General features: G+C 66.1%; 52 protein-coding genes (1 of these 52 only partly in view). 23 read left to right on the top strand and 29 right to left on the bottom strand.

Translation table 11 applies throughout. The features are described 5' to 3' along the window. The 10 genes from Q0S71_RS12495 to flhD all read right to left on the bottom strand — a co-directional run. Positions 1–38 carry part of the coding region annotated (locus Q0S71_RS12495) for a CheR family methyltransferase (protein WP_295995785.1) on the bottom strand (this coding region is incomplete at its 3' end). Its footprint begins 810 nt before the window's first position, so 38 of the 848 annotated nt are shown. A gap of 188 nt (positions 39–226) precedes the next feature. Further along, on the bottom strand, positions 227–715 hold the full coding sequence (locus Q0S71_RS12490; RefSeq protein WP_295995781.1) for a chemotaxis protein CheW: 489 nt from the start codon (positions 713–715) through the stop codon (positions 227–229). 40 nt (positions 716–755) lie between these two features. After that, positions 756–2,978: a chemotaxis protein CheA gene (gene cheA, locus Q0S71_RS12485; protein WP_295995778.1), complete on the bottom strand. Its 2,223-nt coding sequence runs from the start codon at positions 2,976–2,978 to the stop codon at positions 756–758. 44 nt (positions 2,979–3,022) lie between these two features. Beyond that, positions 3,023–3,388 (bottom strand): response regulator, encoded by a 366-nt coding sequence (locus Q0S71_RS12480; protein WP_295995775.1) that lies wholly within the window; start codon positions 3,386–3,388, stop codon positions 3,023–3,025. 63 nt (positions 3,389–3,451) lie between these two features. Next, positions 3,452–4,000: a chemotaxis protein gene (locus Q0S71_RS12475; RefSeq protein ID WP_295995772.1), complete on the bottom strand. Its 549-nt coding sequence runs from the start codon at positions 3,998–4,000 to the stop codon at positions 3,452–3,454. Between the two features lie 91 nt (positions 4,001–4,091). Further along, entirely contained in the window at positions 4,092–5,036 is a 945-nt protein-coding gene (motB, locus tag Q0S71_RS12470) for a flagellar motor protein MotB (protein ID WP_295995769.1), read from the bottom strand. 67 nt (positions 5,037–5,103) lie between these two features. Beyond that, on the bottom strand, positions 5,104–5,964 hold the full coding sequence (motA, locus tag Q0S71_RS12465; protein WP_295995768.1) for a flagellar motor stator protein MotA: 861 nt from the start codon (positions 5,962–5,964) through the stop codon (positions 5,104–5,106). 195 nt (positions 5,965–6,159) lie between these two features. Next, on the bottom strand, positions 6,160–6,882 hold the full coding sequence (locus tag Q0S71_RS12460) for a trans-aconitate 2-methyltransferase (protein WP_295995795.1): 723 nt from the start codon (positions 6,880–6,882) through the stop codon (positions 6,160–6,162). Between the two features lie 91 nt (positions 6,883–6,973). After that, positions 6,974–7,519 (bottom strand): flagellar transcriptional regulator FlhC, encoded by a 546-nt coding sequence (gene flhC, locus Q0S71_RS12455; RefSeq protein ID WP_295995764.1) that lies wholly within the window; start codon positions 7,517–7,519, stop codon positions 6,974–6,976. A gap of 66 nt (positions 7,520–7,585) precedes the next feature. After that, on the bottom strand, positions 7,586–7,903 hold the full coding sequence (gene flhD / locus Q0S71_RS12450) for a flagellar transcriptional regulator FlhD (RefSeq protein WP_295995761.1): 318 nt from the start codon (positions 7,901–7,903) through the stop codon (positions 7,586–7,588). A gap of 646 nt (positions 7,904–8,549) precedes the next feature. Between flhD and kynU the strand changes: the two genes are divergently transcribed. Further along, positions 8,550–9,800, top strand: a complete 1,251-nt coding sequence (gene kynU / locus Q0S71_RS12445) for a kynureninase (RefSeq protein ID WP_295995757.1) — start codon at positions 8,550–8,552, stop codon at positions 9,798–9,800. 48 nt (positions 9,801–9,848) lie between these two features. Further along, complete coding sequence (gene kynA / locus Q0S71_RS12440) at positions 9,849–10,748, top strand: tryptophan 2,3-dioxygenase (RefSeq protein WP_295995755.1); 900 nt, start codon at positions 9,849–9,851, stop codon at positions 10,746–10,748. A gap of 127 nt (positions 10,749–10,875) precedes the next feature. Here the strand turns inward: kynA and Q0S71_RS12435 are convergent, their stop codons facing one another. Next, positions 10,876–12,450: a methyl-accepting chemotaxis protein gene (locus Q0S71_RS12435; protein WP_295995752.1), complete on the bottom strand. Its 1,575-nt coding sequence runs from the start codon at positions 12,448–12,450 to the stop codon at positions 10,876–10,878. On the opposite strand from Q0S71_RS12435, the gene Q0S71_RS12430 reads away from it, so the two are divergent. The 4 genes from Q0S71_RS12430 (at position 12,443) to Q0S71_RS27395 (ending at position 15,745) form a co-directional block, all read left to right on the top strand. Next, entirely contained in the window at positions 12,443–12,595 is a 153-nt protein-coding gene (locus Q0S71_RS12430; RefSeq protein ID WP_295995750.1) for a hypothetical protein, read from the top strand. The two genes, Q0S71_RS12435 and Q0S71_RS12430, sit on opposite strands and share 8 nt — an antisense overlap. A gap of 153 nt (positions 12,596–12,748) precedes the next feature. Further along, positions 12,749–15,145: a GH92 family glycosyl hydrolase gene (locus Q0S71_RS12425; protein ID WP_295995747.1), complete on the top strand. Its 2,397-nt coding sequence runs from the start codon at positions 12,749–12,751 to the stop codon at positions 15,143–15,145. A gap of 151 nt (positions 15,146–15,296) precedes the next feature. Continuing rightward, the gene (locus Q0S71_RS12420; RefSeq protein WP_295995744.1) at positions 15,297–15,560 is read left to right on the top strand and encodes a DUF1902 domain-containing protein; all 264 of its coding nucleotides are present in this window, start codon (positions 15,297–15,299) and stop codon (positions 15,558–15,560) included. Beyond that, positions 15,557–15,745 carry a type II toxin-antitoxin system HicA family toxin gene (locus Q0S71_RS27395; protein ID WP_367185296.1) on the top strand — a complete coding sequence of 63 codons (189 nt, stop codon included), beginning with the start codon at positions 15,557–15,559 and terminating at the stop codon, positions 15,743–15,745. Before Q0S71_RS12420 ends, Q0S71_RS27395 begins: the two co-directional genes overlap by 4 nt. 64 nt (positions 15,746–15,809) lie before the next feature. Here Q0S71_RS27395 and htpG read toward each other — a convergent pair whose 3' ends face one another. The 5 genes from htpG to Q0S71_RS12395 form a co-directional block, all read right to left on the bottom strand. Next, complete coding sequence (htpG, locus tag Q0S71_RS12415; RefSeq protein ID WP_295995739.1) at positions 15,810–17,729, bottom strand: molecular chaperone HtpG; 1,920 nt, start codon at positions 17,727–17,729, stop codon at positions 15,810–15,812. A gap of 88 nt (positions 17,730–17,817) precedes the next feature. Next, positions 17,818–20,979 (bottom strand): efflux RND transporter permease subunit, encoded by a 3,162-nt coding sequence (locus Q0S71_RS12410; protein WP_295995737.1) that lies wholly within the window; start codon positions 20,977–20,979, stop codon positions 17,818–17,820. Beyond that, entirely contained in the window at positions 20,976–22,361 is a 1,386-nt protein-coding gene (locus Q0S71_RS12405; protein ID WP_295995734.1) for an efflux RND transporter periplasmic adaptor subunit, read from the bottom strand. The genes Q0S71_RS12410 and Q0S71_RS12405 overlap by 4 nt, the downstream gene beginning before the upstream one ends. Then, the gene (locus Q0S71_RS12400) at positions 22,358–23,713 is read right to left on the bottom strand and encodes a TolC family protein (protein ID WP_295995732.1); all 1,356 of its coding nucleotides are present in this window, start codon (positions 23,711–23,713) and stop codon (positions 22,358–22,360) included. Before Q0S71_RS12400 ends, Q0S71_RS12405 begins: the two co-directional genes overlap by 4 nt. Before the next feature lie 72 nt (positions 23,714–23,785). Further along, a complete protein-coding gene (locus tag Q0S71_RS12395; protein ID WP_295995730.1) occupies positions 23,786–24,172 on the bottom strand; it encodes a hypothetical protein in 387 nt (128 codons plus the stop codon). A gap of 211 nt (positions 24,173–24,383) precedes the next feature. On the opposite strand from Q0S71_RS12395, the gene Q0S71_RS12390 reads away from it, so the two are divergent. The 6 genes from Q0S71_RS12390 (at position 24,384) to Q0S71_RS12365 (ending at position 31,310) form a co-directional block, all read left to right on the top strand. Continuing rightward, positions 24,384–24,845, top strand: a complete 462-nt coding sequence (locus Q0S71_RS12390) for a RidA family protein (protein ID WP_295995728.1) — start codon at positions 24,384–24,386, stop codon at positions 24,843–24,845. A 134-nt stretch (positions 24,846–24,979) separates the two neighbouring features. Continuing rightward, positions 24,980–26,173 (top strand): PLP-dependent aminotransferase family protein, encoded by a 1,194-nt coding sequence (locus Q0S71_RS12385; protein WP_295995725.1) that lies wholly within the window; start codon positions 24,980–24,982, stop codon positions 26,171–26,173. A gap of 105 nt (positions 26,174–26,278) precedes the next feature. After that, positions 26,279–26,452, top strand: coding sequence for a hypothetical protein (locus tag Q0S71_RS12380; protein ID WP_295995722.1), 174 nt, complete (start codon positions 26,279–26,281; stop codon positions 26,450–26,452). Between the two features lie 158 nt (positions 26,453–26,610). Continuing rightward, entirely contained in the window at positions 26,611–27,969 is a 1,359-nt protein-coding gene (locus tag Q0S71_RS12375; RefSeq protein ID WP_295995792.1) for a diguanylate cyclase, read from the top strand. A 236-nt stretch (positions 27,970–28,205) separates the two neighbouring features. Then, entirely contained in the window at positions 28,206–30,710 is a 2,505-nt protein-coding gene (locus Q0S71_RS12370) for a hypothetical protein (RefSeq protein ID WP_295995719.1), read from the top strand. Positions 30,711–30,806: 96 nt separating this feature from the next. After that, positions 30,807–31,310, top strand: a complete 504-nt coding sequence (locus Q0S71_RS12365; RefSeq protein WP_295995716.1) for a hypothetical protein — start codon at positions 30,807–30,809, stop codon at positions 31,308–31,310. 73 nt (positions 31,311–31,383) lie between these two features. Here the strand turns inward: Q0S71_RS12365 and Q0S71_RS12360 are convergent, their stop codons facing one another. From Q0S71_RS12360 to Q0S71_RS12340, 5 genes are all read right to left on the bottom strand, one after another. Further along, a complete protein-coding gene (locus Q0S71_RS12360) occupies positions 31,384–33,777 on the bottom strand; it encodes an ATP-binding protein (RefSeq protein WP_295995714.1) in 2,394 nt (797 codons plus the stop codon). A gap of 12 nt (positions 33,778–33,789) precedes the next feature. Then, the gene (locus Q0S71_RS12355) at positions 33,790–34,722 is read right to left on the bottom strand and encodes a substrate-binding domain-containing protein (protein WP_295995710.1); all 933 of its coding nucleotides are present in this window, start codon (positions 34,720–34,722) and stop codon (positions 33,790–33,792) included. 178 nt (positions 34,723–34,900) lie between these two features. Beyond that, positions 34,901–36,481: an FGGY-family carbohydrate kinase gene (locus tag Q0S71_RS12350; RefSeq protein ID WP_295995789.1), complete on the bottom strand. Its 1,581-nt coding sequence runs from the start codon at positions 36,479–36,481 to the stop codon at positions 34,901–34,903. Between the two features lie 17 nt (positions 36,482–36,498). Then, positions 36,499–38,100, bottom strand: coding sequence for a glycerol-3-phosphate dehydrogenase/oxidase (locus Q0S71_RS12345; RefSeq protein ID WP_295995707.1), 1,602 nt, complete (start codon positions 38,098–38,100; stop codon positions 36,499–36,501). Further along, a complete protein-coding gene (locus Q0S71_RS12340; RefSeq protein ID WP_295995704.1) occupies positions 38,097–39,713 on the bottom strand; it encodes an FAD-binding oxidoreductase in 1,617 nt (538 codons plus the stop codon). The genes Q0S71_RS12345 and Q0S71_RS12340 overlap by 4 nt, the downstream gene beginning before the upstream one ends. Before the next feature lie 111 nt (positions 39,714–39,824). Between Q0S71_RS12340 and Q0S71_RS12335 the strand changes: the two genes are divergently transcribed. Then, on the top strand, positions 39,825–40,871 hold the full coding sequence (locus Q0S71_RS12335) for an AraC family transcriptional regulator (RefSeq protein ID WP_295995701.1): 1,047 nt from the start codon (positions 39,825–39,827) through the stop codon (positions 40,869–40,871). Between the two features lie 16 nt (positions 40,872–40,887). On the opposite strand, the gene Q0S71_RS12330 is transcribed toward Q0S71_RS12335, so the two are convergent. From Q0S71_RS12330 to Q0S71_RS12305, 6 genes are all read right to left on the bottom strand, one after another. Further along, entirely contained in the window at positions 40,888–41,325 is a 438-nt protein-coding gene (locus Q0S71_RS12330) for a hypothetical protein (protein WP_295995699.1), read from the bottom strand. A 39-nt stretch (positions 41,326–41,364) separates the two neighbouring features. Then, positions 41,365–41,904, bottom strand: a complete 540-nt coding sequence (locus tag Q0S71_RS12325; protein WP_295995696.1) for an SRPBCC family protein — start codon at positions 41,902–41,904, stop codon at positions 41,365–41,367. Between the two features lie 106 nt (positions 41,905–42,010). Beyond that, the gene (locus tag Q0S71_RS12320; RefSeq protein ID WP_295995693.1) at positions 42,011–42,949 is read right to left on the bottom strand and encodes a sulfurtransferase; all 939 of its coding nucleotides are present in this window, start codon (positions 42,947–42,949) and stop codon (positions 42,011–42,013) included. 95 nt (positions 42,950–43,044) lie between these two features. Beyond that, positions 43,045–43,245, bottom strand: a complete 201-nt coding sequence (locus Q0S71_RS12315) for a hypothetical protein (protein WP_295995691.1) — start codon at positions 43,243–43,245, stop codon at positions 43,045–43,047. A 67-nt stretch (positions 43,246–43,312) separates the two neighbouring features. After that, a complete protein-coding gene (locus tag Q0S71_RS12310; RefSeq protein WP_295995688.1) occupies positions 43,313–46,168 on the bottom strand; it encodes a pitrilysin family protein in 2,856 nt (951 codons plus the stop codon). A 224-nt stretch (positions 46,169–46,392) separates the two neighbouring features. After that, positions 46,393–47,799, bottom strand: coding sequence for an MFS transporter (locus tag Q0S71_RS12305; RefSeq protein WP_295995686.1), 1,407 nt, complete (start codon positions 47,797–47,799; stop codon positions 46,393–46,395). Positions 47,800–47,925: 126 nt separating this feature from the next. Between Q0S71_RS12305 and Q0S71_RS12300 the strand changes: the two genes are divergently transcribed. The 9 genes from Q0S71_RS12300 (at position 47,926) to Q0S71_RS12260 (ending at position 53,943) form a co-directional block, all read left to right on the top strand. Continuing rightward, complete coding sequence (locus Q0S71_RS12300; protein WP_295995682.1) at positions 47,926–48,792, top strand: LysR family transcriptional regulator; 867 nt, start codon at positions 47,926–47,928, stop codon at positions 48,790–48,792. Next, the gene (locus Q0S71_RS12295) at positions 48,793–49,557 is read left to right on the top strand and encodes a hypothetical protein (protein WP_295995677.1); all 765 of its coding nucleotides are present in this window, start codon (positions 48,793–48,795) and stop codon (positions 49,555–49,557) included. It begins immediately after the preceding gene. Further along, positions 49,554–49,781, top strand: coding sequence for a hypothetical protein (locus Q0S71_RS12290; protein WP_295995675.1), 228 nt, complete (start codon positions 49,554–49,556; stop codon positions 49,779–49,781). The genes Q0S71_RS12295 and Q0S71_RS12290 overlap by 4 nt, the downstream gene beginning before the upstream one ends. 370 nt (positions 49,782–50,151) lie before the next feature. After that, positions 50,152–50,958, top strand: a complete 807-nt coding sequence (locus tag Q0S71_RS12285; RefSeq protein WP_295995672.1) for an ABC transporter permease — start codon at positions 50,152–50,154, stop codon at positions 50,956–50,958. A gap of 13 nt (positions 50,959–50,971) precedes the next feature. Next, the gene (locus tag Q0S71_RS12280) at positions 50,972–51,961 is read left to right on the top strand and encodes an MlaD family protein (protein WP_295995668.1); all 990 of its coding nucleotides are present in this window, start codon (positions 50,972–50,974) and stop codon (positions 51,959–51,961) included. Next, a complete protein-coding gene (locus tag Q0S71_RS12275) occupies positions 51,958–52,629 on the top strand; it encodes a hypothetical protein (RefSeq protein WP_295995666.1) in 672 nt (223 codons plus the stop codon). The genes Q0S71_RS12280 and Q0S71_RS12275 overlap by 4 nt, the downstream gene beginning before the upstream one ends. A 33-nt stretch (positions 52,630–52,662) precedes the next feature. Then, entirely contained in the window at positions 52,663–52,896 is a 234-nt protein-coding gene (locus tag Q0S71_RS12270) for a DUF4287 domain-containing protein (protein WP_295995663.1), read from the top strand. A gap of 40 nt (positions 52,897–52,936) precedes the next feature. Continuing rightward, positions 52,937–53,215, top strand: coding sequence for a DUF5655 domain-containing protein (locus Q0S71_RS12265; RefSeq protein WP_295995661.1), 279 nt, complete (start codon positions 52,937–52,939; stop codon positions 53,213–53,215). 17 nt (positions 53,216–53,232) lie between these two features. Continuing rightward, positions 53,233–53,943 carry a DNA alkylation repair protein gene (locus Q0S71_RS12260; protein WP_295995656.1) on the top strand — a complete coding sequence of 237 codons (711 nt, stop codon included), beginning with the start codon at positions 53,233–53,235 and terminating at the stop codon, positions 53,941–53,943. A gap of 22 nt (positions 53,944–53,965) precedes the next feature. On the opposite strand, the gene Q0S71_RS12255 is transcribed toward Q0S71_RS12260, so the two are convergent. Then, entirely contained in the window at positions 53,966–55,219 is a 1,254-nt protein-coding gene (locus Q0S71_RS12255; protein ID WP_295995652.1) for a DEAD/DEAH box helicase, read from the bottom strand. Between the two features lie 141 nt (positions 55,220–55,360). Between Q0S71_RS12255 and Q0S71_RS12250 the strand changes: the two genes are divergently transcribed. Further along, positions 55,361–56,344, top strand: a complete 984-nt coding sequence (locus Q0S71_RS12250; RefSeq protein ID WP_295995649.1) for a membrane dipeptidase — start codon at positions 55,361–55,363, stop codon at positions 56,342–56,344. Positions 56,345–56,407: 63 nt separating this feature from the next. On the opposite strand, the gene Q0S71_RS12245 is transcribed toward Q0S71_RS12250, so the two are convergent. After that, positions 56,408–57,414 (bottom strand): DUF4153 domain-containing protein (locus Q0S71_RS12245; RefSeq protein WP_295995646.1); only part of this gene is annotated, 1,007 nt, incomplete at its 5' end.

Below are 57,414 nucleotides of genomic sequence, written 5' to 3'. Positions count from 1 at the left end.
AAGTCGAACTCCTTGGAGCTGTCTCTAGTTTGCGGCATTTGTTTAACCCTTAATCTGACTGCTGGAACAATGCCCTGCCGATTTTACTCCGCACTACACCATGCTCAGAATTTTTCCCGTTCGCCGGCACTGGAGACGAGAGCGGAGGCCGATTTTTTGGGTGCGGCCGTTTGCTGTTTTTGCTGGTATTGCCGGCACGGCGCGCGGGTCGGGGCGCGCCGCGGCCTCAGGCGGCCAGCGTTTCGATCAAGCCCATTTCGGCGCTCGACATCAGCTTGTCGATATCGACCAGGATCAGCATGCGCTCGTCGATGGTGCCCAGGCCTATCATGTAGTCGGTGCTGAAGGCGGTGCCCATTTCCGGTGCCTGCTTGACCTGCTCCGGCGTCAGCGTGGTGACGTCGGAGACCGAGTCGACCACCATGCCGACGATGCGGCCGTTGATGTTGAGGATGATGACCACGGTGAACTGGTCGTACACCGGCGTGCCCAGTTTGAACTTGATGCGCATGTCCACCACCGGGATGATGATGCCGCGCAGGTTGATGACACCCTTGATGAATTCCGGCGCGTTGGCGATGCGGGTCACCGTTTCGTAGCCACGGATCTCCTGCACCTTCAGGATGTCGATGCCGTATTCTTCGGAACCGAGCGTGAAGGCCAGGAATTCGTGGCCCGCGATTTCTTTGGCGCCGGTGGTGAGTGCTTCTGCCATGATGGGTGTCCTATGTAGGGGTGAGTATGCGGTTTAAAAATCAGGAAAAAATCGATTCGTCGGCCAGCTGGCGCGACGAGCGTATCAGCGCGGCCACGTCCAGTATCAAAGACACGCCGCCGTCGCCGAGGATGGTGGCGCCGGAGATGCCGGCCACCTTGCGATAGTTCGATTCCAGGTTCTTGACCACCACCTGCTGCTGTCCGACCAGGTCGTCGACGAACAGGCCGGCCTTGCGGCCGTCGGTCTCGATGATGACGACGATGCCCTCGGACGGATTGGTGTGGCGCGGCGTGATCTCGAACATCTGGTACAGCGGGATCAGGGGCAGGTATTCGCCGCGCACCTTGATGACGCGGCCCTTGCCGCTGATTTCCTTGACGTCCTCCGGTTCCGGCTGGAGCGACTCGATGACGAAGCCCAGCGGCAGGATATAGACCTCCTCGCCGACGCGGATCGACATGCCGTCCAAAATGGCCAGCGTCAGCGGCAGCGAAATCGAGATCGTGGTGCCGAAGCCCTTGGCCGAGCGGATGTCGACGACGCCGCCCATGGCCGTGATATTGCGCTTGACGACATCCATGCCGACGCCGCGGCCGGAGACGTCGGTGACGGCGTCGGCGGTCGAGAAGCCGGGCGCGAAGATCAGCTGCCAGACCTCGGCGTCGCTCATGGTGTCGATCACGGGCAGGCCGCCCTGCGCCGCCTTGGCCAGGATTTTATCGCGGTTCAAGCCGGCGCCGTCGTCCGACACCTCGATGATGATGTTGCCGCCCTGGTGGCTGGCCGACAGGAACAGCCGGCCCGAATCGCTCTTGCCGGCGGCGCGCCGCACGGCCGGCATTTCGATGCCGTGGTCGATGGAGTTGCGCACCAAATGGGTCAGCGGGTCGACGATGCGCTCGATGAGTCCCTTGTCCAGTTCGGTGGCCGCGCCGTTGGTGATGAAGTCGACCTTCTTGCCCAGCTTGGCGGCCAGGTCGCGCACCATGCGCGGGAAGCGCGAGAACACGAAGTCCATCGACATCATGCGGATCGACATCACCGCTTCCTGCAAATCGCGGGTGTTGCGGGTCAGCTGGCTGACGCTGTTGAGCAGGCGCTCGTGCGCCATCGGGTCGAGCGAATCGACGCGCTGTTCTATCATCGCCTGGGTGATGACCAGTTCGCCGACCAGGTTGATGAGCTGGTCGACCTTTTCGATGGAGACGCGGATCGACGACGATTCGGCGCCGGGCGCGCCGCCTTTGTCTTCCTTCTTGCCCGGCTTTTTCTCGTGTTCCTCGGCGGCCTTGGCCTGGGCCTGGGCTTGCAGCTCGGCCGGCGTGGGCGGGTCGAGCGCGATGCCGGCGGCGGCCTGGATTTGTTCGATGGGCTGGAAGAAGCCGTAGCCGCGGGCGTCGTCGGCGCCCTCCTCGGCGGCGGCGCGGATCTGGTCCAGCGGCTGGAAGAAGCCGTAGCCGGGCGCGCCGTCGGCGGTGGCCGATGGCGCCGGATGCAGGTCGACTTCATCGAAGAAGCCGTAGCCGAGCGCGCTTTCCGCCTGCGAGCGTTCGGCGTTTTCCAGCCTGGCCTGCTTGGGCGTCAGGGCCGGCAGTTCGGTGACGACCATGTCGTCCGGATCGAGCACGAAGGAGCAGATGGCGATGATGTCGTCCAGGCTTTCGTGGGTGGTGACGACCATGGCGTTGCGGTCCTTGTCGAGCGGCGTGATGGACACGTGGCCCATCAGACCCAGCTCGGCGCCCAGGGCCGTCACTTCGCGGTGCACCATCACCGGCAGTTCGAGCCGGTAGCGGCGCCCGCCGCTGTGGTCGACCACCTTGGCCTCGGCCGCGTGGAACGACGGCGCCATCTGCACCGGCGCCACCACCACGTCCTGCGACAGCGATTGCAGCATCATGCGCACGTCGGCCACGGCATCCTGGTCGACGCTGGCGCCGTGGCGGTGGCCGTCGAGCTGCATCTTCAGGATGTCTTTCGCGGCTAGGAAGGCGTCGACGTGCTCGGACGTCAGCGCCATCTCGCCCTTGCGGATGCGGTCGAGCAGCGTTTCGAGGATGTGGGTCACTTCCGTCATGTCGGTCACGCCGAAGGTCGACGCGCCGCCCTTGACCGAGTGGGCCGTGCGGAAGATGGCGTTCAAGTCCTCGGCGTCGGGCGCGTCGAGATCGACGGCCAGCAGCAGCCGTTCCATTTCGGCCAGCAATTCTTCGGCTTCATCGAAAAAAACCTGGAAAAACTGGCTTATATCGATGGTCATGATGAAGCTCCGTCAAGTTCGGTCAGCATGATTGCACTCGCATCTCAGCCGATGACCTTTTTGACGACTTCTATCAGTCGCTGCGGATCGAAGGGTTTGACCAGCCAGCCATTGGCGCCGGCGGCGCGGCCCTTGGACTTCATCTCGTCGGAGGACTCGGTGGTCAACATCAGGATCGGCGTCTTCTGGTAGGCCGGCAGTTCGCGCAGCAGCTTGATGAGCTCCAGGCCGTCCATGCGCGGCATGTTCTGGTCGGTCAACACCAGGTCGACGCTTTGCAGCTTGGCTTTTTCCAGGCCGTCCTGGCCGTCGACCGCTTCGATCACGAGGTAGCCGGCGGCCTTCAGGCTGAACGCCACCATCTGGCGCAGGGAGCTGGAATCATCAACTGCAAGGATTGTCTTGGCCATCTTTTTCTCACTCTATTTTAAATGCTGGGCACCGTGCCCGTTTTCGTTGGGGAGGCGGGCGCGCTAGAACAGCTCGATGTCGCCGCTTTCCAAATGTTTTTGACTGACGGCCTTGCGCAGCACGCTGCGCAATTCCAGGCTCTGGATCGCCAGCGCCATGCTGACCTTGCCGAGCAGGTCGACGATTTCCTCGTTGTCGCTCTCGGGCAGCATTTCGGCCCCGTGCGCGCCCAGCGTGCCGAGAAACTCGCGCAAGCCGGTCACGCGTTTCAGGGTGCGGTCGATCAGCTGGCTGGTCATGTCCTGGAATTGCATGCTGGTGATGGCGGCGTTGACGTGGCCGCCGACCTGGCCGTGCAGCGCCTCGAGCAGGGCCCGGTCCTGCGGCGTCGGCGTGCCGCCGGCCAGCAGCAGATTGATGGTCTGCTGCTGGGCGCCGACGGCCTCGTGGATCGCCATGAAATTGACCGACAGCTTTTCTATCGCCTCTTCCAGCAGCAGGCCGGTCTGGATCAGATCGGTCTCCACTTCCGTCAGATGTTTCTTGCCGTGGTCGGACACGCCCGACAGCAGGCGTTTCACATGGGAGCCAAGTATCTTTTTTCTCGTCATAAAAGTCTCGTTCAGTTCTAACCGCGCCAGCGCCGCGCGCGACCCGCTGCTGCACCTGCACCTGCCTTGTTGCCGATAGGGATGGACGGCGTCATTGCTTGAGCGCGGCCGGCAGCGACGTCGCCGTCGTGGCCGAGCCATCGCCGCCGCCGCCGTTGCTGACGTCGAGCTTGGCGCCGTCGCGCATCACATCCTGCTCCGTCTTCTTGTTCATGACGATGATGCTGATGCGGCGATTGATGGGATTGAAGGGATCTTGCTTGTCGATGTTGGCGGCCGACGCCAGTCCCACCACGCGCAATATCTTGTTCTCGTCCATGCCGCCGGCGATCAGCTCGCGGCGCGAGGCGTTGGCGCGGTCGGCCGACAATTCCCAGTTGCTGTAGCCGGCGTCGCTCAGATAAGGCGTCGAATCGGTGTGGCCGGACAGGCCGATCTTGTTGGGCACGTCGTTCAGCACGGCGCCGATTTCGTGCAGGATGTCGCGCGTGTACGGTTGCAGCTCGGCCTTGGCCAGCGCGAACATGGGGCGGTTTTGCTCGTCGACGATCTGGATCCGCAAGCCTTCGCTGGTGAAGTCCAGCAGCAGCTGGTTTTTATACTTCTTGAGCAGCGGATTGGTGTCGATCTTGGCCTGGATTTTTTCCTTCAGCGCCTGCAAGCGCGCCGCCTCCTCGGCCTCCAGCGCCTTCTTGGCGGCCGTCAGGTTGTAGGTTTTCTTGGACGACGGGTCTTCGGCGTTGTGGACCTGGCCATCCTTGCGGCTCAAGTCCTTGCCGCCGCCGGGGATGACGGAGGAGCTGTCGCCGCTGCCGTCGCCGCCGCGCATGGCCACCTTCAGCGGCGTCTTGAAGAATTCGGAGATGCCGTTCAAATCGCCCTTGGTGGTCGAGCCGAGCAGCCACATCAGCAAGAAGAAGGCCATCATGGCCGTCACGAAGTCGGCGTACGCGATCTTCCACGCGCCGCCGTGGTGGCCGGCGGCGTTCTTCTTGATGCGTTTGACGATGATTGGCCGCAAGCCTTCTTCAGCCATGACGATTCCTTGGTTTTTTTAACACTACCGATATGGCGTGGGTCATTTCTTGATTTCGCCGCCGGGCTTACTTGGTTTTCGATTTCTTGATGTGCTCTTCCAGCTCGGCGAAGGTCGGGCGTTCGGTCGAGTACAACACCTTGCGGCCGAATTCCACCGCCAGCGCCGGCGCGTAACCGTTCAGGCTGGCCAGCAGCGTGACCTTCACGCACTGATACATCTTGGTCGACTCTTCGAGCTTTTGTTCCAGCAGGCTGGACAGCGGACCGACGAAGCCGTAGGCCAGCAAAATCCCGAGGAAGGTGCCGACCAGCGCGTGCGCGATCAGCAAGCCCAGCTCCGCCGGCGGCACGCCGACCGATTCCATGGTGTGGACCACGCCCATCACGGCCGCCACGATACCGAAGGCCGGCAAGCCGTCGCCCAGCTTGGCGATGCAGTGGGCCGGCACGGCGCCCTCGTGGTGGTGGGTTTCGATTTCATTGTCCATCAAATTCTCGATCTGGAAGGCGTCCATATTGCCCGACACCATCAGTCGCAGATAATCGGTCATGAATTCGACGATATGATGGTCGTGCAGCACGCTAGGATACTTGCTGAACAGCGGGCTTTCATGCGGGCTGTCAATATCGCCTTCGATCGACATCAAACCTTCCTTGCGGACCTTGGACAGGACGTCGAACAGCAGCGACATCATTTCCATGTACAGGTCGCGGGTGAAGCGCGAACCTTGCAGCAGGGTCGGCAGGGCTTTCAGCGTCGCTTTGATCGATTTGCCATTGTTGCCGACGAGGAAAGCGCCGGCGCCGGCGCCACCGATCATCAGCAATTCCAGCGGCTGGAACAAGGCGGCCAAATGCCCGCCGTTGAGCGCAAAGCCGCCGAAGACCGACGCGCAGACAACTACATATCCAATGATGACTAACAAGTGCGGTGACTCCCAGGGTGACGATGTGCGCCGCAACTACCGCTGTCTGGCTGTTTTTACGCCACACGGGTACCTCGACGAGCGCAAACGGGGAATTTCAGGCCGAAACCGGACCCGTGCCACATCTATATTTACACATGGAACTACAATAACGTGAGAATGGCCACCGGGCAAGCAAATACCGCCGAATGATGCTTAAAAGTACCAGACATACAGCGGCGTCGCGCCGGGCGTGGTGCGGACGGTCAGGTCGGGCGCGCGGGCGTCGATCTCGAACTCGTAGCTGAGCAGCATGGCGCCGGGCCGCAATTCGGCCGCCGCCTTGCGCCACAGGGCATCCATCGCGGCCGGGGACAGATAGGCGAATATCATGTCGAACTGGGCGAAATCGAGGTCTTCATAGTCGCCGCGCACGAAGCGGGCGGCGCTGCCGGACAGGCGCGCCCGCAGGCGGCTGGCCAGCCACGGCAGCGGCGCCAGTTCGATGCCGACGCAATCGCAGTCGGGCCGCTGGCGCGCCAGGTACAGGGTCAGGCCGCCCAGGCCGCTGCCGATGTCGATCAGGCGCAGCGCCCGGCCGGCCGGCAACAGCTGGCGCACTTCGTTCCACACGCGGCGGTTGGACGGGTAGTACGGCACTTGCGTGCGGAAGGTGGACCAGTACAGGCCCAGCAAAAACAAAAACAGCAGCAAGAACAGCAGCGGCGGCAGGTGCAGCGCGGTCCCGGCCAGCAGGCCGACCGGGAACAAGAGCTGGATCGGCCGCCACCACGAGGCCAGGCCGATTTTATAGGTGACGACGGCGGCGACGGCGCCCTGCAGCAGCGCCGCCGTCAGCAGCGTGACGGGCAGGCGCAAGGTCGCCAGCAGATAAACCAGGAACAGCGTCGGCGCCACGGCGCCGAACTGGATCAGCATGGCCTGCACGGCGGGCGCGCGCAGCAGACGTGCAAAAGCGGAGCGCGGGCTCACGCCCTGCCCCGCTTCGATGGATGGCGATGCTTACCGGTCACGCGGCCAGCGCGTCGAGTTCCCTGGCTTTTTTGGTCTTGCCGGCGCGCGAAGGCATGTGGCACAGGCCGCAGACATAGCTGCCGTTCAAGTCCATGCAATTGACCACGAACTTGCCCTGGCATTTGCCGCAAGGCGCCAGTTCCAGCATCTTGCTGCTGAAGAAGCGCACCAGGGTCCAGGCGCGCGTCAGCGACAGCAGCGGCTCTTCGCCCGGCTCCGGCGGCATTTGTTCCAGGTACAGCTTGTAGGCTTTCATGACCGCTTCGATGCCGGTGGCGCCGGCGTGTTCGACCAGGAAGCGGTGGATGTTGACGAACAGCGAAGAATGGATGTTCGGCTGCCAGGTCAGGAACCAGTCGGTCGAGAACGGCAGCATGCCCTTCGGTGGCGATACGCCGCGCAGTTCCTTGTACAGCTTGAGCAGGCGTTCGCGCGACAGCGACACTTCCGATTCAAGCAGCTGCAAGCGGGCGCCCAACTGGATCAGCTCGATGGCCAGACGAATCTCCTGCGCTTCCGATACGACACTTTTCTTGCTCATGATCTGGACTCCGACGCTGCGTTGATGACGTGACTGCTTAATACGACCGCTGAAGAGCTCAAGCGTTTAAGCGATCTCTTCGACGGCCTGGCCGGCCATCAGGATGGCGGCGTGCGACTGGGCCAGTACGCGGTCTTTATTGTAGTTGGTCAGCATCGACAGGATGGCGCTGTCATCGAAGCGGAAGCGGGCCAACATCATGTTGCCGCCGGCGAGCTTGAGGATCTGGGCGTTGCTCATGCCTTCGATCAGTTCGGCGATGTCGCCGGAGATGCCAAGACGGAAGATTGCCGTCACCTTGTCCGCGCGGATCATCTGCTGAGCCAGCATCAAATAGCTCAGGTTAGCGTCGCGAATCTCGGCCATCATATCGTTAGCAGTCATTTCCATCTCCTTGAATCCGTTATCGTCGCTGTGAAACACATTTGCGTTTCCAGTGAGATACATTCTGCGGGAGCAACAAAAATACGAGTAGAGGCGACCCTCTGTATTTTCAGTCAGGAAATAGCGGACGCGACCTGTCGGTGTTTGTCTTACAAACACTCGCAGATCGAAGGTCTACGCCCTCGCGGCGCAGAATTTGACGGGATTGAAAGTTTCAAAAAACTTGCCTTTTCGCACATAAACTATTTGCATCAGGCGACGCTGTTTTGCTACATCTGTCTCTTTAACGGCAGAGTTCCGGAGAACTTTAGGGTCGGAACGAAAATAATTGAAATTAATTCGTTCCTCGCTACGCGGGCCATTCCGGCCCTGCCTGAAGGCGCATTTACCGTCTTCATATTTCTGGTAACGGCAGCGTTTTGGAGAACTTTAGGGGTTTTTTTGATTTTTTTTAAAAATCATTGAAAATAATCGCATGGCGGCTTGAAAGCGCCTGTTCATGCGGCTAGGCGCCACGCGCCGGCGGGCCTGGCGGCGGCCAGACAGCCGATTTTGTAGTCTGCCGGACAAGAAATTGCTACACTGCGCCACCCGCCTCAATTAGATGAAGCTTCAAGTATTCCTCCAGCATGAAGAAAGTTACCGAATGACAACTCGTAACGATTGCCTCCAGCGCGACGCGCAAGATCCGCTGGCTCCCCTGCGCGCCCAGTTCGCCTTACCGGACGGCGTGATTTATCTCGATGGCAACTCCCTCGGCGCCCGCCCGGTCGCCGCGCTGGCCCGCGCCCAGGACGTGATCGCCCGCGAATGGGGCCAGGATCTGATCCGCAGCTGGAACACGGCCGGCTGGTTCGACCTGCCGAAACGGCTCGGCGACCGCCTGGCGCCGCTGATCGGCGCCGACGATGCGGAAGTCGTCGTCACCGACACCACCTCGGTCAACCTGTTCAAGGCGCTGGCCGCCGCCCTGCAGATGCAGGCCGCCGAGCCGGCCACGGCCGAACGGCGCGTCATCGTCACCGAACGCAGCAACTTCCCCACCGATATCTACATGGCGCAGGGCCTGGCCGGCTGGCTGGCGCGCGGCTACTCCATCCAGCTGGTCGACGGCGTCGCCGAACTGCCGGCCGCCATCGACGCCAACACCGCCGTCGTCATGCTCACCCACGTCAACTACCGCACCGGCTACCAGCACGACATGGCCGCCGTCAGCGCCCTGGCCCACGCGCACGGCGCCCTCATCGTGTGGGACCTGGCCCATTCGGCCGGCGCGGTGCCGCTCGCGCTGAACGCCGACGGCGCCGACCTGGCCGTCGGCTGCACCTATAAATATCTGAACGGCGGTCCCGGCGCGCCGGCCTTCATCTGGGTGCCGAAAAAGCACCAGGCGCGCTTCCGGCAGCCGCTGTCGGGCTGGTGGGGCCACGCCGCGCCGTTCGCGATGGCGCCCGACTTCGTACCGGCCGACGGCATCGGCCGCGCGCTGTGCGGCACCCAGCCCGTCGTCTCGCTGGCGATGGTGGAAGCGGGACTGGACGTGTTCGCGCAGACGACGATGGCGGCGATCCGCGCCAAGTCGCTGGCGCTGACCGATCTGTTCATCCAGCTGGTGGAGGCGCGCTGCGGCGCCCATCCGCTGGAACTGGTGACGCCGCGCGCCCATGCGCGCCGCGGCAGCCAGGTCAGCTTCGCCCATCCGCACGGCTACGCGGTGATGGCGGCGCTGATCGCGCGCGGCGTGATCGGCGACTACCGCGAACCGGCCATCATGCGCTTCGGCTTCACGCCGCTGTACACCCGCTATGCCGACGTGTGGGACGCGGTCGAGATCCTGCGCCAGATCCTCGACGGCCAGGCCTACGACATCGCCGCCCGGCGCGACGCCGTGACCTGAGCATCCGATCCTCAGTAAAAACCATTTATATAGTTTATAGAGATTGCCATGACAGATAAAAACGCCGAGGGCGGCTGCCCGTTCAATGGCGCCGCCGCCGCACCAGCGGCAGTAGCCCAGCCCGGCGACGCCGAATGGCACGGCGCGCAGATGGATTTCAGTAAATCGATGAGCTACGGCGATTATCTGGGCTTGGACCGCATCCTCAACGCGCAGCATCCGCTGTCGCCGAATCACAATGAAATGCTGTTCATCGTCCAGCACCAGACCAGCGAATTGTGGATGAAACTGATGCTGCACGAGATGCACGCCGTGCGCGCCAACCTGCAAGCGAACGATCTGGCGCCGGCTTTCAAAATGCTGGCCCGCGTGGCGCGCATCATGGACCAGCTGGTCCACGCCTGGGACGTGCTGGCGACGATGACGCCGTCCGAGTACACGGCGATCCGCCCCTACCTGGGCGCGTCGTCCGGCTTCCAGTCCCACCAGTATCGGGAGATTGAATTCATCCTGGGGAACAAGAACGCGGCGCTGCTGAACGTCCACAGCACCGCGCCGGATGCCTACGCGCTGCTGGACGCGGCGCTGCGGACGCCGTCGGTGTACGACGAGGCGGTCCAGCTGCTGGCGCGCAGCGGCCTGGCGATCGCGCCGGAGCGCCTGCACGCCGACTGGACGCTGGCCACCGCGCCCGACGAATCGGTCAAGCAGGCCTGGCTGGCCGTGTATCGCGCGCCGGAAAAGCACTGGGCCTTGTACGAGCTGGCCGAGAAACTGGTCGACCTGGAGACGGCGTTCCGCTACTGGCGCTTCCGCCACGTGACGACGGTCGAGCGCATCATCGGTTTCAAGACCGGCACCGGCGGCACGGCCGGCGTCAGCTACCTGCGCAAGATGCTCGACGTGGTGCTGTTCCCGGAATTGTTCGAGCTGCGCACCGCGCTGTAAGGCGGGAGCGGGCTCAAATCGGCGACGTCAAAATCGGAGCCTGACCCCGATGCACGGGGCGGCGAGCTATCACCCCGCCGCGCGCCGACGCCACTGACCCCACCTACCCCACGCGCTTATGTCGCGCTTACGCCGCGATCAAGCGCCGCGCCGGCGTGGCGCGGTGCGGGCGTTGGCCGCCGTCGCCGTCGAGCGTGAACACGCCGATGGCCTGTTGCAGCACTTCGCCCTGGTCGCTGAGCGACTTGGCGGCGGCGGCGGTTTCCTCGACCAGCGCCGCGTTCTGCTGCGTCACGTCGTCCATCGCCGCGATGGCCTGGTTGATTTGCTCGATGCCGCCGGCCTGCTCGGTGCTGGTGGCGGCGATCTGGCGCACGATCACGCTCAGGTCCTCGATGCTGCCAACGATGTTTTGCATCGTACCGCCGGCCTGCGCCACCAGCTTGTTGCCGACGTTGACGTTGGCGACCGATTCGTCGATCAGCGCCTTGACTTCCTTGGCCGCCGTGGCCGAGCGCTGCGCCAGGTTGCGCACTTCCGTCGCCACCACCGCGAAGCCGCGACCCTGTTCGCCGGCGCGCGCCGCTTCGACGGCCGCGTTCAGCGCCAAAATATTGGTCTGGAAGGCGATGCCGTCGATGACGGAGATGATGTCGACGATCTTGCGCGCCGACGCGTCGATGTGGCCCATGGTCTCGACCACCTGGCCGATCACGTTGCCGCCGTCGCCGGCGATGCGGGTGGCCTTGGCGGCCAGTTCGTCGGCGCGGCCGGCGTTGCTGGCGTTGTCGCGCACGCTGCTGGTGAGCTGCTCCATCGACGACGCCGTTTCTTCCAGCGCGCCGGCCTGGTGCTCGGTGCGGCTCGACAGGTCCATGCTGCCGCCGGCGATTTCGGCCGAGGCGGTGGCGATGGTGTCGCTGCTGATGCGCACTTCGCCGACGATTTCGCGCAACCGCACCGTCATCTGGTCGAGCGCTTCGAGCATGCGGTTCGCTTCATTGTCGGAACTCGGGTCGAACTGGCTGCGGCTCGACAGATTGCCCTGGGCCACGGCGCGCGTCATTTCCAGCGCCTGGTTGATCGGCCCCGTCACGGAGCGCTGCACCAGGAAGCAGGCCAGCGCGGCCAGCGCGGCGCCGAGCAGCGTGCTGACGATCATCCAGCGCTGCGCCGACGTGGCGCCGGCGATGGCGTCGTCGCGGCTCTGCGCGGTGTTCTTTTCCTGATAGTCGATGATGGTTTGCAGCTTGTCGCGATACGCTTGCAGCGCCGGCAGCGTTTCGTCGAACAGCAGCGGCACGGCCGACTCGCGGCTGCCTTCGCCGAGCATTTCCAGCGCGTGCGTGAAGGACCCGCGGAAGCGCTTGCGCAGCTCCGCCGCTTCTTCGAAGGACTTGGTTTCGGTGGCGTCCAGGCCGGTCGCCTTGAGCTTGTCGTAGGTGGCCGACACTTCGGCGACGCCTGCGTTCATGCGCGCGGTGGCGGCGTCGGCCTGGGCCGTCGTCGGCGCCAGCACCACGTTTTCCACTTCCAGCAGTATCCCCGTCGCGGTCAGACGAATGCGGTTGGTCAGGGCCACCTTGACTTCCTGGTGCAGGGTGATGTCCTGGAGCGCCGCGCCGCTCTGCTTGAGACGGACCGCGCCCAATATGCCCAGCGCCACCAAAATCAACACCATGGCACCAAAACTGATGACCAACAACCTTCCGATCCGCAACTTACCCATTTTCCAGCTCCTTATATTGAAGGACATCGAGAGAGACGGCGGCCCGCCCCATGTCCTGAACAGCCATGGTAGCAGTCGCACGCTGGGCATGCGCCGCAAAGGCGGTATTGTTACGTAAATGCAACAAAACCACCAGCACTATGTGTCGCCGCGTGCGCCCAGCGACCGGACGGCGCCCGGCGCTATTTCCCGCGCCGGTCATACATGATACTGTTAGTCGATTTTTTTGACCGGCCACCGGCGCCGGCGCCCGCCACCAGCTAGGAGAACCATGCAAGCGTTGAAGAAAGTCCGAACCGTCCGCCTTCCTTTGTGGGTAGCATTATCGACCTTGCTGGCGCTCGCCGCCGCGCCATCCCGCGCCGACGCCGATGCCCACGCCGGCAAGCCGGCCGAGCCTTACGACTACGCCAACCCCATGATAGGCACCGGCGGCGAAGGCCACACCTACCCCGGCGCCACGGTGCCCTTCGGCCTGGTGCAGCTCAGTCCCGACACCAGCAACCGCATCTTCAAGGGCAATTTCACCGAATGCTGCTACGCCTGGGCCGCCGGCTACCGCTACGAAGACCCGGTCATCCTCGGCTTCAGCCACACCCACTTCAGCGGCACCGGCCACTCCGACTTCGGCGACCTGCTCATCATGCCGACCACCGGCGCGCTGCATCTGCAAGCGGGCAACGATACCGAGCCAGGCTACCGCTCCCACTACAGCCACGCCGACGAAGTGGCGCAGCCCGGCTATTACGCGGTCGGCCTGAAGGACTACGGCATCCGCGCCGAAATGAGCGCCAGCACCCGCGTCGGCGTGCACCGCTACACCTTTCCGCAGTCGGACCAGGCCCACATCGTCATCGACCTGACGCACGCCATCTACAACACGGAAGACAAGGTGTTGTGGAGCTCCCTGCGCGTGGTCGACAACCAGACCATCACCGGCTACCGCATGACGAACGGCTGGGCCAAGTTCAAGCCGATTTACTTCGCCATCAAATTCTCGCGGCCCTTCGACAGCTTCGGCATGGTGCGCGAAGACACGCACCGCTACGGCCGCATGCCGCGCTCCAAGGAAGAAGCCATCGCCGCCAACGAAATCAGCACCGCGCCGGAGCAGCAGGGCCGCGCGCTGAAAGCCTATGTCGACTTCAAGACCACGGCCGGCGAACAGGTGGTGCTGAAGGTCGGCATCTCCTACGTCAGCCCGGACGGCGCGCTGAAAAACCTGGCCGCCGAAGTGCCGGACTTCGATTTCGACCGCGTGCGCGCCGAAGCGAAACAGAAGTGGCGGACGGAGTTGAACAAGTTCGACGTGCGCGGCACGCCGGAGAACATGAGCATGTTCTACACCTCGCTGTACCACAGCGTGCTCGGACCGGTGGTGTACAACGACGTCGACGGCAACTACCGTGGCCTCGACCAGAACATCCACCATTCCGACCATCCAACCTACACCATCTTCTCGCTGTGGGACACCTACCGCGCGCTTCATCCGCTGTTCACCTACATCGAGACCGACAAGGTGGCCGACATGATTACCTCGATGCTCGAGCACTACCAGCAAAGTCCCGTGCACATGCTGCCGATATGGGCTTTCCACGGCAACGAGACCGGCACCATGATCGGCTACCACGCCGTGTCGGTGATCGCCGACGCCTACGTCAAGGGCTTGCGCGGCTTCGACGCCGAACTGGCCTACCAGGCCGTCACCGACACCGCCAACCGGCGCGACTTCGCCGGCCTCGATTCCTATATCGACCGCGGCTACGTCGCCTACGACCTGCAAAACGAAGCGTCGTCGAAGACGGCCGAATACGCGTATGACGATTTCGCCATCGCGCAATTCGCCAAGGCGCTCGGCAAGCAGGCCGACTACGAGCATTATCTGAAGCGTTCGCAGAACTACCGCAACGTGTTCGACGCCAAGGTCGGCTTCATGCGCGGCCGCATGTCCGACGGCAGCTGGGAAACCCCGTTCGACCCGGAGCTGGCGCAAAAACACAGCGCCTTCACCGAGGGCAGCTCGATGCAGTATTCGTGGTACGTGCCGCACGACGTCGCCAAGCTGATCGAACTGATGGGCGGCAAGCAGCAATTCGTCAAGCGGCTCGACCAGCTGTTCGATACCGAAGTCAGTAAAGACAAGGTGCAGGAGCAGGAAGACATCTCGGGCCTGATCGGCCAGTACGTGCAGGGCAACGAGCCGAGTCACCACATCGCCTATCTGTACGACTACGCCGGCCAGCCGTGGCGCACCCAGGAGCGCATCCACCAGGTGATGCAGACCATGTATTTCAGCCGTCCCGACGGCCTGCCCGGCAACGACGACATCGGCCAGATGTCGGCCTGGTACATCTTCAGCGCGATGGGCTTTTATCCGGTCGCGCCGAATGATCTGACCTACGAAATCGGCACGCCACGGGTCGACCACGCGACCATGAAGCTCAGCGGCGGCAAGCAGTTCACGATGACCGCGCACCACCTGAGCGAGAAGAACTTCTACGTCGACCACGTGCTCCTGAACGGCAAGCCGCTCGATCGCAGCTACATCGAGCATAAGGACATCGCCGCCGGCGGCACGCTGGAATTCTTCATGCGCGCCACCCCGAACAAGAGCTGGGCCAGCGGCGCGGCCAGCCTGCCGCCGTCGATGTCGGACGCGCAGCACTAAGGTCGTGAAGCCAGCGGCGGGCCGTCATCGCGCGAACCATGCGCCATGGCGGTCCGCCGCCATCACCATTGCGATGCATCAGGCATCGCCAAGCCGGATCGGCCAGCGAAGTACTATACTAAGTGCTACACAACGCTGACCGGCCCTCATCATGTATCGCATCGGTTATCCATTCTGGCGGATATTGTCCCGTTTAGGTTTGCCGCTCAAGGTGCGCGTGAACGTCCTGCGCGACGATGAAGCCGGCGTCTTCGTCGCCACCAGCGACGACTTGCCCGGCCTGGTCTGCGAAGCCTCCACCTTTCCCGAACTGATACGCGAAATCGATGGCACCATCGACGACCTGCTGGCCGAGCTGATTCAAGACGGCTCGTCGCGCCGCGCCGTTGCAGACCTCAATCTCCGCAATGCATGAAGGGCTACCATGCACAGATAGTGCAGCAGCTGCGATCAAAGGGATTTTACTTTCTGCGGGCAGGAAAAGGGTCGCATGAAATCTGGAGCAATGGCCAGATAAACGTTTCCGTCCCATTCAACTGCCTGTCCAAACATACCGCCAACGCCATCCTGAAAGCGGCGGGCATCAGTCCAAAATTCTGAGCGAAAAAAAGCGCCGCATCGTTATCCGATGCAGCGCTTTTTACTTGTGCGTAAAACCGGCCGCTTACTTGGCCGCGCCGCTCAGCAGCATTTCATTGAGGCGCTTGACGAAGGTGGCCGGGTCGCTCAGCGAACCGCCTTCGGCCAGCAAGGCCTGGTCGAACAGGATGTGGGCCCAGTCCGAGAACTGGCTGCCGGCGTCCTGGTACTTCAGGCGCGTCACCAGCGGGTGGTTCGGGTTGATTTCCAAAATCGGCTTGGACTCCGGCGCGTTCTGGCCGGCGGCTTTCAGCATGCGCAGCAGGTTGCCCGACAATTCATTCTCGTCGGCCACCAGGCAGGCCGGCGAATCGGTCAGGCGGAACGTCACGCGCACGTCCTTGGCCTTGTCGGTCAGGGCTTCCTTCATTTTGCCGACCAGCTCCTGATACGAGGTCTCGGTCTCCTCGTGTTCCTTTTTCTCGGCTTCGTCTTCCAGCTTGCCCAGATCGAGGCCGCCCTTGGCCACCGACACCAGCTCCTTGCCTTCGAACTCGGTCAGGAAGGACAGCATCCACTCGTCGACGCGGTCGGTCAGCAGCAGCACTTCCACGCCCTTCTTGCGGAAGATCTCCAGGTGCGGCGAGTTTTTCGCGGCGACGTAGTTATCGGCCGTGACGTAGTAGATCTTGTCCTGGCCTTCCTTCAGGCGGCCGACATACTCCTCGAACGACGTGGCCTGCGCATCGTTCTCGTTGTGCGTCGAGGCGAAGCGCAGCAGCTTGGCCAGGCGGTCCTTGTTGGTCGCGTCCTCGCCGATGCCCTCTTTCAGCACCTGGCCGAACTCGGTCCAGAAGGTCGCGTACTTGTCCTTCTTTTCCTGCTCGTCGGCGTTGGCCAATTCTTCCAGCATGCCGATCACGCGCTTGGTCGAACCGTCGCGTATCACCTTGACGTCGCGCGACTCTTGCAGGATTTCGCGCGAGACGTTCAGCGGCAGGTCGGCCGAATCGATCACTCCTTTCACGAAGCGCAGGTAGGCCGGCATCAGCTGCTCGGCGTCGTCCATGATGAAGACGCGCTTCACATACAGCTTGATGCCGCCGCGCTTGTTGCGGTCCCACAGGTCGAACGGCGCCTTGGCCGGGGTGTACAGCAGCTGCGTGTATTCGCTGCGGCCTTCGACGCGGTTGTGGGTGTGCGTCAGCGGCGACTGGAAGTCGTGCGAGACGTGCTTGTAGAATTCGTCGTACTGTTCCGGTGTGATGTCGGCCTTGTTGCGGGCCCACAGCGCGCTGGCCTGGTTGACCGTTTCCAGCTCTTCCTTGACCACGGTCTCGCTCTTGTCGGCGTCCCACTCCTCTTTCTGCATGACGATGGGCAGCGAGATATGGTCCGAATATTTGCGGATGATGGACTTGATTTTCCAGCTTGAGAGCAGCTCGTCTTCCTCGGCGCGCAGGTGCAGGATGATGTCGGTGCCGCGCGCGGTTTTTTCGATCGCCTCGATGGTGTAATCGCCCTCGCCGGCCGATTCCCAGCGCACGCCCTCGGAAGCGGCGGCGCCGGCGCGGCGGGTTTCGACGGTGATCTTGTCGGCGACGATGAAGCCGGAGTAGAAGCCCACGCCGAACTGGCCGATCAGGGCCGCGTCCTGCTGCTGGTCGCCGGACAGCTTGCCGAAGAATTCCTTGGTGCCCGACTTGGCGATGGTGCCCAGGTGCGAAATGGTCTCGTCGCGGCTCATGCCGATGCCGTTGTCGGAAATCGTGATGGTGCGCGCTGCCTTGTCGAAGCTGACTTTGATTTTCAGTTCGTGATCGTTGCCGTACAGGGCGTCATTGTTGATCGCCTCGAAGCGCAGCTTGTCGGACGCGTCGGAGGCGTTCGAAATGAGCTCGCGCAGGAAAATTTCCTTGTTCGAGTACAGCGAGTGAATCATCAGTTGCAGCAGCTGTTTGACTTCTGCTTGAAAACCCATTGTTTGCTTATCGGTGTCAGCCATGTTTGCCTCTATTTTGTCTTTGGTTGATACGGTGAGTGATACGTTTGAGTTACAGCGTTTCACGCAGGTGGGGATTATAAGAGCGATTTCAAGCCGTGGGGAGGGTTTGCGCGCGTCGGCGCCGGCGCCGCATCAGCAGGTAGGCCGCCGGCACCACCAGCATCGACAGCAGGGGCGCGGTGACCATGCCGCCCACCATGGGCGCGGCGATGCGCTGCATCACCTCCGAGCCGGTGCCGGCGCCTATCATGATCGGCACCAGGCCGGCGACGATGACCGCCACCGTCATGGCCTTGGGCCGCACCCGCATGACGGCGCCCTCGCGTATCGCCGCCATCAAATCCGCCTCGGTGGCCCCGCTGGCGTCGTTGGCGTCGGCGCGGCCGCCCGGCTCCCAGGCGTTTTTCAGATAGAGCAGCATGATGACGCCGAATTCGGCCGACACCCCCGCCAGCGCGATAAAGCCGACGCCGCTGGCCACCGACAGCCGGTGCCCGAGCAGCCAAAGCAGCCACACCCCGCCGGCCAGCGCGAACGGCAGCGTGGCCATGATCAGCAGCGCCTCGTCGAGCCGCTTGAAGGTCAGATACAGCAGCACGAAGATAATCGCCAACGTCGCCGGGACCACGATCTTCAGCCGCGCCGTGGCCCGTTGCAGATACTCGAACTGGCCCGACCACGACACCGAATAGCCTGCCGGCAGCGCGACCTGCCGCGCCACCGCCCGCTGCATGTCGCCCACCACGGAACTGAGGTCGCGGCCATCGATGTCGATATACACCCAGCCGGACAGGCGCGCGTTCTCGCTCTTGAGCATGGCCGGGCCGTCGACGATGCGCAAAGCGGCGACGTCGCCCAGGCGGATCTGCGCGCCGCGCGCGGTCAGCACGGGAAGTTCGCGCAGCCGGTCGAGCGAATCGCGCACCTCGCGCGGATAGCGCAGATTGATCGGGAAGCGCTGCAAGCCCTCCACCGTCTCGCCGATATTATCGCCGCCGACCGCGCTGGCGACCACGCTCTGCACCTCGGCCACGCTCATGCCGTAGCGCGCGATGGCGCCGCGGTCTATCCCCACGTCGATATAGCGCCCGCCATTGAGGCGCTCGGCCAGCGCCGACGACACGCCCGGCACCTGCTTGACGACGCGCTCGATCTCGCCGGCGATGCGGTCGATCTGCCGCAAGTCGGCGCCGGCGACCTTGACGCCGACCGGGCTCTTGATGCCGGTGGCCAGCATGTCGATGCGGTTGCGGATGGACGGCACCCACAGATTCGACAAGCCCGGCACCCGCACCACGCGGTCCAGCTCCGCGACCAGCCGCTCCGGCGTCATGCCGGGCCGCCACTGGCCGCGCGGCTTGAACTGGATGGTGGTCTCGAACATTTCCAGCGGCGCCGGGTCGGTGGCCGAGTCGGCGCGGCCGGCCTTGCCGAACACGCTTTGCACCTCCGGCACGGTTTTAATCAAACGGTCGGTCTGCTGCAACAGCTGCGCCACCTTGCCGATGCCGATGCCGGGCCAGGCCGACGGCATGTAGAGCAGGTCGCCCTCGTCGAGCGGCGGCATGAATTCGCCGCCCAGGCGCGACAGCGGCCAGACCGTGGCCAGCGCGATCAGCGCGGCCACGGCCAGCGTGGTCTTCGGGCGGCGCAGCACCATGTCGAGCAGCGGCCGGTAGGCGGCGATCAGGCCGCGATTGAGCGGATTGCTAAGTTCATCGGGAATCCGGCCGCGTACCAGATACCCCATCAGCACCGGCACCAGCGTCACCGCCAGCGCGGCGGCGGCGGCCATCGCATAGGTCTTGGTGTAAGCGAGCGGCGCGAACAAACGGCCTTCCTGCGCCTCCAGCGTGAACACCGGAATGAAGGACAGCACGATGATGAGCAGCGAAAAGAACAGCGCCGGTCCCACTTCGGCGGCGGCGTCGCCGATCACGCGCCAGTGCTCGTCGCCGGCCAGCGTCTGGCCCGGATGCGCGCGGCGCCACGCTTCGATATGCTTGTGGGCGTTTTCGATCATGACGACGGCCGCGTCGACCATGGCGCCGACGGCGATGGCGATGCCGCCCAGCGACATGATGTTGGCGTTCACGCCCTGGTAGGACATGATGATGAAGGCCGCCAGCACCCCCAGCGGCAGCGACACGATGGCCACCAGCGCCGAGCGCACATGGAACAGGAACAGGCCGCACACCAGCGCGACGACGATGAATTCCTCTAGCAGCTTGCGCTGGAGGTGGTCGACCGCGCGCCCGATCAGCTGCGAGCGGTCGTACACCGGCACCAGCTCCACGCCGGGCGGCAGGCCGGCCTTGAGTTGTGCCAGCTTGGCCTTCACGGCGGCGATGGTGTCGAGCGCGTTTTTCCCCGAGCGCATGATGATGACGCCGCCCGCCACTTCGCCCTCGCCATTCAGGTCGGCGATCCCGCGCCGCATCTCCGGCCCGAGCTGCACCCGCGCCACGTCGCCCAGCGTGACGGGCACGCCGGCGCCGTCGGCGCTCAGCCCGATCTTGCGGAAGTCGTCCAGCGATTGCAGATAACCCGAGGCGCGCACCATGTATTCGGCCTCGCCCATCTCGACCACCGCGCCGCCGCTTTCCTGGTTGGCGCGCTGCACGGCGTCGATCACCCTGCCGTGCGAGATGCCGTAGGCGCGCATCCGTTCCGGGTCCAGCACGATCTGGTACTGCTTCACCATGCCGCCTATGCTGGCCACTTCGGCCACATTGGGCACCGTCTTCAACTCGTATTTGAGGAACCAGTCCTGCAGCGCGCGCAGCTGCGACAAATCCATCTTGCCGCTGCGGTCGGTCAGCGCATATTCGTAGACCCAGCCGACGCCGGTGGCGTCCGGGCCGAGCGCGGCGCGCGCGCCGCTGGGCAGGCGCGCTTGGACCTGGTTCAGATATTCGAGCACGCGCGAACGGGCCCAATAGGGATCGGTGCCGTCGTCGAACAGCACGTAGACATAGGAGTCGCCGAAGAAGGAATAGCCGCGCACCGTTTTCGCGCCCGGCACCGACAGCATGGTGGTGGTGAGCGGATAGGTGACCTGGTTCTCGACCAGCTGCGGCGCCTGGCCCGGATAACTGGTGCGGATGATGACCTGCACATCCGACAGGTCGGGCAAGGCGTCGAGCGGGGCGCGCGCCACCGCCCACGCGCCCCACGCCGCCAGCGCCACGCTGGCCAGCAGCACCAGCAGGCGATTGCCGATGGACCAGCGTATCAGTCGGGCGATCATCGCGCCGCTCCTTCGGCGTTGGCACGGGGCGCCGGCGGTGCGGGCGCTGTGGACGATATCGGCGGTGCGGGTGCTGTGGGCGGTGTGGGCGATGTGGGCGATGTGGGCGGCGCCGTGCTTGGCGTTGCGCCTGCCGGCGCCGCGTTCATGCGCGTGGCCGTGCCGCGCAGGCTGGCGTCGGAATCGATCAGGAACTGGCCGGACACGACCACCTGCTGGCCCAGCGCCAGTCCGCGCCGGATTTCCGTTTGCCCATTCGCCTCGGCGCCGGTTTCCACGTCCACCGGCAGGAATTGTCCGTGCGGCTGCGCCATCATGACGACGCTGCGCGTGCCGGTCTGGATCACCGCCTCGCTCGGCACCAGCAGTACCTCGCGGCTGTCGGCCGGCGTCACCGTCACCGTGGTGAACATGCCGGGCAGCAGACGCGCGCCGGGATTGGCCAGCTCGATGCGCAGCTTGAGCGTGCGGGTGGCGGCATCGACCTGCGGCAGGATGGCGTTGATGCGGCCCTTGAAGACCACGCCGGGCAGCGCCGGCGCGCGCGCCTCGACGGTGGCGCCCGGCTGCACGCGGGCGGCCGCGCCCTCGGCGACGTCGGCCAGCAGCCAGACCGTGGCCAGGCCGTTGATGCGCAACAGCGGCGTGCCGGCCGCCACCGTCATGCCAACCCGCGCATCGAGCTCGGACACCACGCCGCCGGCCGGCGCCGCCACCGTGACGCGCGCCTGCACCACGGCGCTGGTCTCGACCTGGCGGATCTGCTCATCGTTCATGCCCGCCAACCGCATGCGCTGGCGCGCCGCGTCGACCAGGTCCTCGGCGCCGCCGCCCTGCAAGCGCCGCGCGCTCAGGAACTCCTCCTGCGCGGCGACCCAGTCCGGCACATACAGGGCCAGCAGCGGCTGGCCTTCTTTGACGGTATCGAACGGCGCCTTCACGTAAAGCCGCTCCACGTAACCGTTGCTGCGCGCCTGCACCAGCGCGACGGCGCGCTCGTCGTAGGCCACGCTGCCGACCGCCACCACCGATTGCGCCAGCGCGCCGCGCACGACGGCGGCGGTGCGCACGCCGAGATTTTGCTGCATGTCCGGACTGATGCCGACGCCGCCGTGGCCACCATCGCCATCGCCATCGCTGGCAAACACCGGCACCAGCTGCATGTCCATGAAGGGCGACTTGCCCGGCTTGTCGAATTTTTGCGCCGGATACATCGGATCGTGCCAGTACAAGGGCTTCTTGTTTGCCGTCGCGGCGGCATTCGGCGTCGCCGACGCCGATGCCGGCACGGCGCGTCCGCGCTGCAAGCCGGTCCAGTACAAGCCGTAGCCGGCGGCCAGCGCCACGATCAGCATGGCGGCGGCCGATTTACTCAGTTTCATGGTGCGTCCTTGTCGATGGTGTCCGGTGTGTGGACGGCGCCGCTATTGGTCGGGATGAGGAAGTTGAGCTGCGCCCACAGCCGCGCCACCTCGGCCTGCAACTGGAGCAGCTGTAACTGCGCGTCGAGCTCGGAGCGGCGCGCGGCCAGCACGTCGCTCAAGGCCGCCTTGCCGCCACGGTAAGCCGCCAGCGTCGCCGCCGTGCGCTCATGCAGCAGCGGCAGCAACTGCTGTTCATCGCGGGCGTGGCGCGCGCGGTCGCCTTGCCATTCGATGATCCAGCTGCGGATTTCCGCCGCATGGGCGCGCAGCATTTCCTCGCGCTCCGCCGTGGCCTGCTGCGCCATCGACAGCTTGGCCGACAATTCCCTGTCCTGACGATTCTTGCGGTCCCATTGCAGCGGCACCGATACGCCGATCGAGACCATATTGGAATAGGCCGGGCCGCGCTGCTGGAACGCCAGCTCCACGCTCCAGTCGGGCGTCCGGTTCGCATCGGCCAGCCTGGCCTCGGCCTGCGCGATGGCTTCCTGGCGCGCCAGCACGGCGATGTCGGGATGGTGATCGAGCGCGCTGTCGGCCATGGCGGGGTCGAGGCTGATGCTGTCGATGGGCGGCACCGCCGCCAGCGCCGCGACGCCGGCGCCGCCGGTCCAGCGCGCCAGCATGGCCGCCGCACGACGGCCGCGCTGCCCGATCTCGTCGGCGCGGTCCTCCACGGCGATCAGGGCGGCGCGCGCGGCGAACACGTCGGCCTGTCCGGCGCGGCCGGCACGATAAGCCCCTTCGGCCGCTTCGATTTCGTTGCGGGCCTGCGTGATCTGGTCGGCGATCACCGCGGCCATGCGCCGCGTGAAATAACTGTCCAGCCAAGCGAGGGCGGTGTCGCGTTCGATGGCGGCGGCGGCCGACGCCTTGGCCGCCATGGCCTTGTCGGCCTCCAGTTCGTAAATTTCGGCGCGCAGCCGGCGCTTGCCGGCCGTCGTCAATTCCTGCGACACCCCCAGCCGGCGCATGGTCATGAAATCCTGCCCCACGCTGAGGCGGTCGGCGCCGCTGACGGGAAGATTGTCGATGCCGGCCTTGAGCACCGGATCGGGCAACTGGCCGGCCGCGACCGCCATCTGGCGCGCCGCATCGGCGGCATGGTCGCTGCCGGCCAGTTGACGCGAACGCTGCACCGCCAGCTGCTGGGCCTGCGGCAGGGTCAATTCGGGCGTGTCGCCGAAGGCGGGCGCGGCGCATGTCGCGGCGGCCATGGCTGTGACCACCAGCGCCAGCATGAGGCGAGACAGGGACAGGGACAGGCGCAAGCCCTGCCCTTGAACGGGAAAAACGATGGGTGATGACATGAAGACTCCAGATAGCGACGGACCACGCCGCCGGCGCTCAAGGCGCGGCGGCGAACCAGGCGATCGGGAGGATTAAATGCGCAAACAGCAGTGCCGGATGGCGAGCGGTGGCGATGTGGCATGGCTCAACGGCGCCCTAGCGTCCGACCCGGTCGAGTCCGACAACGCCGGCGCGCCGGCAGACAGCACCAGCGCCAGCCGACAGGCGATGAAGGGCATCACTTGCGGGGCGGCGGCGGTGTCGAGCGACTGATGCGCCGCATCGCAGTGGGCCGCGCACAGATTGGGTTGGTCGACATCCATGCCGGCGCAGCCGGGCATATTCTGCATGGAGATGCCGGCATGACCGAGCGTCGGCAGTTGCGGGCAGGCGTAGGCCGCCACCGCCAGCTGTGTAAACAGCAGGCAGAACAGCGTGACTAAGGCCGCGACGAAGCGGCTGGACCGGGTCAATTTCATGATGGCAACGATGATAGCATGGCGCCGTGGACGCGCCGCCCGCGCCGGGGCGCCAAAAGACATTAAACCGCCACAAACTGGCCGCAAAACCATACAGTATTCGGCCTCATCAGTGGGCGGGGCGCTGCCGCAGGACGTACAATGACGCACTGGCCGCCGCGCCCATCCACCAACCTCCGTCGCACCGTCGACACTCTTTTTTGGATCTCCCATGTCTGTTTACGAACAACTCAAAGCGCTCGATATCACCCTGACCCCGCCGGCCGCGCCCGTCGCCGCCTACGTGATGTACGTCCAGAGCGGCAATCTGATTTTCATCTCCGGCCACATCGCCCGCAAGGCCGACGGTTCGCCGTGGGTCGGCCAGCTCGGCAAAAACATCGGCACCGAAGAAGGCCAGGCGGCGGCGCGCTCGGTGGCCGTGGCGTTGATGGGCACCTTGCAGGAAGCCGTCGGCGGCGATTTGAACAAAGTGCGCCGCATCGTCAAGCTCACCAGCCTGGTGAACTCCACGCCCGACTACACCGACCAGCACCTGGTCACCAACGGCGCCTCCGAATTGTTCGGCCAGGTCTTCGGCGACGCCGGCAAGCACGCGCGCGCGGCCTTCGGCGTGGCCCAGATTCCGCTCGGCTGCTGCGTCGAAATCGACATGGTCGTCGAAGTCGCTTAACGTAGTCATCTAACGTAGTCGCTAAATTATCGGCGGCGCCAACGCGGCCACCCCGCGGCGCCGTTTTTTCCGGCGCCGCCACCAGCGCGCTTGCCTAGACCGGGCCAGCCCGGCTTCCCTCCTGTGAGACCTGTATGAAAATCGAACATCCCCACCCGATGCAATGGCGTTTCGCCGAACGCGCCGACCAGCTGCAAAGCTCCTTCATCCGCGAAATCCTGAAGATCACGCAGCAGCCGGAAATCATCTCCTTCGCCGGCGGCCTGCCGTCGCCGGCCACCTTCCCGGTCGAGGAAATGAAGATCGCCTTCGACAAGGTGCTGACCGAGTCCGGCAAGGTCGCCTTGCAGTACGGCCCGACCGACGGCTACCTGCCGCTGCGCCAGTGGATCGCCGACTCGCTGTCGACCGACGGCGGCAAGATCGTGCCGGAACAGGTGCTGATGACGTCCGGCTCGCAGCAGGCGCTGGACCTGCTGGGCAAGGTGCTGATCGACGAGGGCAGCCGCGTGCTGGTGGAAACGCCGTCCTACCTGGGCGCCTTGCAGGCGTTCTCGGTCTACCGGCCGAAGTTCGTCTCGGTCGACACCGACGACCACGGCCTGGTGCCGGACTCGCTCGACGCCGTGGCCGAAGGCGCGCGCCTGCTGTACGCGCTGCCGAACTTCCAGAACCCGACCGGCCGCACGCTGTCGGCCGAGCGCCGCGTGCAGCTGGTGGAAAAATGCGCCCGCCTCGGCCTGCCGCTGATCGAGGACGATCCCTACGGCTCCCTCAGTTACCAGGGCGCGCCGCTGCCGAAGATGGTGGCGATGAATCCGGACGGCGTGATCTACATGGGTTCCTTCTCCAAGGTGCTCACGCCCGGCATCCGCCTCGGCTACGTGGTGGCGCCGCTGCCGCTGGTGCGCCGGCTGGAGCTGGCCAAGCAGGCGGCCGACCTGCACACCTCGCAGCTGACGCAGATGGTGGTGCACCAGGTTATCAAGGACGGCTTCCTCGACCGCCACATCCCCGAGATCCGCGCCCTGTACGGCGACCAGTGCCAGTGCATGCTCGCGGCGATGGACCAGCACTTCCCGGCCGGCGTCGAGTGGACCCGGCCCGAGGGCGGCATGTTCATCTGGGTCACGCTGCCCAAGCATATCGACGCCATGAAGCTGCTCGATGAAGCGATCGCCCACAAGGTGGCCTTCGTGCCCGGTTCGCCGTTCTACGCCAACGCGCCGGAAACGAACACGCTGCGCCTGTCCTTCGTGACGGTGTCGCCGGAGCGCATCCGCACCGGCATCGCCATCCTCGGCAAGCTGATCACCGCCAAGCTGTAATGCCGTCCGCGTGGACGCGCCCGCGTCCACGCCCTTCCCCGCCGCCACTCCATGCGGCCAAAATACAACAGCGCTCCTGTTCAGGACAACGCTCTTGACCCGCGCTTGACCACCTCGCACCCAAGCATTATCACCAAAAGTAACAAGTCCACCCAAAAGCAATACCAATCCCGGGCAAGTGGTCTGCAACAATCGCAAAAGCGCATGGCGGCGGCGTTTGCATCGAAAAGCCCGCGCATTTATTTTCACCTCCGGGGCGGGCAAAGCGGTATGATTTGAACGGATAGTTACTTTCGATTAGGCCCGCCTTTGTACGCTCGCGCAAAAATCTTCGTTGACCACAAGCCCGTCAGCGCCGCCCTCCGGACCCGTTCCGCCCCACCCGGCCCGGCGTTCACGCTCGTCCCCGGTCACCGCTCGATACAAGGCGATCTGCAATGACAGCTGGCGGTCTGAGCTTTGCCCCGCGACGCGACGCCGCCGTCCTGATCGTCGACGACGCCCCCGCCAACCTGAGCGTGCTGCGCAAGATGATGACGCAACAGGGCTATCAAACCTTCGTCGCCACCACCGGCGAACGGGCGCTGAAGATCGCGCGCCGCGTCCATCCCGACCTGATCCTGCTCGACATCGTCATGCCCGGCATGGATGGCCTGGAAACCTGCCGCCAGCTGAAAAGCCATACGGCGACCCAGCGCATCCCCGTCATCTTCATGAGCGCCAGGACCGACACCGAAGACGTGGTGGCCGGCTTCGACCTCGGCGCCGTCGACTACCTCAGCAAGCCGCTGCGCCTGGCCGAAGTGTGCGCCCGCGTGCGCACGCAGCTGCAAATCCGCGTCAACAGCGAGACCCAGCAGGAACAGGCCGAGCGCCTGCGCACCATCGTCAACAACATGGCCGAGGGCTTGCTCATCATCGAGGCCGACGGCCGCATCCAGTTCACCAATCCGGCCTGCGACAAATACCTGGGCTTCCGCGAAAACGAGCTGGCCGGGCGCACGCTGTCGGACTTGCTCAATCCCCTGGTGGCGCAGGAGTACCTCGATTATTTCGCGCGCTACGCGGCCAGCCCGGAGACCGCCCACAGCCACGGCACGCGCGAGGTCATCATCCGGCACCGCAACGGCAGCTCGGTGTGCATGGACTTGACGCTGACGCCGATGTATCTGCGCCAGCCGCTGTTCATCGGCCTGCTGCACGACATCACCCACCACAAGCAGTCCGAGGACGCCTTGCAGCGCGCCGCCATGATCGACCCGCTGACCAAGATCGCCAACCGGCGCCACTTCGACAGCTTCCTCGAAAAAGAGTGGCAGCGCTCGATGCGCAGCGGCCAGCCGCTGTCGCTGGTGGTGCTCGACGTCGACCACTTCAAGCTTTACAACGACACCCTGGGCCACCAGGCCGGCGACGCCTGTTTGCAGCAGGTGGCGCAGTCCATCGCGTCGCACGCGGCGCGCCAGACCGACCTGGCGGCGCGCTACGGCGGCGAGGAATTCGTGCTGCTGTTCGCCGAGACCGACGCCGACGCGGCCCAGTTGCTGGCCGAGTCCATCCGCGCCGACATCGAGGCACTGAATCTGCCCCATCCGCGTTCGCTGACGTCGCCGTGGATCACGGTCAGCATCGGCGTGGCGACGATACGGCCGCACCAGCTGGACAACACCGAGACCCTGTTCGTGGCCGCCGACCGCGCCATGTACGTGGCCAAGGAAGGTGGCCGCAACCAGGTCCGCACCAGCGCGCCGGGCAGCCATGCCGTGGGAGCGGTCAAGGCGCTGGTGGCGCGTTAGCCGCATCACCGCGGCGGCCATGGCCGACAGTCGCCGCGCCGCCTTGAATCGCCCCCTCTTGTTCAAACGCAACACCAGCCCCGCCCTTCCCGATAAAGATTGAGCCTCGCTTTCGCGGCGGCGCTGTCGGCCGCCTTTCCCAAACCATGATCGCCATCGACCCGGTGCCCGCGGCATCGCGGCGCCGCTGCGCGATCGACGTTTCCAGACAGGGGTGCAAGATGGCTATTTCATTCATGCGGTGCCTACCCGGCGGCGCGCCCGCGCGGCGCCTGGTCCTATGTTGTGCGCTCGGCGCGCTCGGCTTGCTGGGCGGCTGCGACGGCGGCGGTCCCAGCAGCCCGCCCATCCCGGTGGCGCCCCCGGCGGTCGGGCCGGCGGGCGAAATCAAGCTGGCCGGCGCCTCGGACCTGCCGGTGGTGACGCTGTCGGACGTCGCGCCGCTGCCCGGCGAAGCGGTGACGGTGACGGTGGCCAAAACCGGCGCCAGCGCCATCGTGCTGAGCGTGTCCGGCGGCGGCTGCGGCGCCCTGGCGGCGGCCACCGTCAACGGCGCCAGCCTGACCCAGACCGCCAGCGTCGGCAGCGGCGGCCTGTGCCAGATCGCCGCCAGAGTCACCGACGCCAGCGGCACCCGCGCCTACACCAACGAATTCACCATCGCCCCCAAAAACCTGCCGGGCCAGGGCTTGAGCTTCGTCGGCGGCACCTATGTGCCCAGCGGCGACGTCACCTTCCCGCCCGGCGCCACGGTCGCCATCAAGGCCGTCAGCCTGCCGCAATCGGTCATCAACGGCGGCGCCGCGTCCATGTTCATCACCGCCAGCGACGCCGGCCAGGCCGCCAAGGCCATCGTCCAGATCGACGGCGTGCCCGGCTACTACGTGGTGCCGACCACCGTCGTCGACGCCGCCGCCGGCGTGGTGCGCATCGACCTGACGGCCAGCGCCGACTTCATCACCAATATCGAGGCCGGCGCCGCCCTGCTCCACGCCGACCCGGCCGCGCGCCGGCTGGCCGCCGCCCGGCACCTGGTCGCGCCGCGCCACGCCAAATCCGCCCTGGGCGCCCACCTGCCGGCCGTGCTGGCCGCCGCCGACGCCAGCGGCACGGCCCAGGCCACCGTGCGCCTGATGGCGCCCGACGGCACCGTCAGCGCGCCGTCCACGCTGCCAGTCACCTTCCAGGCCGTCGGCAGCGGACCGATACAGGTGTCGCTGTCGTGGGGCGCCCCGGTCGACCTCGACCTGCACGTCGTCACGCCGGCCAACGAGGAAATTTATTATGCTAACCCCAGCGACAGCAGCCACGGCGCGCTGGACCTCGACAGCAACGCCGGCTGCGCCATCGACAACGTCAACAACGAAAACGTGGTGTGGTCGAACGCCACGCCGCCGGCCGCCGGCAACTACGTGGTGCGGGTCGACTACTGGAGCGCCTGCGGCGTCGCCACGCCGATTCCGTACACGGTGCGCATCACCGGCTGCGGCGGCGCCAGCACCTATAACGGCGTGTTCGCGCCGGGCGAGGACGACGAGGGCGACGCCGGCGCCGGCCGCACCATCGCCACGCTGGCCTACAGCGCCTGCGCCGGCCTGACCGTCAGCGGCAACGCCACCTATGACGACTATGTGCCGACCACCAGTGGCCTGTCGCCGACGGCGCGGCAGCTGCCGATCCGCCATGCGCTCGTCGAAGTGCACCAGTCCTCCAACGACGCCGTGCTGGCCAGCGGCGAGACCGATGAAAACGGCCGCTACGCGCTGACCTTCGCGATGGCCGCGCGCGACAATTATTATGTGAAGGTCAGCGCCAACCAGGACTCGGCCAGCCTGAAACAGCAGGTGGTCGACGCCGGCGGCGCCCTCTACGCGCTGCGCAGCGCCATCGTCAACGCCGCCGCCACGCCCAACGCCACCGCCGTGGTGCTGGCGGCGCGGCGCGGCGGCTCCTTCGCCGAAGCGTTCAACATCTTCGACGTCGGCGTCAACGCCTACCGCCAGGTGCGGTTGCACAGCACCGTGGCGCTGCCGAAGCTGACGTGGCGCTGGGCCGCCGGCGTGGCCACCTGCGGCAGCGGCGCCGCCAGCTGCTACGACCCCGCCGACAATTCCATCTACGTGCTCTCGACCCCGCAGGACAGCGACGAATACGATGACTCGGTGCTGGCCCACGAATTCGGCCACTTCTATATGCACATGCTGTCGAAGGACGTGCGCTCGGGCGATGCGCACGCGCTGACCAGCGCCGTCGCGCCGACGCTGGCCTGGTCCGAAGGCAGCGCCACCTTCTTCGGCCAGTGGCTGCTGCAAAGCCCCCAGTACATCGACACCAACGCCGCCGGCGCGTTCACGTTCACGTTCAACGTCGAAACGGTGGCAGCGAACGTCCCCGTCGGCACCTCGGACGGCTCGGCGGCGGGACTGGTGTCGGAAGCGACCGTCACCGCCGTGCTGTGGGACCTGGCCGACACGCCGCGCGACAGCCGCGCCGTCAGCGCCACGCTGACCGTCACCGACGTGATCCACAATCCCGACGCCACCTTCGCCACGCTGCAAGCGCTCAAAGGCAGGAGCCATGACGGCGGCTACGCCGGCGCCGACCTGGTCGACTTCCTCGCCCAGTGGCAGTGCCTGAAGTATTCGTCGTGGGACGCGCAGGCCGGCGACAATTTCCGTGGCCTCGTCACGCTGCTGAACCAGTTCCCCTACGCGCCACCCGGCGCGCTGAGCTGCAACTAGGCTTTGACAGCGCGGCGATCCCGGGCTACGGTGACGGCAAGCCACCGTGGTCCGCGAACGCCGCGCCGGCCGTTCCACTTTTTTGAAAGCGCGCCGATGAAATCGTCCATCCACTCATCCCGACCCGCCATCGCCGCCGCTATCTATCTGTCGCTGGCGGCGACCGCCCATGCCGGCGGCGGCGGCATGGGCACGCCGACGCCGGGAACGCTGAGCAGTTCCGGCTTGCGGCCCGCCGCCGGCCAGACCGTCACCGTCCACCTGTCATTCCAGCCCGTCCGCGACGCCGGCAGCGCCCGCGTCACGTTCCGCGCGCCGCCGTGCGCCCGCATCGCGGCCGCCGAGACGCAACAGCTGGTGCGCGAATTAAAGGCCGGCCAAACGGTCGAACTCGACGCGCACGTCACCGTGCTGCGGCGGGCCAGCTGCCTGATCTCCGCCGACGTGGTCGATGTCGACACGGCCGCACTGCGCAGCGGCGCCATCTTCGGTGTCGTGTTGAATCAGGCGGCGTCGAGCGCCGCCGGCCACGCCGTCGCCGGCCAGACCGGCGCCGGTCAGCGCACCATCGACGCGCTGCCGCAGCCGGTCCGCAAATAAGCCCGGCGCACGCCGCACGCCACCCCTCAGCTCCATGCCAGGCTCAGACTCAGACTCAGTCTCAAGCTCAGACTCAGGCCCCGGCGACGCTGGCCGACAGCGGCAACACGATCGTGAACACGGTGCCGCCGCCGACCGTCGATTCGAGCCGGATGGTCCCGCCCAGCAGGCCGGTGACGATGTTGTAGACGATGTTCAAACCGAGGCCGGAACCGCCCTGTCCCAGCCGGGTGGTGAAAAAGGGATCGAACACGCGCGGCTGGTGTTGTTCCGGGATGCCGGCGCCGTCGTCGCGGAAGGCGATTTCCACGGCGCCGCCGTCGAGCCGGCGCGCGCTCAGCGTCATGGTGCCGCCGTCGCGCCCCTGGAAGGCGTGGGCCAGCGCATTGGTGACGAAGTTGGTCACGACCTGGCCCAGCGGACCGGGGTAGCTGTCCATCCAGATCCCGGCCGGCACCTCGAAACGCAAAACGTGGCCGCTCTTTTTATACATCGGCAGCAGCGTCGCCACCACGCCTTCGAGCGTCTCCTTCAGGTCGAAGCGGCGGCGCTGGCTGCTGGCCTGGTCGGCCGCGACCTGCTTGAAGGTGGTGATCAATTCGCTGGCGCTCGACAGGTTGCGGCCCAATATTTCGCTGCCCTTGTCGACGGCGTCGAAGTAGTCGATGACGGCGCTGCGTTTGACGCCGCCGCCGGCCATCGCCGCCAGCATCTCGCGCGTCAGCTCGTGCAGCGTGCTGGCCACGGTGACGCTGTTGCCGATCGGCGTATTGAGTTCATGCGCGATGCCGGCCACCAGCGAACCGAGGGCCGCCATTTTTTCCGAGCGCACCAACTCGTTCTTGGTGCGCGTGAGCGACGCCATGGCATCGGCCAGTTCCTCGTTGGCCTGTTCCAGCTTGACGGTGCGCGAACGCACGCGCGACTCCAGCTGCTGATTGGCTTCGCGGATTTCCTGTTCGATCTGGCGCTGGCGCGTGATGTCGATGATGGAAAAAATCAGCGTCATCTGGCCGCGGAATTCGAACGGGCGGCCCGACAACAGGCAGGTGAGCACGCGCCCGCTGCGGGTGCGGTGATTGGCCTCCAGCCGCAGCACGACCTGGTGTTCCTTGAGCTGTTCGAGCATGCGGGCGCGGTCGCGCGGATCGTCCCACATATTGAATTCGACCGAGGTGTGGCCGATCACCTCCTCGCGTGCGTATTCGAATTGCGTCAGCCAGAAATCATTGACGTCGACGAACAGGCCGTCGGAAATGCGCACCAGGCCGAGCGGAATCGGCGTCAACTGGAAGATGCTGGAGAATTTGCGCTCGCTCTCGACCAGCTCCTCCTCGTAGCGCTGCTGCGCCGCCAGCGTGGCCAGGAAGGCGTTGAACCAGGCCAGCAGCTCGCGAATTTCATCTTCGGTGTCGGGCAGCGGCAGCGGCAGCACCTGCGCGCGCGCCTGGATGCGGCGGAAGCCGTCCGAGATCGCCTTGATCGGATCGACCATGGCGCGCTGGAACAGCCGGCTGGCCAGCGCGATGACGACGAAGCACACCAGCATCAGCGCGGCGGCGATCTGGGTCAGCCGCCGCATCGGTGCCAACAGCGTCTGCTGCGGGATCACGCCGAACACGCACCACCGGCCGCCGGCCAGGCAGGCCGTGCTCACCAGCGCCTGGCGGCTGTCCAGCCACAGGTCCACGCTGCCGGCGCGGCCGGCCAGCGCGCGCAACTCGGGCGGCATGGCCGTGCCGATACGGGCGCGGTCGGGCGCGTAGATCAGCCGCCCGGCGCCGTCGGCCACCAGCAGGTAGGCGTCGTGGCCCAGGTCGACCTGGCTGAAATGGTCGGCCAGCACGGCGGTCGAATAATCGATCAGCAGCATGCCGACCGGCTGCGAGGCGCGCAGCTGCGGCACATAGCGCTGGATGATTTTCTGCGCCGTCAGCACCTTGCGGCTGGTCGACGCGCCGTTCAGATTATCCTCGACGCCCAGCCAGCGCAGCGGCGCCGCCGAGGCCACGCCGGCCCGGTACAGGCGCAAGCGCGTGGCCTCGTCCACCGGCGCGATGGTGAGCGTGTCGCCGACGTAGAAGCGGCTGCCCCCGGCCGTGTACATGTCGATCGAGACGATGCCCTTCGAGGCGGCGTAGGTGTTGAGGCTCTGGCGGATCGCCGCCTGCGTCGCCAGCTCGTCGTAGGGATTGTGGGCGCCGGCGGCGGCGTCGGTCTTGACGGCGACGGCGCTGATGTCCTCGATGCTGGCGATGCTGGACGCGAGCCGCTCGACCTGCTCCATCTGCAATTGCAGGTAGTCGCGCTGGTTGGCCACCAGCTGGGCGCTGTACTGGCCGGCCACGCCGATGATGGCATGGCGCACCAGGTCATACGAGGTGGCCGCGAACACGATCAGCGGCAGCACGCTGATGACGACCAGATAGGCGATCAGTTTGACAGTGATATTGAGATGAAGTTTCAATGCGCGGCCCGGCTATCGCGGCGCGGCCAGCGTGGCGGCGGTCACCAGCCGGGCCTCGATCAGCGTCACCGGCGGCAGCTTCTCGCCCTTGAGCGCGCGCACGGCCAGCGCCACGCCCTGGTAGCCCTGCTGGCCGGCCTGTTGGTCGACGCTGACCGTCATCAGGCCGGACTTGATGGCCACGCGGGCCTCGTCGATGGCGTCGTAGCCGATCACGGTCACGCCTTTGCGGCCGCTGTCCTGCAAATAGCGGATGGCGCCGATGGCCATCATGTCGTTGGCGCAATAGAGCACGGAGATGTCGGGATGGCGCGCGAACATGCGCTGGGCGACGTCGCGCGCCTCGTCGATCTTCCAGTGCGCGCTGGCCTGCTCGACCAGATGGATGTTCGGATTTTCGGCGAAGGCGCGGGTGGCGCCGGTCAGCCGCGAACGCGCGTTTTCGGCGTTGGGCAAGCCTTCGATCAGGCCGGCCTGCACCGGCTTTTTGATCCGGCCGGCGACCAATTTGACCGACGCGTAGCTGGCCGCGACGTTGTCGACGCTGATGAACGGCGGCGCCGCCATATGCTCGCTGGCCATGACGTCGGGGTCGAGCCGGTTGTCGATGTTGACGATGGCGATGCCGGCGTTCTGCGCTTTTTTCAGAATCGGCACCAGCCGCTGCGAATCACTCGGTGCGATCACCAGCGCATCCACGTGCGCGCCGATGAAGCCTTCGACAATTTGAATCTGCTGCTCGACGGCGGTTTCCTCGGAGCCGGTCTTGACTTCGAGGACGACGCCGAATTCCTGCTCGGCGCGGCGCGCGCCTTTTTCAATATCGATGAAGAAGGGATTGGTCAGCGTCTTGAGCACCAGCGCGATTTTTTTCGGCGCCGGCGGCGGCAGCGCGGCGGCGGCGGCATGGCCGCCATGGTCATCGCCCCCCCCCGGCGCCGCCACGGTCGCAAGCGGCCAGACCGAGGCACAGCGCCGCCATCAAGAACCATCGAGCACGAATCACGATCCGTCCCCCGCGTCACGTAAACGTTAGATTGGGATTATTTCTCATGCTACCACTGTTAGCCGGCGGCGCACGCACTGATTCGGGCGCCGTGGCGCGACGCCGACAGCGCCGCGCCTACAGCCGCTCGGGATAGCCGGTGATGTCGGCGATTTCCTTATACATGGGCTGCAAACGCCGGTACATCTTCAGGTAGACGCGCCGGTACAGCCGCTCGTAGATCGCGCGGTGGGCGGCGATGGGCTGGAACACCCGGCCCGGCCGCGTCATGGCCCGCGTGGCGCTGGCGAAATCGGCGTGCAGTCCCAGGCCCACCGCCGCCGCGATGGCCGCGCCCAGGCCCGACGTTTCGTAGACATGCGCGCGCGCGGCGGGCAGGCCGAAGATGTCGGCCGTCAGCTGCATCGCCGCGTCGCTCTGCGAGCCGCCGCCGGCCACGCGCAGTTCCGTCACCGCCACGCCGCTGCGTTGTTCGATGCGCTCCTTGCCTTCGCGCAGCGCGTAGGCCAGGCCTTCGAGGATGGCGCGGTAGACGTGGGCCCGCGTGTGCACGTCGCCGAAGCCTATCATCGCGCCCTTGGCCTCCGGTCCCGGCACGCGCACGCCCGGACTCCAGTAGGGTTGCAGCATCAGGCCCATGGCGCCCGGCGGCACCTGCCCGAGCAGCGCGTCGAACAGCGCCTCGGGCGAGCCGCCCTGCTGCTTGGCCGCCTCCTGCTCCAGGTGGCCGAACTGCTCCTTGAACCAGTTGACCATCCAGTAGCCGCGGAAGATCTGCACCTCGGTGCTGTAGGCGCCGGGGATGGCGGCCGGATACGGCGGAATGAAGGGCGTGACCTCGATATATTTTTGGCTGGTGGTGTTGATGGTCGCCGTGGTGCCGTAGCTGATGCAGGCGATGTGCGGCGCCAGCGCGCCAGCGCCCAGCACCTCGCAGGCCTTGTCGGCGGCGGCGGCCACCAACGGCGTGCCGGCCGGGATGCCGCTGGCCTGGGCGGCGGCGGCGCTGACGGCGCCGATGACGGTGCCCGGCGCGACCAGCTCGGGCAGCATTTCACGCGTGATGCGCAGCGCCTGCCATTTCCAGTCGCGCGCGCCGGCCCACCGGTGGCGCTTGTAGTCGAACGGCAGATAGGCCACTTGCGAGCCGACGGAATCGACGTGGCGGCCGCACAGGCGGTAGTTCAGAAAGCCCGACAGCAGCAGGAATTTATCGGTCCGCGCCCAGATCTCCGGCTGCCGCGCGGCGATCCAGTTGATCTCCGCCTCGCGCTGGAAATAGGCGATGGTGGCGCCGACCCGCGCCAGCTTGAACGCGGCGCGCCACCACGGGCCGAGCGGCGGCACGCGGTCGGTGCGGCGCTGATCGAGCCAGGTGATGGCGGGCCGCAGCGGCCGGCCGTCGCAGTCCAGGTTGACGACGGTGCCGCGCTGCGTGGTCACGGCCACGCCCTTGAGCGCGTCCCTGGCGAGCGGATTCTCGGCCCACAGCCGCTGGCACGCCTCGCACACGGCGCGCCAGTAGCCGTCGGCGTCATGCTCGGCCCAGCCGGGATGGTCGGAAAAATACGGCTGCAAATGCACCTGCGTTTTCGCCACGAGATTGCCGTTCAAATCGAACAGCAGCGCGCGCACGCTCTGGGTGCCGTTGTCGATCGCGAGGAGGTATGGGGAGGGGGATGGGGAGTGGTCGGCCATGGTGTCGTCGAAGGAAATCAGGCGGGCAGGCTGTAATGCGACTGCCACAGGGTCAGGTAGGCGGCCTGCTCGGCGTCCCAGCGCTGGTCGCTCCAGCCCAGCTCCGGCTGGCAGATGGCGCGCACGCGCGGCAGGATCGCGACGCCGCCGCCGCGCAGCTGCAAGCCGATGCGGCTGCGGCGCAGCAGCAGGTCTTCCAGATGCTGCACCGCTTCGCAGCGGGCCGCCCAGCGCAACTGGGCCCACACGGTTTCGGTGCCGGCGATGGTGTCCAGTTCGCCGTCCAGCGCAGCGTCGACCAGCGCCTGCGCCTGCGCGCCGTAGCGGCCCAGCAGCCGCCCGGCCTGGCTGAACGACAGGCTGCGGTTGAATTTCAACGGCGCCGCCGCCGCGAAGACGGGCAAGGGGCGCAAGGCGTCGCGCCAGCCGGGCAGCAGCGCGGCGGCCTGTTTCAGCACGTCGAGCGCGATCACGCGGAAGGTGGTCAGCTTGCCGCCGGCGACGGTGAGCAGTCCGCGCTCGACCCATAGCGCGTGGTCGCGGCCCTCCTTGGACGGGTCGTTCTCGCCGCTGTCGATCACCGGGCGCACGCCGGCATACGATGAAATCACATCGGCCTCGCTCAACGCCAGCTGCGGGAACTGATCGTGCAGGGCCGCCATCAGGTAGTCGACTTCGGCCCGCGTGATGGCCGCCTCCTGCGCCATGCCGGCGCGGTGATCGACGTCGGTGGTGCCGACCAGCGTCACGCCTTCCCACGGAAACGCGAACACCGGGCGGCCGTCGGCCGGATGCATCAGGCTCACCGCCTGCGCCAGCGGCAAACGCCAGGCCGGCAGCACCAGGTGGCTGCCGCGCAGGGGCCGCAATCGCGGTCCGGCGCCGCCCTGCCCGCGCAAGCCGCCGGCCCAGGCGCCGGTGGCGCTGACGACCAGCCGCGCGTTGATGCGATATTCGGCGCCGCCGACGCCATCTTTTACCAGCACGCCGCAGACCGCGCCCGCATCGGCTTCTCCTTCGCCGCCATCGCGCAGCAGCGTTTCCACGCCCATGTAGTTGACGGCCACGCCGCCGTGCGTGCGCGCCTCCTGCAACACGCGCAGCACCAGCCGCGCATCATCGGTCTTGGCGTCGGTGTAGCACATGCCGCCATTGAGCCGCGCGGTCGCGATGTTGGGCGCCAGCGCCATGAAGTCGTCGCGGCTGAAATAGTGGCGCGCGCGCTGGCCCGCCATCCGGTCGTAGATCGCCAGGCCAAGCAGGAACATGCGGCGGCCCGGCTTGCGGCCTTCGTAATCGCCGAAGGCGAAGCTCTGCGGCTCGACCAGGCCGGCCGCCTCGCGCAGCAGATGTTCGCGCTCGCGCACGGACACGCGCGTGAGCCCGAACTTGCCCTCCTTCAGATAGCGCAAGCCGCCGTGCACCAGCTTCGATGAGCGGCTCGACGTGCCCCAGGCGAAATCGCGCTGCTCGACCAGCAGCGTTTTCAGGCCGCGCCGCGCCGCCTCCAGCAAGATGCCGGCGCCGGTGATGCCGCCGCCGATGACGATCACGTCCCACTCGCGCGCCAGCAATTGCGGCAGTTCTTCGCGGCCGCCGCGATGCCACGGCGCGCTCACGACGGCGCGCTTTCGGCCGGCAGCAGCGTGCCGGGATTCATGATCGCCTGCGGGTCGAAATGGCGGAACAGCGCGCGCATGGCGCCGATGCCCAACTCGCCCTTCTCCGCCGCCAGGTACGGCGCGTGGTCGCTGCCGACGCCGTGCTGGTGGCTGATGGTGCCGCCGTTGGCGACGATGGCCTCGCTGACGGCGCGCTTCAGGCCGCGCCAGCGCGCCAGGTCCTGCTCATAGTTCCCGGCCAGCCGGTAGACGAAGGTGGTGTAGACGCTGGCGCCCTGCGCATACAGGTGCGACAAATGGGTGTAAGCGTGCACGCGCTCGCCGTGCAGCGCCAGCGCCTCCGTGGCCGCCGTTTCCAGCGCCGCCATCATGGCCGTCACGCGCGGCCAGTCGACCGCCGTTTCGACCGTGTCGATGGCGTAGCCCTGGGCCCAGGCGGCGTTGCGCAGGTAGACGTTGCGGTAGCGGTTCTGCTTCCACTTGTCGCCCATCTTGCGGCCGATGTGGACGCCGCCGTGCGGCCGCGCCAGCGCCAGCGCGTCGGACAGCGCGGCCCGGGCGGCGGCCTTGCGGCCGCTCACGCCTATCATCAGCATGCATTTTCCCTCGCCGCAGCCGCGCCAGCGCAACCACGTTTCCAGCGCCGCGATCAGCTTCTGGTGGCCGGCCAGCGCCAGCATGGTCGCCGTCTCTAGTGGATTCGACAGCCGCAGCATCGACAGCGACGGCGTCAATCCGCCCTGCACCACGGCGCGCACCGCCGCCTCGGCCCGCGCCCAGTCGGGGAAGAAGACGGCGTGGAAGGCTTCATATTCCGGCAGCGGCGTGACGCGCACCGTCGCTTCCGTGAGGAAGCCGAGCCGGCCTTCCGAACCGAGCACCATTTCGCGCAGGTCGGTGCCGGCGGCGGACGCGGGAAAGGTGGGCAGCGCCAGCGTGCCGGCCGGCGCCTCGACCACGCCGCCGGCGAACAGGCGCTCGATGCGTCCATAACGCAGCGACTGCTGGCCGGACGAACGCGTGACGATCCAGCCGCCCAGCGTCGAATATTCGAACGACTGCGGAAAGTGGCCCAGCGTGTAGCCGTGGGCGCGCAGCTGCGCTTCCAGGTCGGGGCCGAAAACGCCGGCGCCGAAGGTGGCCAGCTGCGCTTGCGGATCGAGGCTGCTCATGGCGCGCAGCCGCGTCATGTTCACCGCCAGCACCGGCCGCGCGCCGGCCGGCGCCGTCAGGTGGCCGGCCACGCTGGTGCCGCCGCCGTGCGGGATCAGCGCCACGTCATGATGCTGCGCGTAGGCCAGCAACTCGCGCACCTCGGCCGCGCTTTCGGGGAAGGCCACGCCGTCGGGCGCCGTTCCGATCACGCCGTAGCGCAGGCGCAGCCAGTCCGGCAGGCTTTGACCGAGGGCGTTGCGCAGCCGCGTCGGCGCGTCGGTGACGATCAGGCGGTGCGCCGGCAGGCGCGTGGCCGCGAGCTGCGCGCAGGCCGCGTCGAACGGCGCGTCGGCGACCGGCCTGCCGGCGCCGACGCGCTGCGCCAGAAACGCCAGCGCATCGGCGTTGAGTTCAAAATTGATGGTGTCGTCACCCCAGCCGTTCCAGCGTCTCATGGTTTCCTGTCTGCGTTGTTATACTGTGGCGCGCACCTGTCTCGATGACACGACAATAAGATACATCCCTTTTCCGGTATTGCGTTTTTATGCCAATCGCCTTGTTCTATCATGCCATCCCCGCCACCTGACGCGCCAGCGCGCGGCGGCCGCGTGGCCGGCTCCTATCTGCAACCGCTGCTGGAAGCGGCGGCGGCGCGCGGCGTGACGGCGGCCGATCTGGAACGCGCCGCCGCGCTGGCCGCCGGCGCGCTCTCGCCGCTGCCCGACACGCTGCCGGCCGACGACTACGTGCGCCTGCTCGACGTCGGCGCCGCGCTGACGGGCGACGCCCACTTCGGGCTGCACGTGGGCGAGCGCGTCAAGCTGGGCACCTACAGCGTCTACGGCCTGATTTTATTGAGCTGCCGCGATTTCGGCCAGGCGCTGGAACAGACCATGCGCTACGAGCAGCTGGCGCATGACCTGGGCCGCTCCTCGCTGCGGGTGGCCGACGGCGTGGCCCATTACAGCTGGCACAGTCACTACCCGGCCGCGCGGCGCCACCTGGCCGACAGCGTCTTCGCCGGCATCCGCGTGTTCGGCAACTGGCTGGCCGGCGCGGTGCTGCCGCCGGCGCGGCTGGCGCTGACGCACGACGGCGGCGCCGCCGACCAAGCCGACCATCAAGCGGCCCATATGGAATATGAGCGCGTGCTCGGCGCCCTGCCGCGCTTCGACGCGCCGGCCAATGTGGCCAGCTTCGATGCGCGGATGCTGGCGTGGCCGGTGCCGAACGCCGATGTCGGTTTATATCCGGTGCTGCGCCAGCACGCCGAGCAGTTGCTGAAGACGCGCACGCGGGCCGACGCCGATATCGCGCAGCAGGTGCGGGCGGCCATCGCGCGCAATCTGGCGCAGGGACAGGTGCGGCTGGCGGCGATCGCCGAGGAGCTCCATCTGTCGCCGCGCACCTTGCAGCGCAAGCTGAGCGACGCCGGCGCCACCTTCCAGCAGGTGCTCGACCAGACCCGCTTCGCGCTGGCGCAGGATTATCTGCGGCAGGGTGAATTGAGCCTGGTCGACATCGCGTTCCTGCTCGGCTACCAGGAGCAGAGCGCCTTCAATCACGCCTTCCGCATGTGGGCCGGCGTGAATCCGGGCGCGTATCGCGGCTGATGTATCGCGGCTGCCATCAGGTGTCCGCGCCCTTGACGCGCACGAACGGTCCGATGCAGCGCTTGGTGTCGTGGTCGAGGCACATCAGGAACATGTCGCCGGACGGATGGAACAGCAGGTAACTGGTGACGGCGCGCCCCACTTCGGTCACGTCGCCGCTGCAATCGTGTTTGCCGTTGTCCTTGACGATGGTGTCGACTTCCTTGTAGAAGCCCAGCTTGTCGGGCTGGTCGGCGATCTGGAATTCGGATTCGGCCACTTCCTGCGAGCTGGTGACGATGCTGGTGCCATCGTCGCGGATGCGGTAGATTTCGTGGCAGACGGTGTTGGGCACCGTCAGGCTCCAGATGCCGACCACCGGATGGTCCTGGCGCAGCTTGGGCGGCTTGGCACCGGCCTGCGCGCTGAAGGCCAGGACGGCGACCGCCGACGCCAGCAGAGTCAGACATTTCATGACGACCTCCACAAAATAAGCAGCCACTCACTACACCCACTATATATGCGCGCCCTGTTCGGCGGCGGCCTTCAGCCTGGCCAGGCCGCGCTCGAAGTCGCCGCCTATCATGCTGTCCATGCTGGCGACGAGACTCATCAGCTTCGTCAGGTAGGAACTCGGGCCATACATGGCCCACGTCACGGTGGTCGTCTCGCCGTCCGGCGCCAACACGAATTCGGTGACGTTGTGCGACTCGAACGGGCGCAGGAAATCGAGCTTGATCGTGACGTTGCTGGCCGCGTTCATGCCGGTGATTTCCATGCGGCCGGCGCCCACCTTGTCGTTGCCGCTCCAGCTGTAGACCGCGCCCATGTCCCTGGGGGCGCCGCCGTAGGTGCGCGTCATCGCGGGGTCCAGTTTTTCCCACGGCGACCACAGGGGCCACTGGTGGAAGTCGCTGATGAGCGCCATGACCGCGGCCGGCGGCGCCTTGATGGCGACGCTGCGCTGCACCCGATAACTGTCGGGACGCGTGGCGGCGTAGGCCAGCACCAGCAAGACCAGCACCACAACTGACAGGGCGATTTTTTTGAACATGGACACTCCCGGTGACGTTGGCTCTCGTTCGGCTCTCGTCGTTTAGCCTAGCATGTTTTTTGACGGCGCGAATCGGACCACACTGGAATCGGCGCGGCCGGGCGCCTTACATCGCGTCGCAGCGGCGCACCACCGGGTTGGCCGGATCGCGGCTCCATTCGCACCAGCCGCCGTCGTAGACGCTGATGTGCGGCCAGTCCATCAGCCACGCGTAGAAAAACGCCAGCGACGCGCGCCAGCCGGTGCCGCAGTAAAAGGCCGTGCGCTGGCGCCGGTCGCCGCTGGCGCCGATGCCGGCCGACAACCACTGGCGGCGGATCTCGGCGGCCTGCTTCATGCTGCCGTCGGCGCGCTGGTAGGCGCTCATGCTGTTGACGTCACCGTCCGCGCCGGCCCGGCCCCAGCGCGCGCCCGGGATATCGCCCTTGCCATCGATATAACTATACCCCGAAACCCTGCCGGTAAATTCATTCCACGTGCGGATGCTGACCAGGACGTCGCCCGGTTGTTGCAGCAATGCCCGCACCTGCGCCGTATCGAGCATGTATTCGGGATGCGCGGGGAAGGCCGCGCCGAAATCGGCGGTGGGAGCGCTGGCGGGCGCCGGCCCCTGTTCGCAGGCGTGGCCGCCGGCGCGCCACAGCGGATAGCCGCCGTCGAGCAGGCGCACGTCGCGCACGCCGGCGTACAGCAGCAGGTGGGCGGCGCGCGCGGCGGCCAGGTTGTTGCGGCCGTAGAGGATGACGCAGGTATCGTGGTGCACGCCGCGCGCCAGCAGCAGTTGCAGCAGCGCCTCGTCGGAGACCTTATTCCATAAGGGTTCCTGCTCCAGCTGGCGGGTGTCCAGGTAGGCGGCGCCGGGAATGTGGGCTTGCTCGAACAGCCCGGCGCCGGCGCAGCCGGCTTCGAACAGCCGCCAGCCGGGGGGCGGGGCCGCATCGACCGCGTCGCCGGCGATCAGCGCCGCCAGCCACGCGGGCGTGACGAGCTGGCGCCAGCGGACCAGGTCCGGGCGGAAATCGGAAACGACTACGTGATCGGACAAGTGAGGCTTCATCGGGCGGGCGGCGCCGCATATGCGGAAGGCGCTATTCTAAGCGATGGCGCGCGCCGCCGGCCGCTTGCGCGCCATTCCCCCTGTCAGGCCAGCGCTTCCTTGGCCGCCTGCTCCGGCGTCAGGCCGTCGTAAAACTGGTCGGTGAACCACTCGACCTGCTCTTCTATGTGTTCCTGCGCCTGCTCTTGGGTGGCGCCGCCGATGACCAGGAAGCCTTCGACTTCGATGCACCAGTTAATCAGATCCAGCGTTTCCTGATCCAGCTCTTCTTTTTTCTTTGCCATAAACTGCCTCTTGCGATTCGTTGATACGTGTTCGGTACGGCCCACAGTGTAGCAGTTTTGGCCATGCTCACTGCGCGCCGGCTTGCGCCGGCGGCGCCGCCGGCTTCTCGGGCGCCAGCACCATCTGCAGATAATTGTCGGTGTCGAAGTAGCGCCGCGCGGCCGCTTGTAGGTCGGCCGGCGTCAGCGCGTCGACCCGCCTGGCCACCGTCAGCAAGGCTTTCGGGTCGGTGCCGTTGATCTGCGCCGATTGCAGCTGGCCCAGCCAGTAACCGTTTTCGCGCACCACCTTCAGGTGGTTTTCCTGCCAGTTGGCCTTGACCTTGTTCAGGTCCGCCAGCGCCGGGCCGTCTTCCTTGAGCTTGGCGATTTCCGCCAGCGTGGCGGCGACCACCTTGTCGACATTCTCCGGCGCGCACGGCAGCGTGATGCCGACCATATAGCTCTCGTACGGCAGCTTGCTCACCGATCCGCTGGCGCCGCCGCTGTAGATCAAGCCTTTCTGCTCGCGCAGCGATTCAATCAGCTTGATGTTCAAGACCTCGACCAGGAATTGCAAACGCAGGCGCTCGGCGTCCGAGAACCGCGCGTCGCCGCTGAAGGTCAGCGACACCGTGGCCTTGGCCTCCGAGCCCTTGTTCACTTCCTTCTTGACGACGCCGCGCACCGGCCGCACGCCCAGGTCCTTGTAGGCGACCGGAATCGCGCCCACCGGCAGGCTGCCCAGGTAGGTCGCCAGCAGCGGCTTGATTTTGTCGACGTCGAAGCTGCCGACGATGAAGAAGGTGAAGTCCCTGGCGCTGGACATGCGGTCGCGGTAGATGTCGAAGGCGCGGTCCAGTCCCACCTGGTCGAAATCCTCCGGCCGCGGCACCTTCGCCACGCGCGGATTGTTGTTGTACAGCGTGGCGTAGTATTCGTCGTTGAACACGGCCTCGGGCCGCGACAGCGCATTGCGCGCCAGCTCGCGCTGCTTGCCGATGAAGGAATCGTACAGCGCCGTATCCTTGCGCGGCGCCGTGAATTCAAGGTAGACCAGTTGCAGCATGGTTTCCACGTCGGCGCTGCCGGAGCCGCCCGACAGTCCCTCCGACAGCAGCGACAGCGAGGCCGATACGCCGACCGTCTTGCCGGCCAGGACCTTCTGCAAATCCGTCGGCGAGTACGCACCGAGGCCCATCTGGCCGGCGATGGCGCTGGCGTAGCGCGCGTTGAACATGTCCTGCTGGCCGTACAGCGACTGGCCGCCGAAGCGCGAGCCGCTCAGCATCACCTGGTCGTTCTTGAAGTCGGTGGGCTTGAGCACCACCTTGACGCCGTTGCCCAGCGTGAGCGTGGTCAGTCCCAGCGCCGCGTCCCGGCTTTGCTTGACGATGCGGCCGGCCTTGGGCGCGTGCGCCATCAGCGTGCTGCCGTACGCCTTTTCCTCGTGCGCCTGCACCGTCATCTGCTCGGCCGCGTCGACGCCGGCCAGCAGCGCGGCCGGCGTCGGCAGCGGCGTGTCGCCGTGGTCCGAGCCGGTGTAGACCACCAGTTTTTTCTCGTTGGCCGGTATCGCCAGCTTGACGGCGGCGTTGACCTCCTCCAGCGAAATGCCCGGCACCATCTGGTTCACGTAGCGGTATTCGTTCTCGATGCCGGGGATGGGTTCCTGGTCGAGGAAGCTGCGCTGGTATTCGCCGACATACTCGGCCGAATCGGATTTGTCGCGCTCCTTGTACATGCGCTCATAACTGCGCAGCATGGTTTTCTTGGCGCGCTCCAGTTCCGGCGCGGTGAAGCCGAATTGGCGCGCGCGTTCGTCTTCCTGCACCAGCGCGGCCAGCGCCGGCGCGGGGCCGCCCTTGCCGACGACGGCGCCGGCGCTGAACGAGCGGTAGCCGTGCGCCACCTGCCCCATGCTGCTGCCGCCCTGGATGAAGGGCGGTTCGGCTTGCTGCGTCAGCTCGGCCATGCGCTGGCTCAGCATCGCGCTGTACAGGCTTTCGATCAGATCGTGGCGGTACTGACCATAGGTGTTGGCGTCGGTGTGGGCCAGGATGGGGTAGCGGATATAGGCGACGTTGGCGCCCGCCTCCTTGTCGGTGACGACCACGCCCTCGGAGTGGGTGCGCTCCGGGATGGCCGCGTACTCGCGCGGGCGCTCCTGCTCGGGATTTTTCAGGCCGCCGAAATGGCTTTCGACGAGGCGCTCGGCCTGCGCCGGATCGACGTCGCCGACGACGATCACCGCCATCAGGTCCGGCCGGTACCAGTCGCGGTAAAAGCGGCGGATCGCGTCGTGGGGGAAGTGCAGGATGATCTCTTCCTTGCCGATCGGCAGACGCTCGGCGTAGCGCGAACCGTTCAACAATTTCGGCAGCAGCACCTTGTTGACGCGGTCGTCGGCGCCTTTGCCGCGCCGCAGTTCTTCCATGACGATGGCGCGTTCGCTGTCGATATCGGCGTCGGTGAAGGACAGGCCGTGGGCCCAGTCTTCCAGCACCTCGAAGCCTTTTTCGAGATTCTCCTTTTTGTCGGTCGGTATCGGCAGCATGTAGACCGTCTCGTCGAAACCGGTGTAGGCATTGAGGTCGGCGCCGAATTTCACGCCTATCGATTCCAGGTAGGAGATCAGCTCATTGCGCTTGAAATGGGTCGAGCCGTTGAAGGCCATGTGCTCGGTGAAGTGGGCCAGGCCGCGCTGGTCTTCATCTTCCAGTATCGAGCCGGCCTTGACGACCAGGCGCAACTCGACCTTTTGCGCCGGCTTGCCGTTCTTTTGAATATAGTAAGTCAGTCCGTTGGCCAGCTTGCCGACCTTCACTTGCGGCGACACCGGCAGTTGGTCGCTTGCTTGGTAATCGACGGTATCGGCATGGGCCAGGACGGCGCAGGCCAGCATGGCCGCGGCGGAAATAACACGCAGAGATCGGATAGTCATCAGGGCAAGTGAAAGGTGGCGATGCGCTACAGTACACCCATTTTCCGGATTCGGGATAAATTCGCCGCGTCCGCGAACGGGGCATGGCGATAGCGGTGAGCGCGCGGCCGGCCGCATCGGCGTGCGCGAAATCGGGGGCGGCAAATCGGGGGCGGATCCCGCATGGGCGCGGTGGCCGCAGTCGCCGCAACTTGGCGGGGTCCGCCCCGGTCTTGCCCCCGAAGTCAGGCCGCCGGCTGCGCCAGTTTGATGTAGCGGTAGACCAGCACCCAGGCCAGCGCATACGCCGCCGCGACCATGGCGAATGCCACCGGCAGCCGCATCGACCATGCCGGCACCAGGTGCAGCACGGTGCCCATCAGCGCCACGCCGACCAGCGCGCCGATCTGGCGGTTGGCGTTCAGCGCCGCCGCCGCGCTGCTGGCGTGGGTCCTGCCGGCCACCTGCATCACGGTCGCCGTCATCGCCGGTATCGCGATGCCGACCGCCACGTTCATCACGATCACGCCCGCCACCAGCAGCAGATACGGCGTCGCCGGCGTCAGGTTCAGCAGCAGCAAGGCCATCAGCAAGCCGCCGCCGGTGCCGTACAACAGCGGCAGGCGCAGGCCGATGCGGGCCGAAATCCGGCCCGACAGCATATTGCCCACCATGAACGACGCCATCATCGGCAGCAGTTTGAGGCCGGTGTGCAGCGCGTCGGCGCCGGTCGACTGTTGCAGGAACAGGCTCAGTAAAAACAGCTGGCCGAAGGCGGCGAAATTGACCAGGAAACCGAGGCCGTTGGCGGCGCCGAAACCGTGCGTCACCAGCAGCGCGTGCGGCAGCAGCGGGTGCGAGCCGCTGCGCTCGCGCCGCACCAGCACGGTGACGGTGGCGATGGCGCAGGCGATCGCGCTCAGCACCGCCACCGAACCCCAGCCCAGCGACGGGCCTTCGATCAGCACGAAGCTGAGCGAGGCCAGCGCCGCCACGCCCAGCGCATGGCTGAACATCGACAAGCCGCGTTCATGGCGCGGCGCGGCCGGCACCAGCACCTGCGTCAGCACGATGCCCAGCAGGCCGATCGGCACATTGATCCAGAACACGCTGCGCCAGCCGAATTGGTGCACCAGCAGGCCGCCGATCAGCGGGCCGATGGTCGACGAACCGCCGACGATGGCCGACCAGGTGCCCAGCATGCGGGCCCGCACTTTGGCGTCCTGATAGACGTGGGTCAGCAGGGCCAGTGAACTGGGCATGAACAGCGCCGCACCGACGCCTTGCAGCAGCCGCGCCGCGATCAGCGCGGCGCCGCTCGGCGCCACCGCGCACAGCACGGAGGCCAGCAGGAACAGGCCCAGGCCGCCCTGGTAGACGTTCTTGGGGCCGTAGCGGTCGGCCAGCGCGCCGCCGGCCAGCAGCAGCGCGGCGAAGGTCAGCGTGTAGCCGTCGACCACCCATACCAGGCCGGTGAGCGGCACGGCCAGGCTTAGGGAAATGTCGGACAGGGCGGTATTGACGGCGGTGAGGTCTATCATCGCCATGACGAAACCGATGGCGAGCGTCAGCAGCACCAGCGCGCCGGGGACGACGGCCGCCGCCGGCTCGGGCGCGGCAGTGGGTGTGGCGCGCAGGGAGGGATGGGACATGATGGTTACCTGTATGAGAGTAGCGTTGGCATCCATGGTAGTGGGCTTGCCTGATGCAGTAAATACGCATAACATCGGCAGACTGATGCAAAAATGCATTTGACTATATAAACCGCCGGAGACCGCATGGATTGGGACAATGCCCGCATTTTTCTCGCCATTTACCGCGCCGGCACGCTGCGCGGCGCCGCCAGCCTGCTGAACATCGACCAGGCGACGGTCGGCCGCCGGCTGGCCGCGCTGGAAACGTCGCTGGGCGCGCGGCTGTTCCTGCGCACGCCGTCGGGCTATGTGGCCACGCCGGCCGGCGAACTGGCGCTGACGGCCGCCGAGCTGATGGAGCGGGCGGCCGACCAGTTGCAGCGCGAAATGCAGGGCATCGACAACCGCCTGTCCGGCGTGGTGCGGGTGGCCACGTCCGACACGATGGCGCTCAACTTCGTCGTCGCCGCGATGCAGCGGCTGCATGTGCGCCACCCGGAAATCCGCGTCATGCTGAGCACCTCGAACCAGATCTCCAGCCTGACGCGGCGCGAAAGCGACCTGGCCGTGCGCACGCTGCGGCCGACCAGCCCGGACCTGATTTCGCGCCGGCTGACCAGGCGCTTCATGGGTTTGTACGCATCGCCCGCCTATCTGCGCGAACGCGGCGAACCGCAGCGCGACACCGGCATGGCCGGCCACGACGTGGTGCGCTACCAGAGCAGCGAAGCGCCGCGCCACGCCGAAAAGCTGTGCGGCGAATCGATCGCCAACGCCCGCGTGGCGCTCGAAGTCACCAGCGGCATCATCATGCAGCAGGCCGTGCGCGAGGGCATAGGCATAGGCGAACTGCCCTGCCACATGGTCGACGGCGACGCGCGGCTGACGCGCATCTGGCCCGACCGCGGCGAGCAGTATGAAGTCTATCTGGTGATGCACGAGGATTTGAACCGCAGCGCGCGCGTGCGCGCCGTGGCCGACGCCATCACGGAATCGGTCCCGGACAAATAGATGGGGATCCGGACATTTGCCGGTGTTTATCGCAAGCTTTGCAAAAACCATCTTGATAAGATGTTGGCAAAAATGTCACTCCAGGAGAATGCCTTGCTCGCGATAAATTTCACCGGCGATGTCGCGCTCGTGGATACGATGAATTCCCTGCCAATTTTCATCGGCGAGGAAGACATCTCCGGCAGACTATGGGAGCTTGCCGGAGCCTTCGATGGCTCTACGCTCACCGTAACAATTGCATCCTCTGTGCAAACCGCATGGGGAGAGGCGGACGCGATCGTGCTAAGCGTAACGCACGACATACTTGAGAAACCCATGCTCAGGGAGATTTTGGTCATACCAAGCGGAGAGTTCTACCTCGTCATGCATAACGCTCAATTTTATTTGAAAAAAGAGTTCCGCCAGCAGGGTATTGGCCGGGCTTGCCTGGCGGTTGAGGCAGCGGCGGCCCATGATTTGGAATTTACGAAAATCGTCGCCAATGCGGCCAATCGCCCTGATGTCGGCTGGATTGTATGGCCCAAGTTAGGTTATGACGCGGTTATTGAGCCGGACGTCATGAAGAAAATGCACGATGAGCTAGTAGCCGCCGGCCTCTCTACCGCTACTGGGAGCTTGAGAATTTCGGATTTGTATGACTCGAATAACTACCAGCTTTGGGAAAAGCATGGAGCGGGGTGTATCATGGAGTTCGATGTTTCCGCCCTCGACAGCTGGTCTATGCGACAACTGGGGACGGTGATTAATAAGGAGGATTTGTTGTGAAAACAATAAAATATGGCGGCGGGAAAATTTTAAAGCCTATTTCTCCGGAGGCCCTCAAGGTTCGAATTACGGCAGGCGGCGAAGCCGGGGCGGTAGAGATGCCCGACGCTAGCGATGCAATGGTGAAAAAAGTCACGATAAAGGCGCCAATCGCACGGGCATTTTTCGTCAAGCCGCGACAAAAAATCATGAAGCCGAACGCTAAAAAAACCGCTTCGTGCTGATTTTTTTGTAGTGTTCCTTTATTTGCACTCCGGCTCACATTGAACCGAAAACGGGTCCACAGTCGTGGGCTTTTTGCAATCGGCACATGACATAAACGGAGAGCATTCTCCCACGTCGGATTGCACCACCCTCCCCGCCCATGGGCACCGCGACGAGAGCTGAACGGCAATTCCAAAGTTGCGGCGCCTATTTGTGATCTTCCGTCGCAGGCCAGTAGCATGCGTCAGCCACGAAAAAACGGCGGCGAACAGTGCGCCAGCCTCGATTCCCATAGACTGCGACCTCAAAATTTGATGACCTAAAAATAATGTGAGCATTTTCAACAGCTTACACTTATGCAATAAGCAATTAGTCCGGTAATATAGCAATATGATTTCACAAGCATCTCTTTTACCCGCGCTGCGGCGCCTGCATCGCTCGGTCGCGGCCTGGCTGGGCACCTGGTGGCGTTTGTTCCACTTCTCCGTTCTCATCATCGCGACCGCGCTCACGCCGTCGAGCTACGACCGCCGCCACCGCCCCGCGCTGGCGCGCCATCTGGTCGCCGGCACCGCGCCCAATCTGCTGTGGTTCACCGTGCTGTCGGCGCTGGTCAGCCTGGTGCTGATCCGCATCGTCGTCGTCACGGCGCTCAGCTACGGCCTGTCGCGCTTCGCGCTCGAAATGGTGGTGCGGGTGCTGGTGCTGGAATTGATACCGCTGACGGCCGCGCTGTTCGTCGCGCTGCGCAGCACCCTGCCGGCCGGCTTCGAATTCGCGCTACAGCGCGGCGCCGACGGCGCGCTGCCGGCCGCCACGGTCAGCAGCGCCGCGCTGCTGCGCGGCGAATTTTTCCCGCGCGTGGCCGCCGGCATGTTCGCCGTGTGGCTGCTGGCCGCCGTCAGCTGCGTGCTGGCGCTGGTGCTGGCCTACCTGTCGCTGTACGGCTTCACGCCGTGGGCGCTGCAAGGCTACACGCGCGTGGTCGGCCAGGTGTTCGATCCCAGCGTGGTGCTGATCCTGGCGATGAAGGTGATCTTCTTCAGCATCGCCGTCGGCCTGATCCCGATGGCGTCGTCCTACTTCGACGGCGGCGCCGGCCGGCTGCGCGCCACCCACGGCCTGTCGGACATGCTGCGCCTGTTTTCCGTCATCCTGCTGATCGAGGTCGCATCCTTGATGGGCAATTACTACTAAGCGAACGCATACCATGACAGACACCACCTCCCCTCCCGCCACCGTGGCGCCGCCACCGCCGCCGGTGCGCAACGCCGAATTGAAGGCCGCGCTGCTGCTGATATTGATGTTCGTGCTGGTGATCGGCTCCGTGCTGTACCTGATGTACGCGCGCGGCGCCTTCGAGTCGACGCAGCGGCTGGTGCTGCAGGCCGACGATTCGGACGGCGTCTCGGTCGGCATGGACGTGACCTTCGCCGGCTTCCCCATCGGCCGCGTGCGCAGCATCGAACTCGGTGCCGACGGCAAGGCCCGCGTGCTGGTCGACGTGCCGCGCAAGGACGCGCACTGGCTGCGCGTGTCGAGCATCTTCACGCTCGAACGCGGCCTGGTGGGCGGCGCCAAGCTGCGCGCCTTCACCGGCCTGCCGACCGATGCGCCGCTGCCCGACGGCGCCGCCCGCGCGCTGCTGGTCGGCGACGCCGGCGCCGAAATTCCGCACCTGCTGTCGGCCGCCAAGGACTTGCTGCAAAACCTGAGCAACCTGACGGCGGCCGATTCGGCGCTGGAGGTCAGCTTGCACAACGTCGAAGGCGTGACCGGCAAATTGAACGGACCGGCCGGCGCCATGGGCCTGATCGCCGGCGACGACAAGGAAACCCAGAAGCTGCTGGCCCGCGCCAACGCGCTGATGGTGACGATGAACGAGCTCGCGCACAAGACCGATAACCTGGTCGGCAACGCCGACCAGCGCGTGTTCGGCAAGGGCGGCGTGATGAGCGACACCCAAGCCACCGTGGTGCAGCTCAACGGCCTGCTGGCCGACGCCCGCGCCAGTCTGAAAAAAATGGACGCCGTGCTGATCGAGGCGCAAGCCGTCGGCGCCAACGCCAGGGAAGCCAGCGCCGACCTGGGTTCCCTGCGCGCCGAGGTGGAAAGCAGCCTGCGCCACGTCGAACAGCTGGTCAACGAAATCAATCGCAAGTGGCCGTTCAAACACGACACGGAGATCAAACTGCCATGACGATGAAAACCGTTTATACGATATCGCTGGCGGCCGCCGCGACGCTGCTGGCCGGCTGCGCCAACAATCCGCCGCAGCCGGACTGGCAGATGACGGCGCAGAGTTCCATCGAACGTTCGACGGCCGCCTACATGAGCGGCAATGCGCTGGTCGAGAAAGCCGAATTCCAGCGCGCGCGCGGGGAGCTGGCCAGCACCGGCAAGATCGATCTGGTGATACGCGCGGAGCTGATCCGCTGCGCCAGCCGGGTCGCCGCGCTGGTGTTCGAAGACTGCGCCGGCTTCACCGCCTTGACGCAGGACGCGGCGCCGGCCGACCGCGCCTACGCCGCCTATCTGGCCGGCAAGGCGACGGCGCTGGAGGCGCCGCTGCTGCCGGCGGCGCAGCAAGCCGTCGCCGCCGCCGCGTCGGACGCCGCCGCCGCCGCCGCGGTGCAGGCGATCGCCGATCCGCTGTCGAAACTGGTGGCCTCGGGCGTGCTGCTGCGCGCCGGCCGCGCCAGTCCCGAGGTGCTGGCCGGCGCCGTCAACGCGGCGTCGGAACAGGGCTGGCGCCGGCCGCTGCTGGCGTGGCTGGGCGTGCAGGCGATGCGCGCCGAACAAGCCGGCGACGTCCAGGAAGCGCAGCGCATCCAGCGCCGCATCGCGCTGGTGTCGGACCAGCGCTGAACCACGATCAAAGCTGAGGATCATATGGGAAAAGTGGAAGACGCCGTCGCCACATTCGAGCGCAATATCGAAACGCAAACCGGCCGCTCGGTGAGCGGCTGGGTGGCGCTGGTGCGGGCCGAAAATCTGGAGAAGCATGGCCAGATGGTGGCGTGGATGAAATCGGCGCACGGCCTGTCGCACGGCTACGCCAAACCAGATCGCCAAGCGCGCGCTGGAGGCGGCCGATCCGCGCTCGGACAACGATCCCGTCGCCGGCCTTTTTGAGGGCGGCAAGCAGCATCTGCGACCGCTCTACGAACGCATCGTGGCCTACGCGGCGACGCTGGGACCGGACGTGGAAATCGCGCCGAAAAAATCCAACGTCAGCCTGCGCGCGCGCAAGCAGTTCGCACTGCTGCAACCGAACACGAAGACGCGCCTCGATCTGGGCCTGATCCTGCCGGGACGCGCGGCCGAAGGCCGGCTGGAAGCGTCGGGCAGTTTCAACGCCATGTTCACGCACCGCGTGAAACTGGAGAGCATGGACCAGATCGACGCCGAAATCGAACTATGGATCACGCAAGCTTACGCGGCCGCACGCTAACCTTGAGGAGGATGACGATGAACGCAACGGAGATAGTGCAGCAGTTGAAGGCCCTGGGCCAGGACTCGTACAAGAACATCCTGCTCAAGCACGGCGCCGCCGAGCCGGTGTTCGGCGTGAAAATCGAGGAGCTGAAAAAAATCCAGAAGCAGGTCAAAAAGAACCACCAGCTGGCGCTCGACCTGTGCGACACCGGCATTTACGATGCCATGTACCTGGCCGGCCTGGTCGCCGACGACGTCAAGATGAGCAAGGCGGAGCTGGAACATTGGGTCGCCACGTCGCGCTGCGTGATGATAGGCGAGTACACCGTGCCCTGGGTGGCGGCGGAAAGCCTGCACGACCGCGAACTGGGACTGGCGTGGATAGACTCGGCCGAGGAAAGCGTGGCGGCGTCCGGCTGGGTCGCGCTGGGCGGCCTGCTGTCCATCAAGGACGACGCCGATCTCGATCTGCCGGAACTGAAAAAACTGCTGCAGCGCGTGCAGCAGACCATCCACCAGCAGGCGCCGCGCGTGCGCCATACGATGAACGGTTTTGTCGTCGCCGTCGGCAGCTACGTGCAGCCGCTGACGGAGCTGGCGCTGCAAACGGCGGCCACCATCGGGCCGGTCGCCGGCGCCGACGACGGCGGCGGCAAGGCCGTGCTGTCGTCGGCGGCGGACGCCATCGCGAAGGTGCAGAAGCGCGGCGCCATCGGCAAGAAGCGCAAGACCACCAAGTGCTAGCGGGCGGTCCGGCGCGGCACGCTTATTCGCCGGCGACGGCGGCCGCTTCGCGCAGCTTGTCCTTCTTGCTCTTGCGCTTGCCCTTGATGCCGCCGTTGACGAGGTCCGTCACCGAATCGGGGGCCGGCGGCGCCAGCGTTTCGAGCATCTCGAAACCGGCGACCTGCTCGCGCGGCAGCAGGAAGTCCTGACGCTTTTCGATCAGCCGGAAGTGGGCCTCGGTGTCGGCGCTGATGAAGCTGACCGCCACGCCGCTTTCGCCGGCGCGGCCGGTGCGGCCGATGCGGTGCGTGTAGTCGACGGCCGACCGCGGCAAGTCGTAGTTGACCACCACCGGCAGGCGCGCGATGTCGATGCCGCGCGCGGCGACGTCGGTGGCGACCAGCACGCGCAGGCGGCTGGCCTTGAAATCGCCCAGCACTTCGGTGCGCGCGCCCTGGCTGAATTCACCGTGGAAGGCGCCGGCGTCGATGCCGTTGCGGCGCAGTTTGTCGGCCACATGTTCGGCCGCGTATTTGGTGGCGACGAACACCAGCACCCGGCTCCAGTCGTTGACCAGTATCAGGTACTTGAGCAGCTGCGTGCGGCGGGCCACGTCGACGTGGATGGCGCGCTGTGCGATATCGGGCTTGCTGAGCGGCTCCGACAGCACCTCGATGCGCGCCGGCTGATGCAGCATGCGGTCGGCCAGCGCCTGCACCGCCGGCGGGAAGGTGGCCGAAAAGAACAGGTTCTGGCGCTGCGCCGGCAGCAGTTCCATGATGCGGCCCAGCTCCGCGCTGAAGCCCAGGTCGAGCAAGCGGTCCGCCTCGTCCAGCACCAGCATGGCCACGCGCGAAATCTTCAGCGCGTTGTGGTCGATCAGGTCGAGCAGGCGGCCCGGCGTGGCGACGACGATGTCGGCGCCGCCGCGCAGCGCCATCATCTGCGGGTTGATCGAGACGCCGCCGAAGACGATGCAGACCTTGACCGTCATCGACATATGCTGCGCCAGTTTGCGGATCGATTCGCCCACCTGGGCCGCCAGTTCGCGCGTCGGCACCAGGATCAGGCCATGCAGCTGGCGCGGGCCGTCGCGGTTGTCGAGCAGCGATTGCAGCAGCGGCAGCGCGAAGGCGGCGGTTTTGCCGGAGCCGGTTTGGGCCGCGCCCAGCACGTCCTCGCCGCGCAGGATGGCGGGGATGGCGGCGCGCTGGATCGCGGTCGGCTCGGTGTAACCGATGGCGGCGACGGCGTTGACGAGGGTGGCGGACAGGCCCAGTGAGGAAAATGACATGATGGCCTTTAGTGGTAAGCGGTGAATTTTCCGCCAGTATAAAGCAGGCGCCGCGCGCGCAGCGCAATTGACGCGGCCCGGGCTTGCACAGCGCCGCGAAATCGTGGGACTATGGTTTTTTCAGGACGGGAGAGAAAAACGATGATCCACTGGGACGCCCACGTCTGCCTGCCGCAGCACCCGCAGGCCGACTTCGCGCCGATCCGCCAGCTGCACGCGGCCGGCGTCAACTACGTGTCGATCAACGTCGGCGCCGACATGAATCCGCTGTCGCAGGTGATGTCGGTGATCGCCGGCTACCGCGCCACCATCGCCGCCCATCCCGAGCACTACGTGCTGGTCGACAGCGTCGACGCCATCGTCGGCGCGGCCGCCGCCGGCCGCATGGCGCTCAGCTTCGACCTCGAAGGCGCCATGCCGCTGCTGGACCAGCCGCACATGGTGGCGCTGTATGCGCAGCTGGGCGTGCGCCAGATCCACTTCGCCTACAACCGCAACAACAGCGTCGCCGACGGCTGCCACGACGAGGCGCGCGGCCTGACGGCGCTGGGCCGCAACATGGTCGAAGCGGTCAATGCCGCCGGCATGCTGATGGACTGCTCGCACACGGGACGCCGCTGCAGCCTCGATATCATGCAGGCGTCGGCGCAGCCGGTGATCTTCAGCCACGCCAATCCGTATGCGCTGGTGCGGCACGGCCGCAACGTCAGCGACGAGCAGATACTGGCCTGCGCCGCGACCGGCGGCGTGGTCTGCGTGTCCGGCCTGTCGTGGTTCCTCGGCAGCGCGCAGCCGGACGCCGACGACGTGGCCCGCCACGCCGCCTACATCGCCGACCTGGCCGGCATCGAGCACGCCGGCATCGGACTCGATATCTGCTTCCAGCAAAAGGAGCTGGACGACACGCCGCCGGGCGATTTCGACCCTTCCCACTGGTGGCCGGCCGCCGCCGGCTACGACGCGGCCAGTCCGCCGACGTTCACGCCGCCGTCCGTGTGGCGCGAACTGAACGCGGCGCTGCGCCGCACCGGCATGAGCGCGGCGGAAGTGGAGCTGGTCCTGGGCCGCAACATGATGCGCGTGGCGCAGCGGGTGTGGGGCGCGGGCCGCGCGCCTGCGCCGTGACGGCGCACACCTGACAGGCGCGGGCGCGGTTTCAGGGAAGCGGCCGGCGCCGACCGCGCCACGTCACTGCGGCGGCGGTTTGGTCTCGGCCTTGATGGCGGCGCAGAAGTCGGTCCGCAGTTCGCCGGCAACGACGGGGATGCGCTGGCCGGCCACCTGCAAATCCTGCGAGCGCGGCGCGATCAAATGGAATTGGCCGGCCTTCAGCTGCGCCAGCAAGGGCGCGCACGATACGACGCCGTAGGGCAGCGTGCCGATCACCGTCCATTTGCGCTCCGCCCCCGCCTGGCCCAGCACCACCGGCACTTCGCCGGCCTGCATCAGCAGCACTTCCGGTTCGGCGTCGAGATTGAAATCGATGACGAAGGCGTCGCAACTTCGGCCGCGCTGCGTCAGGCAGGAAGGCAGCGCGAAGGTGCGCTCGCCGCCGCGCCACTCCTGCCGCAGCAGGGAGGCCGGCAGCGCCGTCCCGGTCGGCCACACGGTCAGGTTGGCGCCGACGTCGATGTCGGCGGCGGACGCCATTTCATTTTGCTGGCGGCTGCTTTGCTTCAACGCCAGCGCGGCGCTTTTACGGATGCGATCCGCGTCCGGTCCCTGCGCGCTCGCTTGCAGCTGCTCCAGCGCGGCGCGGCCGTAACGGGCGCCGTCGAATTTCAAATAGGTGAAGTCGAATTTGGCGGCCGATACGGCGCCGCTGGCCAGGCGCGCCACCTGGTCGTTGACGGACAGCCGCGCCGGATCGGCCAGCGGCGTAAAGAGCGCCAGCAGCACCGCCAGCGTGACCAGCGCGGTGGCCACGTTGACCGGGGCCACCGTCGCCAGCCAGCCGTCCATGCGCGACGCCGCCCAGGCATAGCCGGCCGCGTAGCAGCTGGCCACCAGCAGGCAGGCAGCGCCGATGACGCGCTCCGAGGTCCAGCCGTAGTCGCCGACCCGCAACGCCAGCGCGTAGATCGCGATGGCCGTCAGCGGCAGCAGCAGCACGGCGGCGGCGCGCGCGCACCAGCGCACCACGGGCGCCACGCCGGCCGCCGCCGCGCCGTTCTGGAAGGCCGCGTTGATCAGCA

Origin of the sequence: Rugamonas sp. (assembly GCF_025354735.1) — a bacterium.
Lineage (GTDB): Bacteria > Pseudomonadota > Gammaproteobacteria > Burkholderiales > Burkholderiaceae_D > Rugamonas.
The sequence above is the reverse complement of the archived record's forward strand: the minus strand, read 5'-3'. Positions and strand labels throughout refer to the sequence as shown.

What these genes read in the sequence shown, in the direction of transcription:
- Q0S71_RS12460 (WP_295995795.1), bottom strand. Translation starts at nt 6,882, where the DNA reads ATGCTGATCCAGTTCGGCGCCGTGGCGCCGACGCTGTTCCTGGTTTAT.
- cheA (WP_295995778.1), bottom strand. Translation starts at nt 2,978, where the DNA reads ATGACCATCGATATAAGCCAGTTTTTCCAGGTTTTTTTCGATGAAGCC.
- Q0S71_RS12490 (WP_295995781.1), bottom strand. Translation starts at nt 715, where the DNA reads ATGGCAGAAGCACTCACCACCGGCGCCAAAGAAATCGCGGGCCACGAA.
- Q0S71_RS12365 (WP_295995716.1), top strand. Translation starts at nt 30,807, where the DNA reads ATGAAATCGTCCATCCACTCATCCCGACCCGCCATCGCCGCCGCTATC.
- kynU (WP_295995757.1), top strand. Translation starts at nt 8,550, where the DNA reads ATGACAACTCGTAACGATTGCCTCCAGCGCGACGCGCAAGATCCGCTG.
- Q0S71_RS12310 (WP_295995688.1), bottom strand. Translation starts at nt 46,168, where the DNA reads ATGACTATCCGATCTCTGCGTGTTATTTCCGCCGCGGCCATGCTGGCC.
- Q0S71_RS12340 (WP_295995704.1), bottom strand. Translation starts at nt 39,713, where the DNA reads ATGAGACGCTGGAACGGCTGGGGTGACGACACCATCAATTTTGAACTC.
- motB (WP_295995769.1), bottom strand. Translation starts at nt 5,036, where the DNA reads ATGGCTGAAGAAGGCTTGCGGCCAATCATCGTCAAACGCATCAAGAAG.
- Q0S71_RS12350 (WP_295995789.1), bottom strand. Translation starts at nt 36,481, where the DNA reads ATGGCCGACCACTCCCCATCCCCCTCCCCATACCTCCTCGCGATCGAC.
- Q0S71_RS12395 (WP_295995730.1), bottom strand. Translation starts at nt 24,172, where the DNA reads ATGAAATTGACCCGGTCCAGCCGCTTCGTCGCGGCCTTAGTCACGCTG.
- Q0S71_RS12255 (WP_295995652.1), bottom strand. Translation starts at nt 55,219, where the DNA reads ATGTCATTTTCCTCACTGGGCCTGTCCGCCACCCTCGTCAACGCCGTC.
- Q0S71_RS12325 (WP_295995696.1), bottom strand. Translation starts at nt 41,904, where the DNA reads ATGTTCAAAAAAATCGCCCTGTCAGTTGTGGTGCTGGTCTTGCTGGTG.
- Q0S71_RS12330 (WP_295995699.1), bottom strand. Translation starts at nt 41,325, where the DNA reads ATGAAATGTCTGACTCTGCTGGCGTCGGCGGTCGCCGTCCTGGCCTTC.
- Q0S71_RS12295 (WP_295995677.1), top strand. Translation starts at nt 48,793, where the DNA reads ATGGGGATCCGGACATTTGCCGGTGTTTATCGCAAGCTTTGCAAAAAC.
- Q0S71_RS12400 (WP_295995732.1), bottom strand. Translation starts at nt 23,713, where the DNA reads ATGTCATCACCCATCGTTTTTCCCGTTCAAGGGCAGGGCTTGCGCCTG.
- Q0S71_RS12285 (WP_295995672.1), top strand. Translation starts at nt 50,152, where the DNA reads ATGATTTCACAAGCATCTCTTTTACCCGCGCTGCGGCGCCTGCATCGC.
- Q0S71_RS12480 (WP_295995775.1), bottom strand. Translation starts at nt 3,388, where the DNA reads ATGGCCAAGACAATCCTTGCAGTTGATGATTCCAGCTCCCTGCGCCAG.
- Q0S71_RS12280 (WP_295995668.1), top strand. Translation starts at nt 50,972, where the DNA reads ATGACAGACACCACCTCCCCTCCCGCCACCGTGGCGCCGCCACCGCCG.
- Q0S71_RS27395 (WP_367185296.1), top strand. Translation starts at nt 15,557, where the DNA reads ATGAAGGGCTACCATGCACAGATAGTGCAGCAGCTGCGATCAAAGGGA.
- Q0S71_RS12375 (WP_295995792.1), top strand. Translation starts at nt 26,611, where the DNA reads ATGACAGCTGGCGGTCTGAGCTTTGCCCCGCGACGCGACGCCGCCGTC.
- Q0S71_RS12370 (WP_295995719.1), top strand. Translation starts at nt 28,206, where the DNA reads ATGCGGTGCCTACCCGGCGGCGCGCCCGCGCGGCGCCTGGTCCTATGT.
- Q0S71_RS12430 (WP_295995750.1), top strand. Translation starts at nt 12,443, where the DNA reads ATGACCAACAACCTTCCGATCCGCAACTTACCCATTTTCCAGCTCCTT.
- Q0S71_RS12405 (WP_295995734.1), bottom strand. Translation starts at nt 22,361, where the DNA reads ATGAAACTGAGTAAATCGGCCGCCGCCATGCTGATCGTGGCGCTGGCC.
- Q0S71_RS12385 (WP_295995725.1), top strand. Translation starts at nt 24,980, where the DNA reads ATGAAAATCGAACATCCCCACCCGATGCAATGGCGTTTCGCCGAACGC.
- Q0S71_RS12275 (WP_295995666.1), top strand. Translation starts at nt 51,958, where the DNA reads ATGACGATGAAAACCGTTTATACGATATCGCTGGCGGCCGCCGCGACG.
- Q0S71_RS12335 (WP_295995701.1), top strand. Translation starts at nt 39,825, where the DNA reads ATGCCATCCCCGCCACCTGACGCGCCAGCGCGCGGCGGCCGCGTGGCC.
- flhC (WP_295995764.1), bottom strand. Translation starts at nt 7,519, where the DNA reads ATGAGCAAGAAAAGTGTCGTATCGGAAGCGCAGGAGATTCGTCTGGCC.
- Q0S71_RS12410 (WP_295995737.1), bottom strand. Translation starts at nt 20,979, where the DNA reads ATGATCGCCCGACTGATACGCTGGTCCATCGGCAATCGCCTGCTGGTG.
- Q0S71_RS12250 (WP_295995649.1), top strand. Translation starts at nt 55,361, where the DNA reads ATGATCCACTGGGACGCCCACGTCTGCCTGCCGCAGCACCCGCAGGCC.
- flhD (WP_295995761.1), bottom strand. Translation starts at nt 7,903, where the DNA reads ATGACTGCTAACGATATGATGGCCGAGATTCGCGACGCTAACCTGAGC.
- Q0S71_RS12315 (WP_295995691.1), bottom strand. Translation starts at nt 43,245, where the DNA reads ATGGCAAAGAAAAAAGAAGAGCTGGATCAGGAAACGCTGGATCTGATT.
- Q0S71_RS12305 (WP_295995686.1), bottom strand. Translation starts at nt 47,799, where the DNA reads ATGTCCCATCCCTCCCTGCGCGCCACACCCACTGCCGCGCCCGAGCCG.
- Q0S71_RS12390 (WP_295995728.1), top strand. Translation starts at nt 24,384, where the DNA reads ATGTCTGTTTACGAACAACTCAAAGCGCTCGATATCACCCTGACCCCG.
- Q0S71_RS12425 (WP_295995747.1), top strand. Translation starts at nt 12,749, where the DNA reads ATGCAAGCGTTGAAGAAAGTCCGAACCGTCCGCCTTCCTTTGTGGGTA.
- Q0S71_RS12260 (WP_295995656.1), top strand. Translation starts at nt 53,233, where the DNA reads ATGAACGCAACGGAGATAGTGCAGCAGTTGAAGGCCCTGGGCCAGGAC.
- kynA (WP_295995755.1), top strand. Translation starts at nt 9,849, where the DNA reads ATGACAGATAAAAACGCCGAGGGCGGCTGCCCGTTCAATGGCGCCGCC.
- Q0S71_RS12475 (WP_295995772.1), bottom strand. Translation starts at nt 4,000, where the DNA reads ATGACGAGAAAAAAGATACTTGGCTCCCATGTGAAACGCCTGCTGTCG.
- htpG (WP_295995739.1), bottom strand. Translation starts at nt 17,729, where the DNA reads ATGGCTGACACCGATAAGCAAACAATGGGTTTTCAAGCAGAAGTCAAA.
- Q0S71_RS12300 (WP_295995682.1), top strand. Translation starts at nt 47,926, where the DNA reads ATGGATTGGGACAATGCCCGCATTTTTCTCGCCATTTACCGCGCCGGC.
- Q0S71_RS12420 (WP_295995744.1), top strand. Translation starts at nt 15,297, where the DNA reads ATGTATCGCATCGGTTATCCATTCTGGCGGATATTGTCCCGTTTAGGT.